Origin of the sequence: Escherichia sp. UTM R2, from assembly GCF_048593455.1 — a bacterium.
In the GTDB taxonomy this organism is placed as follows: Bacteria; Pseudomonadota; Gammaproteobacteria; order Enterobacterales; family Enterobacteriaceae; genus Escherichia; species Escherichia coli.
In genome coordinates this window covers 346,028-402,142 of the sequence record NZ_JBFWDY010000002.1, presented here as the reverse complement: position 1 = coordinate 402,142, position 56,115 = coordinate 346,028, and the positions used below count along the sequence as shown (strand labels likewise).

At 51.4% G+C, this 56,115-nt stretch carries 60 protein-coding genes (2 of these 60 only partly in view); 30 read left to right on the top strand and 30 right to left on the bottom strand.

Annotation, left to right across the window (positions count from 1 at the left end; genetic code table 11):
- Together gspB and gspA are read right to left on the bottom strand one after the other, a co-directional pair.
- On the bottom strand, positions 1–105 hold the 5' portion of the coding sequence (gene gspB / locus AB4H76_RS02660) for a putative general secretion pathway protein GspB (protein ID WP_000461450.1). 315 nt of this gene lie to the left of the window's left edge; only the first 105 of its 420 coding nucleotides appear in the window; the start codon lies at positions 103–105; the stop codon falls past the left edge of the window.
- 1 nt (position 106) lies between these two features.
- Positions 107–1,576: a type II secretion system protein GspA gene (gene gspA / locus AB4H76_RS02655; RefSeq protein ID WP_000107576.1), complete on the bottom strand. Its 1,470-nt coding sequence runs from the start codon at positions 1,574–1,576 to the stop codon at positions 107–109.
- A gap of 179 nt (positions 1,577–1,755) precedes the next feature.
- Between gspA and gspC the strand changes: the two genes are divergently transcribed.
- Genes gspC through gspO form a run of 12 tightly spaced genes read left to right on the top strand, consistent with a single transcriptional unit; the run spans position 1,756 to position 12,398 of the window.
- Positions 1,756–2,571, top strand: coding sequence for a type II secretion system protein GspC (gspC, locus tag AB4H76_RS02650; protein ID WP_077492150.1), 816 nt, complete (start codon positions 1,756–1,758; stop codon positions 2,569–2,571).
- A complete protein-coding gene (gene gspD, locus AB4H76_RS02645; RefSeq protein WP_085452725.1) occupies positions 2,555–4,507 on the top strand; it encodes a type II secretion system secretin GspD in 1,953 nt (650 codons plus the stop codon). The genes gspC and gspD overlap by 17 nt, the downstream gene beginning before the upstream one ends.
- Before the next feature lie 9 nt (positions 4,508–4,516).
- On the top strand, positions 4,517–5,998 hold the full coding sequence (gene gspE / locus AB4H76_RS02640; protein WP_001219894.1) for a type II secretion system ATPase GspE: 1,482 nt from the start codon (positions 4,517–4,519) through the stop codon (positions 5,996–5,998).
- Entirely contained in the window at positions 5,995–7,191 is a 1,197-nt protein-coding gene (gene gspF / locus AB4H76_RS02635) for a type II secretion system inner membrane protein GspF (protein ID WP_001109573.1), read from the top strand. The genes gspE and gspF overlap by 4 nt, the downstream gene beginning before the upstream one ends.
- A gap of 9 nt (positions 7,192–7,200) precedes the next feature.
- Complete coding sequence (gene gspG / locus AB4H76_RS02630) at positions 7,201–7,638, top strand: type II secretion system major pseudopilin GspG (protein ID WP_001202874.1); 438 nt, start codon at positions 7,201–7,203, stop codon at positions 7,636–7,638.
- A 7-nt stretch (positions 7,639–7,645) separates the two neighbouring features.
- Complete coding sequence (gspH, locus tag AB4H76_RS02625) at positions 7,646–8,155, top strand: type II secretion system minor pseudopilin GspH (RefSeq protein ID WP_001076044.1); 510 nt, start codon at positions 7,646–7,648, stop codon at positions 8,153–8,155.
- A complete protein-coding gene (gene gspI / locus AB4H76_RS02620) occupies positions 8,152–8,529 on the top strand; it encodes a type II secretion system minor pseudopilin GspI (protein WP_001041743.1) in 378 nt (125 codons plus the stop codon). The genes gspH and gspI overlap by 4 nt, the downstream gene beginning before the upstream one ends.
- Positions 8,522–9,109 (top strand): type II secretion system minor pseudopilin GspJ, encoded by a 588-nt coding sequence (gspJ, locus tag AB4H76_RS02615; protein ID WP_000610634.1) that lies wholly within the window; start codon positions 8,522–8,524, stop codon positions 9,107–9,109. Before gspI ends, gspJ begins: the two co-directional genes overlap by 8 nt.
- On the top strand, positions 9,102–10,085 hold the full coding sequence (gspK, locus tag AB4H76_RS02610; RefSeq protein WP_001058522.1) for a type II secretion system minor pseudopilin GspK: 984 nt from the start codon (positions 9,102–9,104) through the stop codon (positions 10,083–10,085). Before gspJ ends, gspK begins: the two co-directional genes overlap by 8 nt.
- 14 nt (positions 10,086–10,099) lie before the next feature.
- The gene (gspL, locus tag AB4H76_RS02605) at positions 10,100–11,263 is read left to right on the top strand and encodes a type II secretion system protein GspL (RefSeq protein ID WP_001115228.1); all 1,164 of its coding nucleotides are present in this window, start codon (positions 10,100–10,102) and stop codon (positions 11,261–11,263) included.
- Positions 11,260–11,721 carry a type II secretion system protein GspM gene (gene gspM / locus AB4H76_RS02600; protein WP_001295161.1) on the top strand — a complete coding sequence of 154 codons (462 nt, stop codon included), beginning with the start codon at positions 11,260–11,262 and terminating at the stop codon, positions 11,719–11,721. The genes gspL and gspM overlap by 4 nt, the downstream gene beginning before the upstream one ends.
- On the top strand, positions 11,721–12,398 hold the full coding sequence (gene gspO, locus AB4H76_RS02595) for a prepilin peptidase GspO (RefSeq protein WP_000178161.1): 678 nt from the start codon (positions 11,721–11,723) through the stop codon (positions 12,396–12,398). The genes gspM and gspO overlap by 1 nt, the downstream gene beginning before the upstream one ends.
- A 28-nt stretch (positions 12,399–12,426) precedes the next feature.
- Here the strand turns inward: gspO and bfr are convergent, their stop codons facing one another.
- From bfr to fkpA, 12 genes are all read right to left on the bottom strand, one after another.
- Positions 12,427–12,903, bottom strand: a complete 477-nt coding sequence (gene bfr / locus AB4H76_RS02590) for a bacterioferritin (RefSeq protein WP_000675504.1) — start codon at positions 12,901–12,903, stop codon at positions 12,427–12,429.
- A gap of 71 nt (positions 12,904–12,974) precedes the next feature.
- A complete protein-coding gene (bfd, locus tag AB4H76_RS02585) occupies positions 12,975–13,169 on the bottom strand; it encodes a bacterioferritin-associated ferredoxin (RefSeq protein ID WP_000289085.1) in 195 nt (64 codons plus the stop codon).
- Between the two features lie 168 nt (positions 13,170–13,337).
- Entirely contained in the window at positions 13,338–16,031 is a 2,694-nt protein-coding gene (chiA, locus tag AB4H76_RS02580; protein WP_001402584.1) for a bifunctional chitinase/lysozyme, read from the bottom strand.
- 291 nt (positions 16,032–16,322) lie between these two features.
- Positions 16,323–17,507: an elongation factor Tu gene (gene tuf / locus AB4H76_RS02575; RefSeq protein WP_000031783.1), complete on the bottom strand. Its 1,185-nt coding sequence runs from the start codon at positions 17,505–17,507 to the stop codon at positions 16,323–16,325.
- Positions 17,508–17,577: 70 nt separating this feature from the next.
- Entirely contained in the window at positions 17,578–19,692 is a 2,115-nt protein-coding gene (fusA, locus tag AB4H76_RS02570; RefSeq protein WP_000124700.1) for an elongation factor G, read from the bottom strand.
- Between the two features lie 96 nt (positions 19,693–19,788).
- Complete coding sequence (rpsG, locus tag AB4H76_RS02565; protein ID WP_001138043.1) at positions 19,789–20,259, bottom strand: 30S ribosomal protein S7; 471 nt, start codon at positions 20,257–20,259, stop codon at positions 19,789–19,791.
- A gap of 96 nt (positions 20,260–20,355) precedes the next feature.
- Positions 20,356–20,730: a 30S ribosomal protein S12 gene (rpsL, locus tag AB4H76_RS02560; RefSeq protein WP_000246815.1), complete on the bottom strand. Its 375-nt coding sequence runs from the start codon at positions 20,728–20,730 to the stop codon at positions 20,356–20,358.
- A 125-nt stretch (positions 20,731–20,855) separates the two neighbouring features.
- A complete protein-coding gene (gene tusB / locus AB4H76_RS02555; RefSeq protein WP_001753123.1) occupies positions 20,856–21,143 on the bottom strand; it encodes a sulfurtransferase complex subunit TusB in 288 nt (95 codons plus the stop codon).
- 7 nt (positions 21,144–21,150) lie between these two features.
- Positions 21,151–21,510, bottom strand: a complete 360-nt coding sequence (tusC, locus tag AB4H76_RS02550; protein ID WP_001753124.1) for a sulfurtransferase complex subunit TusC — start codon at positions 21,508–21,510, stop codon at positions 21,151–21,153.
- On the bottom strand, positions 21,510–21,896 hold the full coding sequence (gene tusD, locus AB4H76_RS02545) for a sulfurtransferase complex subunit TusD (RefSeq protein WP_001209689.1): 387 nt from the start codon (positions 21,894–21,896) through the stop codon (positions 21,510–21,512). Before tusD ends, tusC begins: the two co-directional genes overlap by 1 nt.
- A complete protein-coding gene (locus tag AB4H76_RS02540) occupies positions 21,896–22,618 on the bottom strand; it encodes a helix-turn-helix transcriptional regulator (RefSeq protein WP_000091466.1) in 723 nt (240 codons plus the stop codon). Before AB4H76_RS02540 ends, tusD begins: the two co-directional genes overlap by 1 nt.
- Positions 22,619–22,784: 166 nt before the next feature.
- The gene (gene fkpA / locus AB4H76_RS02535; RefSeq protein ID WP_000838261.1) at positions 22,785–23,597 is read right to left on the bottom strand and encodes an FKBP-type peptidyl-prolyl cis-trans isomerase; all 813 of its coding nucleotides are present in this window, start codon (positions 23,595–23,597) and stop codon (positions 22,785–22,787) included.
- A gap of 220 nt (positions 23,598–23,817) precedes the next feature.
- On the opposite strand from fkpA, the gene AB4H76_RS02530 reads away from it, so the two are divergent.
- The gene (locus tag AB4H76_RS02530) at positions 23,818–24,036 is read left to right on the top strand and encodes a protein SlyX (protein ID WP_001153615.1); all 219 of its coding nucleotides are present in this window, start codon (positions 23,818–23,820) and stop codon (positions 24,034–24,036) included.
- Between the two features lie 48 nt (positions 24,037–24,084).
- Here AB4H76_RS02530 and slyD read toward each other — a convergent pair whose 3' ends face one another.
- From slyD to kefG, 4 genes are all read right to left on the bottom strand, one after another.
- Entirely contained in the window at positions 24,085–24,675 is a 591-nt protein-coding gene (gene slyD, locus AB4H76_RS02525) for a peptidylprolyl isomerase (RefSeq protein ID WP_000861334.1), read from the bottom strand.
- A gap of 94 nt (positions 24,676–24,769) precedes the next feature.
- Positions 24,770–24,970 (bottom strand): YheV family putative zinc ribbon protein, encoded by a 201-nt coding sequence (locus tag AB4H76_RS02520; protein WP_001007730.1) that lies wholly within the window; start codon positions 24,968–24,970, stop codon positions 24,770–24,772.
- A gap of 9 nt (positions 24,971–24,979) precedes the next feature.
- Positions 24,980–26,785, bottom strand: coding sequence for a glutathione-regulated potassium-efflux system protein KefB (kefB, locus tag AB4H76_RS02515; protein ID WP_085452726.1), 1,806 nt, complete (start codon positions 26,783–26,785; stop codon positions 24,980–24,982).
- On the bottom strand, positions 26,785–27,336 hold the full coding sequence (kefG, locus tag AB4H76_RS02510; protein WP_001297514.1) for a glutathione-regulated potassium-efflux system ancillary protein KefG: 552 nt from the start codon (positions 27,334–27,336) through the stop codon (positions 26,785–26,787). Before kefG ends, kefB begins: the two co-directional genes overlap by 1 nt.
- A 140-nt stretch (positions 27,337–27,476) precedes the next feature.
- On the opposite strand from kefG, the gene AB4H76_RS02505 reads away from it, so the two are divergent.
- From AB4H76_RS02505 to AB4H76_RS02490, 4 genes are read left to right on the top strand one after another with little or no spacing between them, the layout of a single operon-like run.
- Positions 27,477–29,390: an ABC transporter ATP-binding protein gene (locus tag AB4H76_RS02505; protein ID WP_000634798.1), complete on the top strand. Its 1,914-nt coding sequence runs from the start codon at positions 27,477–27,479 to the stop codon at positions 29,388–29,390.
- Positions 29,390–30,412: a hydrolase gene (locus AB4H76_RS02500; protein WP_001753125.1), complete on the top strand. Its 1,023-nt coding sequence runs from the start codon at positions 29,390–29,392 to the stop codon at positions 30,410–30,412. Before AB4H76_RS02505 ends, AB4H76_RS02500 begins: the two co-directional genes overlap by 1 nt.
- Positions 30,406–30,624, top strand: coding sequence for a YheU family protein (locus AB4H76_RS02495; protein ID WP_000907085.1), 219 nt, complete (start codon positions 30,406–30,408; stop codon positions 30,622–30,624). The genes AB4H76_RS02500 and AB4H76_RS02495 overlap by 7 nt, the downstream gene beginning before the upstream one ends.
- A 53-nt stretch (positions 30,625–30,677) precedes the next feature.
- Entirely contained in the window at positions 30,678–31,547 is an 870-nt protein-coding gene (locus AB4H76_RS02490; RefSeq protein ID WP_001274680.1) for a phosphoribulokinase, read from the top strand.
- 54 nt (positions 31,548–31,601) lie between these two features.
- On the opposite strand, the gene AB4H76_RS02485 is transcribed toward AB4H76_RS02490, so the two are convergent.
- Entirely contained in the window at positions 31,602–32,006 is a 405-nt protein-coding gene (locus tag AB4H76_RS02485; protein ID WP_001148910.1) for an OsmC family protein, read from the bottom strand.
- 301 nt (positions 32,007–32,307) lie between these two features.
- Between AB4H76_RS02485 and crp the strand changes: the two genes are divergently transcribed.
- Together crp and AB4H76_RS02475 are read left to right on the top strand one after the other, a co-directional pair.
- Positions 32,308–32,940, top strand: a complete 633-nt coding sequence (gene crp / locus AB4H76_RS02480; protein ID WP_000242755.1) for a cAMP-activated global transcriptional regulator CRP — start codon at positions 32,308–32,310, stop codon at positions 32,938–32,940.
- 50 nt (positions 32,941–32,990) lie between these two features.
- Complete coding sequence (locus AB4H76_RS02475; protein WP_001295162.1) at positions 32,991–35,081, top strand: YccS/YhfK family putative transporter; 2,091 nt, start codon at positions 32,991–32,993, stop codon at positions 35,079–35,081.
- Between the two features lie 66 nt (positions 35,082–35,147).
- Here the strand turns inward: AB4H76_RS02475 and argD are convergent, their stop codons facing one another.
- The 5 genes from argD to ppiA all read right to left on the bottom strand — a co-directional run bounded on the left by argD (position 35,148) and on the right by ppiA (position 38,485).
- Positions 35,148–36,368, bottom strand: a complete 1,221-nt coding sequence (argD, locus tag AB4H76_RS02470; protein WP_077492861.1) for a bifunctional acetylornithine/succinyldiaminopimelate transaminase — start codon at positions 36,366–36,368, stop codon at positions 35,148–35,150.
- 85 nt (positions 36,369–36,453) lie between these two features.
- A complete protein-coding gene (pabA, locus tag AB4H76_RS02465) occupies positions 36,454–37,017 on the bottom strand; it encodes an aminodeoxychorismate synthase component 2 (protein WP_085452727.1) in 564 nt (187 codons plus the stop codon).
- 31 nt (positions 37,018–37,048) lie between these two features.
- Entirely contained in the window at positions 37,049–37,651 is a 603-nt protein-coding gene (locus AB4H76_RS02460; RefSeq protein WP_001280624.1) for a putative adenosine monophosphate-protein transferase Fic, read from the bottom strand.
- Entirely contained in the window at positions 37,641–37,808 is a 168-nt protein-coding gene (locus AB4H76_RS02455) for a YhfG family protein (protein ID WP_000736860.1), read from the bottom strand. Before AB4H76_RS02455 ends, AB4H76_RS02460 begins: the two co-directional genes overlap by 11 nt.
- Before the next feature lie 104 nt (positions 37,809–37,912).
- Positions 37,913–38,485: a peptidylprolyl isomerase A gene (ppiA, locus tag AB4H76_RS02450; RefSeq protein ID WP_000477225.1), complete on the bottom strand. Its 573-nt coding sequence runs from the start codon at positions 38,483–38,485 to the stop codon at positions 37,913–37,915.
- A 270-nt stretch (positions 38,486–38,755) separates the two neighbouring features.
- On the opposite strand from ppiA, the gene tsgA reads away from it, so the two are divergent.
- From tsgA to frlR, 11 genes are all read left to right on the top strand, one after another.
- The gene (gene tsgA, locus AB4H76_RS02445) at positions 38,756–39,937 is read left to right on the top strand and encodes an MFS transporter TsgA (protein ID WP_000185247.1); all 1,182 of its coding nucleotides are present in this window, start codon (positions 38,756–38,758) and stop codon (positions 39,935–39,937) included.
- Between the two features lie 261 nt (positions 39,938–40,198).
- A complete protein-coding gene (gene nirB / locus AB4H76_RS02440; protein ID WP_000049213.1) occupies positions 40,199–42,742 on the top strand; it encodes an NADPH-nitrite reductase large subunit in 2,544 nt (847 codons plus the stop codon).
- Positions 42,739–43,065: a nitrite reductase small subunit NirD gene (nirD, locus tag AB4H76_RS02435; protein ID WP_000084764.1), complete on the top strand. Its 327-nt coding sequence runs from the start codon at positions 42,739–42,741 to the stop codon at positions 43,063–43,065. Before nirB ends, nirD begins: the two co-directional genes overlap by 4 nt.
- Positions 43,066–43,191: 126 nt before the next feature.
- Positions 43,192–43,998, top strand: coding sequence for a nitrite transporter NirC (gene nirC / locus AB4H76_RS02430; RefSeq protein ID WP_000493556.1), 807 nt, complete (start codon positions 43,192–43,194; stop codon positions 43,996–43,998).
- A gap of 18 nt (positions 43,999–44,016) precedes the next feature.
- A complete protein-coding gene (gene cysG, locus AB4H76_RS02425) occupies positions 44,017–45,390 on the top strand; it encodes a siroheme synthase CysG (protein ID WP_000349855.1) in 1,374 nt (457 codons plus the stop codon).
- A 246-nt stretch (positions 45,391–45,636) separates the two neighbouring features.
- Entirely contained in the window at positions 45,637–45,804 is a 168-nt protein-coding gene (locus AB4H76_RS02420) for a YhfL family protein (RefSeq protein WP_001031834.1), read from the top strand.
- Positions 45,805–46,098: 294 nt separating this feature from the next.
- Positions 46,099–47,436: a fructoselysine/psicoselysine transporter gene (gene frlA, locus AB4H76_RS02415; RefSeq protein ID WP_000535505.1), complete on the top strand. Its 1,338-nt coding sequence runs from the start codon at positions 46,099–46,101 to the stop codon at positions 47,434–47,436.
- A 20-nt stretch (positions 47,437–47,456) separates the two neighbouring features.
- Positions 47,457–48,479 (top strand): fructoselysine 6-phosphate deglycase, encoded by a 1,023-nt coding sequence (frlB, locus tag AB4H76_RS02410; protein WP_001295163.1) that lies wholly within the window; start codon positions 47,457–47,459, stop codon positions 48,477–48,479.
- A gap of 49 nt (positions 48,480–48,528) precedes the next feature.
- Complete coding sequence (frlC, locus tag AB4H76_RS02405) at positions 48,529–49,359, top strand: fructoselysine 3-epimerase (RefSeq protein ID WP_000847837.1); 831 nt, start codon at positions 48,529–48,531, stop codon at positions 49,357–49,359.
- Positions 49,356–50,141, top strand: coding sequence for a fructoselysine 6-kinase (gene frlD / locus AB4H76_RS02400; protein ID WP_000853353.1), 786 nt, complete (start codon positions 49,356–49,358; stop codon positions 50,139–50,141). The genes frlC and frlD overlap by 4 nt, the downstream gene beginning before the upstream one ends.
- Before the next feature lie 99 nt (positions 50,142–50,240).
- The gene (gene frlR / locus AB4H76_RS02395; RefSeq protein WP_001276847.1) at positions 50,241–50,972 is read left to right on the top strand and encodes a DNA-binding transcriptional regulator FrlR; all 732 of its coding nucleotides are present in this window, start codon (positions 50,241–50,243) and stop codon (positions 50,970–50,972) included.
- 151 nt (positions 50,973–51,123) lie between these two features.
- Here the strand turns inward: frlR and AB4H76_RS02390 are convergent, their stop codons facing one another.
- The 6 genes in view from AB4H76_RS02390 to AB4H76_RS02365 are tightly spaced (at most 11 nt apart) and all read right to left on the bottom strand, a layout consistent with a single transcriptional unit that may run on beyond the window.
- Positions 51,124–52,209, bottom strand: coding sequence for an aminotransferase class I/II-fold pyridoxal phosphate-dependent enzyme (locus AB4H76_RS02390; RefSeq protein WP_000847144.1), 1,086 nt, complete (start codon positions 52,207–52,209; stop codon positions 51,124–51,126).
- Between the two features lie 11 nt (positions 52,210–52,220).
- A complete protein-coding gene (locus AB4H76_RS02385) occupies positions 52,221–53,525 on the bottom strand; it encodes a YhfT family protein (RefSeq protein WP_000366862.1) in 1,305 nt (434 codons plus the stop codon).
- 11 nt (positions 53,526–53,536) lie between these two features.
- On the bottom strand, positions 53,537–53,890 hold the full coding sequence (locus AB4H76_RS02380; RefSeq protein WP_000719728.1) for a DUF2620 domain-containing protein: 354 nt from the start codon (positions 53,888–53,890) through the stop codon (positions 53,537–53,539).
- Positions 53,891–53,900: 10 nt separating this feature from the next.
- A complete protein-coding gene (locus tag AB4H76_RS02375; RefSeq protein WP_000007010.1) occupies positions 53,901–54,779 on the bottom strand; it encodes a phosphotriesterase-related protein in 879 nt (292 codons plus the stop codon).
- The gene (locus AB4H76_RS02370; protein WP_000090611.1) at positions 54,776–56,002 is read right to left on the bottom strand and encodes a phosphopentomutase; all 1,227 of its coding nucleotides are present in this window, start codon (positions 56,000–56,002) and stop codon (positions 54,776–54,778) included. Before AB4H76_RS02370 ends, AB4H76_RS02375 begins: the two co-directional genes overlap by 4 nt.
- Positions 56,002–56,115, bottom strand: partial view of a YhfX family PLP-dependent enzyme gene (locus AB4H76_RS02365; RefSeq protein WP_000497334.1) — the final stretch only. It continues 1,050 nt past the right edge of the window; 114 of the gene's 1,164 nt are visible here — the last part of the coding sequence; its start codon lies beyond the right edge, outside the window — the gene reads right to left on this strand; it ends in the stop codon at positions 56,002–56,004. The genes AB4H76_RS02370 and AB4H76_RS02365 overlap by 1 nt, the downstream gene beginning before the upstream one ends.

Here is a 56,115-nt window from a genome sequence, read left to right as displayed (position 1 = left end):
TAATAAACAAATTACATATATTATGGTGCTGTGTTTTTGTCGGGAGAAGATACCAGGGTGACCTGTTTCTTTCTGCTCACGCGCGGCGATATAGAATTCAAACATGTCATTTCCCCTTCACTGTTGTTTCCGGGGAAATATTTGCTTCATCCCGATATAAGTAGGCACTCTCCCCTGCCACCTGCCAGAGATGTACTAACGTTGAAAAGCCAACAACACCGTCAGTTTTCAAGTGGTGGCTTTTTTGAAATTGCTTTATTTTTTCTACCAACAAGGGACGCCACTCCGCCGAAGGTTCTGTCGAAATATGCAATGCGCGGTTTAACATCGTTTCCAGCCAGAGAATCTCTTCCTCGCTGCTATCACGCGTAATGGTACTCTCCCCTTCCGGCGACATTTTCCACAACAGAAGATAATCACCCGTCCATACCGACTCAAACCATTTATGTGTCAGCGTCCACGTTTGCTGACCTACGAGGACATCAACGCTAGCCTCACCGACGCGAACGACCACAACAGGCAATTTTTTGTCCCCGACTTTAAGCGATGCGATCCAGGGCAAATTCTGATCTACCAATGTTTGTAAAGAAGCATTCCCACTTTTACATGCCAGCCCCGCTCTTACTGCCTGATCGCACCAGGCCGAATCAGCTGGGACCTCGTACCCCCATACGCCGTATAACACGCTTAGCGCCTCACTATCGCGCATCACCACATGAGCAATATCCTTAGTCATATCTTGTTTAACTACTGGCGTTACGGGTATCAGCCACGCAGGAACGGGTAACGTAGCTGTAAAAGAGGACAGCAGTAGCCAACCACAGGTAAGAGCGATAATGGTTCCACTCATCACCACGGCAAGCTGCATTTTCCGGGGGCGGTTATCACCCAATATGCGGTAAATCATTCGCCATTGTTTTGCTGTGAAAACGCTGGTCTGCTCGGCTTGCTGTAATAAGCGAATTGTTTCGCCGGCAAGCGCCAGCTTTCTGCGATCGCCCCGACATAATAAAGCTATCCGTTTCAGAACTCTGGCGGTTAAAAGGAGATCGGGTTGGTCAATATTCTGACCTTCAAGGATGCTTGCCTTAAGTTCGTGCTCCGTCAGACGTCCTATCGAGACAAGTTCAATGCCCTGTTTTTTAAAATCACGTTCGACTTTTCGATCGGGTCTGCCGATCAGCAAAAATTGACCATCAGGAATAAGAGATATTGCGCGTTGGAGATCATCAAGTATGCGGCGGTGATTCAGGTGAGCATTTTCAATAATAATAAGAGGGCAGCGACTATCAGTTCGATGAAGCGCATGCAGTAATTGCCCCGCCATCTCATCTCGCGTCCAGGCGCTGTCACGGCAGCCCTGTTCAGCCGCGTTATCGTCGGTAACGATCCATGCGGCCTTACCTTGCCAGGAAACAACGAGGCTTAAAGTAATCACACGGCGATGTTTATCTTTTTGCAGTTGCTGCGCCAGCCAGGTTTTTCCACTTCCAGCCTCACCCAACAAATAGCATAGACGCCAGGTTTGACGTTTCTCACACAACCAGGAAAGAATAACTTCTCTTCTCGTAGACATAGAACTTCCTGTTTTAATTATTGATTATCCTTAATCATAAAAATAATGTATGTATTTATTAATTAAATACATATTACTAATATAAATAAATTTTGCTTGATTCATGCAAGCGGCATTAATACTATTTATACTAACGTCAATATACAACCCACCCAATCTATTTTATTAGAACATACATCGTGCCCACACTACGTTTCCCCTTCTATCTGGCGAATCATAATAAAGATGCTGCCATCAATATATTGATTATATTTATAAGCATAGGGTCGATTATTTTTAATGTGAATTATTTCCATACAACTATAGTTAAAAATGGACAGATCATTAATCAACCAACAAACGCATTTCAGTCTGATTTCAGCCTTGCCGCTTTATGGCGTAACGAAAATCATGCTGGGGTAAAAGATGCAAATCCCGTGGCAGTTAATCAGGAAACACCTAAGCTCTCTATAGCGCTTAATGGCATTGTACTCACATCGAATGATGAGACTTCTTTTGTCTTAATTAATGAGGGGAGCGAACAAAAGCGATACTCCCTCAACGAAGCCCTTGAGTCAGCGCCGGGAACGTTTATTAGAAAAATAAATAAAACCAGCGTTGTGTTTGAAACTCACGGGCATTACGAAAAAGTAACTCTCCATCCAGGGCTACCTGACATCATCAAGCAGCCTGATTCAGAAAGTCAAAATGTACTCGCTGATTATATTATCGCCACGCCTATACGTGATGGAGAACAGATATACGGGCTTCGATTGAACCCTCGTAAGGGCCTCAATGCATTTACCACCAGCTTGCTACAACCAGGGGATATCGCCCTCAGGATCAATAATCTTTCGCTGACCCACCCTGATGAGGTTTCACAGGCATTAAGTTTACTGCTAACTCAACAAAGTGCTCAGTTTACAATTCGTCGCAACGGCGTACCCCGCTTGATAAATGTTTCCGTCGGGGAACTTACAGGAATGAATGGACTGCGTCATGAAAGGACTCAATAAAATCACCTGCTGCTTGCTGGCAGCACTACTCATGCCTTGTGCAGGACACGCTGAGAACGAACAATACGGCGCGAACTTCAATAACGCCGATATCCGCCAGTTCGTGGAAATAGTGGGTCAGCATCTTGGCAAAACGATCCTGATCGACCCTTCGGTACAGGGAACCATTTCCGTACGCAGTAATGATACGTTTAGCCAACAGGAGTACTACCAGTTCTTTTTAAGTATTCTTGATCTTTACGGTTATTCCGTGATCACGCTGGACAATGGTTTTCTGAGAGTGGTTCGCTCAGCTAATGTAAAAACATCGCCAGGGATGATTGCTGACAGTTCTCGTCCAGGCGTAGGTGATGAGTTGGTCACCCGAATCGTACCGCTTGAGAACGTTCCTGCTCGTGACCTGGCCCCCCTGCTCCGCCAGATGATGGATGCGGGTAGCGTCGGTAATGTTGTGCATTATGAACCCTCCAACGTTCTTATTCTGACCGGTCGTGCCTCCACCATTAATAAACTGATTGAAGTCATAAAGCGCGTTGATGTCATCGGCACAGAGAAGCAGCAAATTATTCATCTGGAATATGCGTCAGCGGAAGATCTCGCCGAGATTCTTAATCAATTAATCAGCGAAAGCCACGGTAAAAGCCAGATGCCAGCCCTCCTCTCCGCGAAGATTGTGGCGGATAAGCGAACCAACTCTCTTATCATCAGTGGACCGGAAAAAGCACGCCAGCGCATCACTTCATTACTGAAAAGCCTTGATGTCGAAGAGAGCGAGGAAGGAAATACCCGGGTTTATTACCTGAAATATGCTAAAGCCACGAATCTGGTGGAAGTGCTAACCGGTGTTTCCGAAAAGCTGAAAGATGAAAAAGGGAATGCGCGTAAGCCCTCCTCTTCTGGCGCGATGGATAACGTCGCCATTACCGCCGATGAACAGACTAACTCTCTGGTCATTACCGCTGACCAGTCCGTCCAGGAAAAACTCGCCACGGTAATTGCGCGTCTGGACATTCGCCGTGCACAGGTGCTGGTTGAGGCAATCATCGTTGAAGTTCAGGATGGAAATGGACTAAACCTCGGCGTGCAATGGGCGAATAAAAACGTTGGCGCACAGCAATTTACCAATACCGGATTACCGATTTTTAACGCTGCGCAAGGTGTGGCTGATTATAAAAAGAATGGTGGGATCACCAGCGCGAATCCTGCCTGGGATATGTTTAGCGCCTACAATGGCATGGCCGCAGGCTTCTTCAATGGCGACTGGGGAGTACTGCTTACCGTGCTGGCCAGTAACAATAAAAATGACATCCTCGCCACCCCAAGCATCGTAACGCTGGATAATAAACTCGCGTCCTTCAACGTGGGGCAGGATGTGCCGGTGCTATCCGGGTCACAGACCACTTCAGGGGATAACGTCTTTAATACCGTCGAACGCAAAACGGTGGGGACAAAACTCAAAGTTACTCCGCAGGTCAATGAAGGCGACGCGGTGTTGCTCGAAATAGAGCAGGAAGTCTCCAGCGTTGACTCTTCCTCTAACTCGACGCTCGGCCCGACGTTTAATACCCGTACTATTCAAAACGCCGTGCTGGTCAAAACCGGTGAAACGGTGGTCCTGGGCGGATTGCTGGATGATTTTTCTAAAGAGCAAGTGTCAAAGGTTCCTCTGCTTGGCGATATTCCTTTAGTGGGGCAACTCTTCCGCTATACCTCCACCGAGCGCGCTAAACGCAACCTGATGGTATTTATCCGTCCGACGATTATCCGTGACGATGATGTTTATCGCTCACTGTCAAAAGAGAAATACACCCGTTACCGTCAGGAGCAACAACAGCGGATCGACGGGAAATCAAAAGCGCTGGTTGGCTCGGAAGATTTGCCGGTGCTGGATGAAAACACGTTCAACAGTCACGCCCCTGCGCCATCGTCACGGTGAGGCATTCATATGAGAATTCACTCACCGTACCCCGCCAGTTGGGCGCTGGCACAACGAATTGGTTATCTCTATTCAGAGGGCGAGATTATTTATCTCGCCGATACGCCATTCGAGCGGTTACTCGATATTCAACGTCAGGTTGGTCAGTGCCAGACCATGACCAGTTTGTCACAGGCTGATTTCGAAGCCCGGCTGGAAGCGGTGTTCCATCAGAATACCGGTGAGTCGCAACAGATTGCGCAGGATATCGATCAATCCGTCGATCTTCTCTCGCTTTCGGAAGAGATGCCCGCAAATGAAGATCTCCTGAATGAAGATTCAGCGGCACCGGTTATCCGCTTGATCAATGCGATTTTGAGTGAGGCCATCAAAGAAACCGCCTCTGATATCCACATTGAAACCTATGAAAAAACAATGTCGATCCGTTTTCGCATCGACGGCGTTTTGCGGACAATTTTACAGCCAAACAAAAAACTGGCGGCACTGCTTATCTCCCGAATTAAGGTCATGGCTCGTCTTGATATCGCCGAAAAACGTATTCCACAGGATGGAAGAATTAGTTTGCGTATCGGGCGACGTAACATAGATGTCCGCGTATCCACACTGCCGTCCATCTATGGTGAACGCGCCGTACTCCGCCTGCTGGATAAAAACAGCCTCCAGCTTTCATTGAACAACCTGGGGATGACGGCAGCGGATAAGCAGGATTTAGAAAATCTCATTCAGCTTCCGCACGGTATTATCCTGGTGACAGGGCCGACAGGCTCCGGTAAAAGCACCACGCTCTACGCCATCCTTTCGGCGCTGAATACTCCCGGCCGCAATATTCTGACGGTAGAAGATCCCGTGGAATATGAGCTGGAAGGCATTGGGCAAACGCAGGTGAATACCCGTGTGGATATGTCTTTCGCTCGCGGCCTGCGCGCCATACTTCGCCAGGACCCGGATGTCGTCATGGTGGGGGAAATTCGTGATACAGAAACCGCGCAGATTGCGGTTCAGGCCTCGCTCACCGGCCATCTGGTACTCTCAACACTCCACACTAACAGTGCATCAGGCGCAGTGACCCGGCTCCGCGACATGGGCGTCGAATCATTCCTGCTTTCGTCTTCCCTGGCAGGGATTATCGCGCAACGTCTGGTTCGTCGCCTGTGTCCGCAATGCCGACAATTCACGCCCGTATCACCCCAACAAGCGCAGATGTTTAAATATCATCAGCTCGCGGTGACAACAATTGGCACTCCCGTAGGCTGCCCTCATTGCCATCAATCCGGCTATCAGGGGCGCATGGCGATCCACGAAATGATGGTGGTGACGCCGGAATTACGGGCCGCTATTCATGAAAATGTGGATGAACAAGCACTGGAGCGACTAGTCCGGCAACAACACAAGGCCTTAATCAAAAATGGCCTGCAAAAAGTGATAAGCGGTGACACCTCCTGGGATGAGGTTATGCGCGTCGCCAGTGCCACGCTGGAGAGCGAAGCATGAATTATCGCTATCGCGCCATGACCCAGGATGGTCAAAAATTGCAAGGGATCATTGATGCTAACGATGAACGTCAGGCACGACTGCGGCTGCGTGAAGAAGGGCTTTTCCTGCTGGATATTCGCCCCCAAAAAAGTTCGGGAGTAAAAACACGTCGCCCGAGGATCAGCCATAGTGAACTGACGCTTTTCACCCGGCAGTTGGCAACCTTAAGCGCAGCGGCATTACCCCTGGAAGAGAGCCTTGCCGTAATCGGTCAACAAAGCAGTAATAAACGACTGGGTGACGTGTTAAATCAGGTACGCAGCGCCATCCTTGAAGGGCATCCCCTTTCCGATGCATTACAGCATTTTCCCACGCTTTTCGATTCGCTCTATCGTACCCTGGTAAAAGCGGGCGAAAAGAGCGGGCTGCTGGCCCCGGTGTTGGAAAAGCTGGCTGATTACAATGAAAACCGGCAGAAAATCCGCAGCAAGCTCATTCAGTCACTGATCTACCCCTGTATGCTCACTACGGTGGCGATTGGGGTCGTGATTATTCTCCTCACTGCTGTCGTGCCCAAAATTACCGAACAGTTCGTGCATATGAAGCAGCAACTGCCGCTGAGTACACGCATTCTTTTAGGTCTGAGCGACACGTTGCAACGTACCGGCCCGACATTATTAGCGACAGTGTTTATTGTCGCTGTAGGTTTCTGGCTCTGGTTAAAACGCGGCAATAACCGCCACCGTTTTCATGCCATGTTGCTGCGCGTTGCGCTCATCGGCCCGCTGATTTGCGCCATTAACAGCGCACGCTATCTCCGCACTTTAAGTATTTTGCAATCCAGCGGCGTCCCTCTGCTGGATGGGATGAATTTGTCCACCGAAAGCCTCAACAACCTCGAAATTCGCCAGCGTCTGGCAAATGCGGCAGAGAACGTTCGCCAGGGTAACAGCATTCATCTTTCGCTGGAACAAACCGCAATTTTCCCGCCGATGATGCTCTACATGGTGGCCTCTGGCGAAAAAAGCGGGCAGCTCGGCACATTAATGGTCAGAGCCGCAGATAACCAGGAGACACTCCAACAAAATCGGATCGCCTTAACGCTCTCCATCTTCGAGCCAGCACTCATTATTACGATGGCACTGATCGTCCTGTTTATTGTCGTGTCGGTACTCCAACCTCTTCTTCAACTTAACTCAATGATTAATTAAGGAAAGCATATGCGCGCAACGGATAAGCAACGCGGTTTTACATTACTGGAAATTATGGTGGTGATCGTCATTATCGGCGTACTTGCCAGCCTGGTGGTTCCTAACCTAATGGGCAATAAAGAAAAGGCGGATAAGCAAAAAGCCGTCAGCGATATTGTGGCGCTGGAAAACGCCCTTGATATGTACAAACTCGACAATCATCACTATCCAACCACAAATCAGGGGCTTGAATCCTTAGTAGAAGCGCCGACACTGCCACCGCTGGCCGCAAACTATAACAAGGAAGGTTATATCAAGCGTCTGCCTGCCGATCCCTGGGGCAATGATTATGTCCTCGTTAATCCTGGTGAACATGGTGCATACGATCTGCTTTCAGCAGGGCCCGATGGTGAAATGGGAACCGAGGACGACATCACCAACTGGGGTTTGAGCAAGAAGAAAAAGTAAGTCAGCGATGAATCAGCAACGCGGGTTTACCCTGCTGGAGATGATGCTGGTGCTGGCGCTGGTCGCTATCACGGCAAGCGTGGTGCTCTTCACATATGGCCGGGAGGATGTCGCCAACACTCGTGCGCGCGAAACAGCGGCGCGGTTTACCGCTGCACTTGAATTAGCCATCGACCGCGCCACGCTCAGTGGTCAGCCTGTCGGTATCCATTTCTCTGATTCAGCATGGCGCATTATGGTACCGGGCAAAACACCATCAGCCTGGCGCTGGGTTCCATTACAAGAAGATGCCGCAGACGAGAGCCAAAATGACTGGGATGAAGAACTCTCAATTCATCTTCAGCCATTTAAACCTGATGACAGCAACCAGCCACAGGTTGTGATTCTGGCCGACGGACAAATCACGCCCTTCTCTTTGTTGATGGCTAACGCCGGGACCGGTGAGCCGCTCCTGACGTTAGTCTGTTCAGGCTCATGGCCCCTGGATCAAACGCTCGCCAGAGATACCCGCCCATGAACAAACAATCAGGGATGACACTGCTTGAAGTCTTACTGGCGATGAGTATTTTCACCGCTGTTGCTCTGACTTTAATGAGCAGTATGCAAGGGCAACGAAATGCCATCGAGCGAATGCGTAACGAGACGCTGGCATTGTGGATAGCGGATAACCAGCTTCAGTCACAAGATTCATTCGGCGAGGAAAACACGTCCAGTTCTGGCAAAGAGTTAATAAATGGCGAAGAGTGGAACTGGCGCAGCGATATCCACTCAAGCAAAGACGGCACGCTTCTGGAACGCACCATAACGGTGACATTACCCAGCGGTCAGACAACCTCGCTTACGCGTTATCAAAGCATCGATAATAAATCCGGGCAGGCACAAGATGATTAATCGCCAGCAGGGTTTCACATTGCTGGAGGTCATGGCGGCGCTGGCGATTTTCTCAATGCTTAGCGTGCTGGCGTTTATGATTTTTTCGCAAGCTTCCGAGTTGCATCAACGCTCACAGAAAGAAATCCAGCAGTTCAATCAGCTACAGCGCACCATCACCATTCTTGATAACGATCTCCTGCAGCTGGTCGCCCGGAGGAATCGGAGTACGGACAAAATCATGGTGTTGGGTGAAGAAGCTATTTTTACCACGCAAAGTCGCGATCCGCTGGCTCCTCTCAGTGAAGCACAAACCTTACTCACTGTTCACTGGTATCTGCGAAATCATACGCTCTACCGTGCTGTTCGTACTTCTGTGGATGGCAGGAAGGATCAACCCGCCCAGGCGATGCTGGAACATGTCGAGAGCTTTCTTCTGGAAAGTAACAGCGGGGAAAGCCAGGAACTTCCTCTCTCAGTCACGTTACATCTGCAGACTCAGCAATATGGGGGGTTACAGCGCCGTTTTGCATTACCTGAGCAGTTAGCGAGAGAAGAGTCGCCAGCTCAGACGCAGGCCGGGAATAATAACCATGAATAATGAACAACGCGGCGTCGCGCTGCTCATTGTACTCATGTTACTGGCGCTCATGGCTGCTCTGGCAGCAGACATGACGCTCAGTTTTCACAGCCAGCTTCAGCGAACCCGCCAGGTAAACCATCATCTGCAACGGCAATATGATATTGAACTGGCGGAGAAACTTGCGCTTGCCAGCCTCACCCAGGACGTTAAAGATAACGACAGACAGACCACGTTGCAGCAGTACTGGGCACAGCCACAACAGTTGCAGCTGGAAGATGGCAATACAGTGAAGTGGCAGTTACGCGATGCCCAGCACTGTTTTAATCTCAATGCGTTAGCAAAAATCTCTGACGACCCGCTGGCTTCCCCTGATTTCCCCGCCCAGGTATTCAGTGCGCTGCTGATTAACGCCGGTATCGATCGCGGAAACACCGATGAGATCGTGCAATCAATCGCTGACTATATTGATGTCGATGACTCACCACGCTTTCACGGCGCAGAAGATAGCTTTTACCAAAGCCAGACGCCGCCCCGGCATAGTGCCAATCAGATGCTTTTTCTGACTGGCGAATTACGTCAGATAAAAGGCATAACCGAAAACATCTATCAGCGGCTTATCCCGTATGTCTGCGTTCTCCCGACCACGGAACTTAGCATCAATCTTAATATGCTAACGGAGAACGATATTCCGCTCTTCAGAGCGTTATTCCTCAATAACATCACGGATGCTGACGCTCGGGTCTTATTGCAAAAAAGGCCGAGGGAAGGCTGGCTAACCACGGATGCATTTCTTTACTGGGCGCAGCAGGATTTCTCCGGTGTGAAGCCACTGGTTGCTCAGGTGAAAAGGCATCTCTTTCCCTATAGCCGCTATTTTACGCTGAGTACGGAAAGTATCAGCGACGAACAATCCCAGGGATGGCAAAGCCATATTTTCTTCAACCGTAAACAGCAGAGCGCCCAAATCTATCGGCGTACGCTGCAACTCTACTAATCATAAGGATCGTGATGCCTGAATCGTTGATGGTCATACGTTCTTCCTCGACGCTGCGTAAGCATTGGGAATGGATGACGTTCTCCGCAGATAGCGTATCTTCGGTACATACGCTCACGGACGATCTTCCGCTGGAGTCGCTGGCCGATCAGCCCGGTGCCGGAAATGTTCATCTTTTGATCCCACCAGAGGGCCTTTTATATCGTTCCCTCACGCTGCCCAACGCCAAATACAAACTCACCGCACAAACATTACAATGGCTGGCAGAGGAGACGTTACCCGACAACACCCAGGACTGGCACTGGACGGTTGTCGATAAACAAAACGAAAGTGTCGAGGTGATAGGCATTCAGTCGGAGAAACTCGGTCGCTATCTTGAGCGTTTACATACTGCCGGACTCAACGTGACGCGGGTTTTGCCAGATGGCTGCTATCTTCCCTGGGAAGTAGATAGCTGGACTCTGGTTAACCAGCAAACAAGCTGGCTCATTCGCAGTGCCGCACATGCCTTCAACGAACTGGATGAACACTGGTTACAGCATCTTGCTGCCCAGTTTCCGCCTGAGAATATGCTTTGTTATGGTGTAGTACCTCACGGCGTTGCAGCGGCCAATCCACTTATCCAGCATCCTGAAATACCATCACTGAGTTTGTATTCTGCCGATATTGCATTCCAGCGCTATGACATGCTGCATGGTATTTTTCGTAAACAGAAAACTGTAAGCAAATCGGGAAAATGGCTCGCCCGCCTGGCAGTAAGCTGTCTCGTTCTCGCCATTCTTTCTTTTGTTGGCAGCCGGAGCATCGCGCTCTGGCATACGCTTAAGATTGAAGATCAACTTCAGCAACAACAGCAAGAAACCTGGCAACGTTATTTCCCGCAGATCAAACGCACCCACAACTTTCATTTTTACTTTAAGCAGCAACTCGCTCAGCAATATCCTGAAGCTGTACCGTTGCTCTATCATTTACAAACACTTCTGCTGGAACACCCTGAACTGCAGTTAATGGAGGCGAACTATAGCCAGAAGCAAAAGTCGCTGACCTTAAAAATGAGTGCTAAGAGTGAAGCCAATATCGATCGTTTCTGTGAGTTAACACAGTCCTGGCTTCCGATGGAAAAAACAGAAAAAGATCCGGTCAGTGGTGTATGGACAGTAAGGAACTCAGGGAAATGATTAAATCATGGTGGGCAGAAAAATCCACATCGGAAAAACAGATCGTTGCGGCACTGGCGGTTCTCTCGCTCGGCGTTTTTTGTTGGCTTGGGGTGATAAAACCGATAGATACCTACATTGCAGAGCATCAGTCCCACGCGCAAAAAATTAAGAAGGACATCAAATGGATGCAGGATCAAGCGAGCACCCATGGTTTACTCGGTCATCCTGCGCTTACGCAGCCCATCAAAAATATCCTTCTCGAGGAAGCAAAACGTGAGAATTTGGCTATCACGCTGGAAAACGGCCCGGACAATACTCTGACAATTCATCCTGTCACAGCTCCCCTCGAAAACGTCTCCCGCTGGCTCACTACGGCACAGGTAACATACGGTATTGTTATTGAAGACCTTCAGTTTACTCTTGCCGGAAACGAAGAGATCACCCTCAGGCATTTGTCCTTCAGGGAGCAACAATAATGACAATGCTACTGCCGCTCTTCATTCTGGTTGGTTTTATTGCAGGTTATTTTGTTAATGCCATCGCCTATCACCTCTCGCCGTTGGAGGATAAAACGGCGTTAACGTTTCGCCAGGTATTGGTTCATTTCAGGCAAAAAAAATATGCCTGGCATGATACAGTGCCCCTGATACTTTGTGTTGCTGCTGCTATCGCCTGCGCCCTGGCACCTTTCACGCCCATCGTGACTGGCGCACTCTTTCTCTATTTCTGTTTCGTACTCACGCTCAGTGTTATTGATTTTCGCACTCAGCTCCTGCCCGACAAACTCACCTTACCGCTGCTCTGGCTTGGCTTGGTATTTAATGCGCAGTATGGATTAATTGATTTACATGATGCGGTTTACGGCGCGGTAGCGGGCTATGGGGTGCTGTGGTGTGTTTACTGGGGCGTCTGGTTAGTTTGTCACAAAGAGGGATTGGGCTACGGTGATTTCAAGCTACTGGCCGCTGCAGGCGCATGGTGTGGCTGGCAAACGTTGCCAATGATACTGCTGATTGCCTCGCTGGGTGGCATTGGTTACGCCATCGTTTCACAACTTCTGCAACGCCGGACTATAACCACTATCGCATTCGGCCCGTGGCTTGCGCTCGGCAGCATGATAAACCTGGGGTATCTGGCCTGGATCTCTTATTAACCGGGAGGGTTCTCCCTCCCGACACGGCTCAACCTTCTTCGCGGATCTGTGCTTGCAGATAATTTTGCAGGCCCATCTTCTGAATCAGATCAAGTTCCGTTTCCAGCCAGTCGATATGGCCTTCTTCATCACGCAAAATTTCTATCATCATATCGCGGCTGACGTAATCATGAACGCTATCGGCATAACCAATTGCCTCACGCAAATTCTTCGCGCCATCCAGCTCAAGTGCCAGATCAGAACGCAGCATTTCCTCAACATCTTCACCAATGTTCAGTTTGCCCAGGTCCTGTAAGTTTGGAAGACCTTCCAGAAAAAGAATGCGCTCAATATAACGATCGGCGTGTTTCATCTCATCAATGGATTCATGATACTCCACATCATTGAGACGTTTGAGACCCCAGTTTTTAAACATTCGGGCATGGAGAAAGTACTGATTGATTGCGACAAGCTCATTTCCCAACAGTTTGTTGAGATAATTTATAACTTTAGTATCACCTTTCATTTTTTGACTCCTTCGCTTCCACTCTTTGAAGAGTAGAACGGCTTACGAGTAAGTCAAAAAACACACTCCGTTTATGCGGACTCCTTAAACTCCGGCAGCTGCATTAATTCATCCTCCATCACTTCACGCGCGGCCCGGACACATTTACCGCACTGATTGCCGACCGGAATAAATTTTTTTAATTGCTGGAACGAGTGAGGGGAAAACTGGCGCACAGCCTGACGAATTTTTTTATCGCTGATACCATTACAAAGACAAACGTACATAGAGACTCCCGTATACTTTCTTCAAAAATAAATGAAAATAGTTCTTATTTCAATTACGGAAAGACTCTTTTTTAAGCAAAGAATAGAAATATGAATAAAAATAATGGGCTACCAAAAGTAGCCCATTGACAAAAAATGCGGCGATACTGGAAGGTATCGCCAACACATTTATTGCTTAGTAAACGGCGCGAAGATTTCGCTAAATGCGTACTTCGGTGCCTGTTCTTTAGTCAGGCCGTGGAATTCCGGAGACAGGTTAGTGCCGCCCGGCAGGTCGCGCGCGATTGACCAGATACCAACCATACCGAGATTACGCTTCTGCGCATCCTGCATGACCAGACGAGCATCAGAGAGATAGAACACCTCGCCCTGAACGTCGTTCACGCCAACCATCGGCGTGGTACCCATCATAGCGTCAATTTCTGCATCGCTCTTATTGGGATGGAGGCCTTTCAATTGTGAATGCAGGTTGGCAATCGCAGACGTTGCACACTTACCGTGAATGTTCTGGCCTTCGGTATTTGCAGACTGACAAATCGCGTTACCGTAGTCCATTGTCATCACGTTCACACCCGCCAGCTCAACACCTTTCGCTTTGGCATCGCTCAGGACATTCATCCCTTCCGGCGTCAGGCCAGTCGGCAGAATTGGCAAGGTGTACCAGATAGCAATATCTTTGCCTTCTGACTTCCATTTATCCTGCACTTTCTTCACAGCAAGGTTACGACGTTCAATAGATGCCTGATCCGCAACCCAGGTGCCTTCGATATCGAAGTCCAGGACTTTGAGGTTCAGGTTATCAACGATGTCATAATAATGCTGCATCAGATCGTCTACGTTCTTACAGGAAGCAGCCAGCGGAGCGTTGTTAGCACCACCGATAGACAGCATCACATCGCCGCCAGCCTCACGCAGAGCTTTGATTTTGCTGTACTGAGCGTAATTCTGCATACCATAAGCGGTACCCCATGTCGGCAGACAGGTGTTCGCATCTTTACTCACCACAAATGCCAGCGTGAAGTGGTTGACGTTATGATTCTTAGCCAGCGCAGCCAAATCCGGGATCGTATTCAGCGTAAAGTCAACATACGGTGCATAAACGTGTTTCGGCCATGCTTTCTTCGGCGTACCTACACGTTCTTTGGTTCCGGTCCAGTCAACAAAAACACGCCACGGGTTGCTGTCAGAAGGAGAAACTTTCTGCACTTTACTCTGAGAAATGTAGTTCACACCGTTAAAGCGAATCAGCGTATCGCTGGCATAAAGCGTTTCTGGATTAAACTGCGGCGCATTATTCAGCTCTTCGTTGCTATAGCTCTGAGCCTTACCTAACGGCTTCCACGGGCGGCTATTGCTACCGGTGGCGTTTTGGTTCGCCACCAGAGCAGGGTTGTCACTTTGCGTCCAGAACAGCGCTTCATAAGCCTGCCCATCAACAACAACGCGATCACCTTTCACGTACACAGTGGATGCGGACCATGCTTTCGCCGGTTCGTATTTCTTCCACGGGTTATCGCCGCCCGGGACAAAGCCCCATGCGTCTTGATCGACAGAAGTTTTATAATGTGCATCGTTATAATCTACGATGCTGTCCGCGCTGTACGCTTTGCTGGCCTGGAAACCATCCGCAACAATGACGCCGCCGTTATCAATTTCACAGGTAGTCGGGTTACCGTACTGACTCAATTCCGCAGCGGTAGCTGTACGCTCGAGACGCCATGGGTTATTGGAGTTTTCAGCGCTGGTACCCCGTGGGCAATCTTTAGACCCAACCCACCAGGCGTTCTTGTAAACATTACCATTGAAAATAACATGGTAAATTTCGCTACCTTCCTGGCCGCTCCACGCTTGCAATGAGTAATCGTTACCGCTATCCGCTGGTGTTGATGGCTCGCTGTTATCCGGAGTTGGGGTCACCGGTGTTTCCGGAGTTGGATCAACCGGAGTCACAGTACCGCCATTATTATCCGGCTTAACGGAACAGGAGCCAGGGTTACCATACTGGCTGATTTCTGTTGCCGTTGCCGCGCGAACATAACGCCATGGGTTACTGGCATCGTTTTCTTTCGCATCGCCTGGGCAATTTGCCGCGCCTACCCACCAGGCGTTCTTATAAATGCCGCCGTTATAGATAACGTACCATGTAGAAGAACCTTCCTGACCTTTCCAGGCTACTACAGCATAGTTGTCGTTTGACTTATCAGCTGGGGCTGGCTGAACATCAGGAGCCGGTTTAACGTCCGGTGCCGGTTTCACATCCGGTGCAGGCTGTGGTGCTGAAGTACAGGACTGTGGATTACTGGTTTCTGAGATTTCCGTTGCCGTAGCGGCACGAACATAACGCCATGGGTTGCTGGCATCATTGCCTTTCGCATCACCCGGACAGTTAGAAGAGGCTACCCACCAGGCATTTTTATATACCGCACCATTAAAGACGACATACCAGGTCTGACCGCCCTGCTGTTTATTCCAGGCAACTACAGAAGAATTAGACGGAACAGTGCCCTGTGCTGGTGTAGCCGAACCGCCATTAGCCGGCGTATTGGATGCAGGCGTATTTGAATTTGAAGAAGATGAGCTGCCGCTCTTTTCGCAGGAAAGTGTATTGCCAAACTGACTAATTTCAGCAGCTGTTGCGGTACGCTTTAAACGCCACGGGTTAGTTGCATCATTTGCTTTCGCTTTTCCCGGGCAATTTGTAGAAGAAACCCACCAGGCATTTTCATAAATTTTGCCATCGAAAATAACCTGATATTTATTACCACCTTGTTGGTTATTCCATGCTTCCATTGCCAATGCTGGCAGAGCGGAACACACCAGCCCCATACCAATCATAGATTTAGTAAATATATTTAATTTCATTATAATCCCTTGTGACGTAAAAACTGCAAAACAAAAGTCCTACGCAGGAATTATTTACGTTTTACGAGAACCCTTCAATATGAATTAAAGTGAGGCATTAAAAATAAGAAAAAAGCCTGACAAATGAAGAATTTTAAAAACAGAAACATTCATATTTAAAATATTAAATTGAATTGATATTTTAAATATGAATAATTTATTCGTTCTGACAGTACGAATTAGATATACAGCCAACAAATGCAAAAAGGGCGCCGAAGCGCCCTTTTTAATTCGAAACTAATTAACGTGTAATTAGCCCAGAACTTTAGCAACAACGCCCGCGCCAACGGTACGGCCGCCTTCACGGATTGCGAAACGCAGACCGTCGTCCATCGCGATCGGGTGGATCAGGGTAACAACCATTTTGATGTTGTCGCCCGGCATTACCATCTCTACGCCTTCCGGCAGTTCGATGGTACCAGTCACGTCAGTAGTACGGAAGTAGAACTGCGGACGGTAGCCTTTGAAGAACGGAGTATGACGGCCGCCTTCATCTTTGGACAGAATGTACACTTCAGATTCGAACTTGGTGTGCGGCTTGATGGTGCCCGGCTTAGCCAGTACCTGACCACGTTCGATTTCTTCACGTTTGATACCACGCAGCAGAACACCTACGTTCTCACCAGCACGGCCTTCGTCCAGCAGTTTGCGGAACATTTCAACGCCAGTACAGGTAGACTTCTGAGTCTCTTTGATACCAACGATTTCAACTTCTTCACCAACTTTGATGATACCGCGTTCTACACGACCGGTAACAACGGTACCACGACCGGAGATGGAGAATACGTCTTCGATCGGCAGCAGGAACGGCTTGTCAATCGCACGCTCTGGTTCCGGAATGTAAGAATCCAGGAAGCCAGCCAGTTCCAGGATTTTCGCTTCCCACTCTGCGTCGCCTTCCAGCGCTTTCAGAGCAGAACCACGAACGATCGGAGTGTCGTCGCCCGGGAAGTCGTACTGAGACAGAAGTTCACGAACTTCCATTTCAACCAGTTCCAGCAGCTCTTCGTCATCAACCATGTCGCATTTGTTCAGGAACACGATGATGTACGGAACGCCTACCTGACGACCCAGCAGGATGTGCTCACGAGTCTGCGGCATCGGGCCGTCAGTCGCAGCAACTACCAGGATCGCGCCGTCCATCTGAGCAGCACCAGTGATCATGTTTTTAACATAGTCGGCGTGCCCCGGGCAGTCTACGTGTGCGTAGTGACGGGTCGGGGTGTCATATTCAACGTGAGAAGTGTTGATGGTGATACCACGAGCTTTTTCTTCCGGCGCGTTATCGATCTGGTCGAATGCACGAGCAGCACCGCCGTAGGTTTTAGCCAGTACGGTGGTGATTGCAGCGGTCAGAGTAGTTTTACCGTGGTCAACGTGGCCGATAGTACCAACGTTAACGTGCGGTTTTGTACGTTCAAATTTTTCTTTAGACACGGCTATATTCCTTACTATAGTGCTCTCCCCTTCAGGAGAGAGCACGGGACTTTGGTATTAACCCTTAGGCTTATTTACCACGGGCTTCAATTACGGCCTGAGCAACGTTACTCGGCGCTTCATCATACTTCAGGAATTCCATAGTGTATGATGCACGACCTTTGGTCAGAGAACGCAGCTGAGTTGCGTATCCGAACATTTCAGACAGCGGTACTTCAGCGTGGATCTTAACGCCAGTAACTTCAGATTCCTGACCTTTGAGCATACCACGACGACGGCTCAAGTCACCGATAACGTCACCGGTGTTCTCTTCCGGAGTTTCTACTTCAACCTTCATGATCGGCTCAAGCAGAACTGGTTTCGCTTTCTTAAAGCCTTCTTTAAAGGCGATAGAAGCAGCCAGTTTAAACGCCAGTTCAGAGGAGTCAACGTCATGGTAAGAACCGAAGTGCAGACGAATACCCATGTCTACTACCGGGTAGCCTGCCAGCGGACCTGCTTTCAGCTGTTCCTGGATACCTTTATCAACGGCCGGGATGTATTCGCCAGGGATTACACCACCTTTAATGTCGTTGATGAACTCGTAGCCTTTCGGGTTTGAACCCGGCTCCAGCGGGTACATGTCGATAACAACATGACCATACTGACCACGACCACCAGACTGTTTCGCGTGTTTACCTTCAACATCGGTAACTTTCTGGCGGATAGTTTCACGGTAAGCAACCTGCGGTTTACCTACGTTCGCTTCAACGTTGAATTCACGCTTCATACGGTCAACGATGATGTCGAGGTGCAGTTCGCCCATACCCGCGATGATGGTCTGGTTAGATTCTTCGTCAGTCCATACACGGAAAGACGGGTCTTCTTTAGCCAGACGGCCCAGAGCCAGACCCATTTTTTCCTGGTCAGCTTTGGTTTTCGGTTCAACTGCGATGGAGATTACCGGCTCAGGGAATTCCATACGTTCCAGAATGATCGGCGCATCCGGGTCACACAGGGTGTCACCAGTGGTTACGTCTTTCAGACCGATAGCAGCAGCGATGTCGCCCGCGCGAACTTCTTTGATCTCTTCACGTTTGTTAGCGTGCATCTGAACGATACGACCGAAACGCTCACGTGCAGCTTTCACGGAGTTCAGTACGGTATCACCAGAGTTAACCACACCGGAGTAAACACGGAAGAAGGTCAGGTTACCAACAAACGGGTCGGTAGCGATTTTGAACGCCAGTGCAGAGAACGGCTCGTCATCACTTGCGTGACGTTCAGCCGGAGTGTCTTTACCGTCGTCCAGGATACCGTTGATCGCAGGTACGTCAACCGGGGATGGCAGGTAATCAATTACCGCATCCAGCATCGCCTGAACACCTTTGTTCTTGAACGCAGAACCACAGGTTACCAGGATGATTTCGTTGTTCAGAACGCGCTGACGCAGAGCACCTTTGATTTCTGCTTCAGTCAGTTCTTCACCACCCAGGTATTTTTCCATCAGCTCTTCAGAAGCTTCAGCTGCGGATTCGATCAGGTTCTGGTGCCATTCGTTAGCCAGTTCAACCATGTCTGCCGGGATATCTTCGTATTCGAAGGTTACGCCCTGGTCAGCGTCGTTCCAGTTGATAGCTTTCATTTTCACCAGGTCAACAACACCGGTGAAATGTTCTTCAGCACCAATCGCCAGCTGCAGCGGAACCGGGTTCGCGCCCAGACGGGTTTTGATCTGGTTAACAACTTTCAGGAAGTTCGCACCCATGCGGTCCATTTTGTTAACGAACGCAATGCGCGGAACTTTATATTTGTTTGCCTGACGCCATACGGTTTCAGACTGCGGCTGAACACCACCAACTGCGCAGTAAACCATTACCGCACCATCGAGAACACGCATGGAACGTTCTACTTCGATTGTGAAGTCAACGTGCCCCGGGGTGTCGATGATGTTGATGCGATGCGGCTCATACTGCTTAGCCATACCAGACCAGAATGCAGTAGTCGCAGCGGAAGTGATAGTAATACCACGTTCCTGCTCCTGCTCCATCCAGTCCATGGTTGCAGCGCCGTCATGAACTTCACCGATTTTATGGTTTACACCGGTGTAGAACAGAATACGTTCGGTAGTAGTGGTTTTACCGGCGTCGATGTGCGCACTGATACCGATGTTACGGTAGCGTGCGATGGGTGTTGTACGAGCCATTTGTTTCCTCGTTTATCTTTTAGGCGTTCAATTTAAGTAGCCCAAAGCGGGCTGCTTACTGGAAGCGCCCGCCTGGTGACTAAAACTCCGAAGGGATTACCAACGGTAGTGTGCGAACGCCTTGTTGGCTTCGGCCATACGGTGAACGTCTTCACGTTTCTTAACTGCAGTACCTTTGTTTTCTGCAGCATCAGAAAGTTCGTTCGCCAGGCGCAGAGCCATGGATTTATCACCGCGTTTACGAGCAGCTTCAACGATCCAACGCATTGCCAGAGCATTACGACGAACCGGACGGACTTCAACTGGTACCTGATAAGTAGAACCACCAACGCGGCGAGACTTAACTTCTACAGTCGGGCGCACGTTTTCGAGAGCTACTTCGAATGCTTCCAGTTCAGATTTACCAGAGCGCTGAGCCAGGGTCTCCAGCGCGCTGTATACGATAGATTCAGCAGTAGATTTTTTACCATCTACCATCAGGATATTTACAAATTTAGCCAGCAGTTCTGATCCGAACTTCGGATCCGGCAGAATTTTACGCTGACCAATGACGCGACGACGTGGCATGGAAATACTCCGTTGTTAATTCAGGATTGTCCAAAACTCTACGAGTTTAGTTTGACATTTAAGTTAAAACGTTTGGCCTTACTTAACGGAGAACCATTAAGCCTTAGGACGCTTCACGCCATACTTGGAACGAGCCTGCTTACGGTCTTTAACGCCGGAGCAGTCAAGCGCACCACGTACGGTGTGGTAACGAACACCCGGGAGGTCTTTAACACGACCGCCACGGATCAGGATCACGGAGTGCTCCTGCAGGTTGTGACCTTCACCACCGATGTAGGAAGTCACTTCGAAACCGTTAGTCAGACGAACACGGCATACTTTACGCAGCGCGGAGTTCGGTTTTTTAGGAGTGGTAGTATATACACGAGTACATACGCCACGTTTTTGCGGGCATGCTTCCAGCGCAGGCACGTTGCTTTTCGCAACTTTGCGAGCACGTGGTTTGCGTACCAGCTGGTTAACTGTTGCCATTAAATAGCTCCTGGTTTTAGCTTTTGCTTCGTAAACACGTAATAAAACGTCCTCACACAATATGAGGACGCCGAATTTTAGGGCGATGCCGAAAAGGTGTCAAGAAATATACAACGATCCCGCAATCACCAGGCCATCTGGCTGGAGTGCTTAACCGTAAGTCTGACGAAATCAGTATAGTCAATGAGAATGATGTCGTTCGAAATTTGACCAGTCAAACCGCGGCCAATAAGGTCTTCGTTCAGCGCATAGACCTTAATGGGGGCATTACGCAGACTTTCAAGGTAGCGGTTACCGTCAACTGCGGCAGTTACGCCATCTTGCAATAACAGCAGTTCGTCGCCTTCACTGAGCAGACGCAGCAGCGCAGCAAAATCCGTCAGCCAGGGTGAGCGATGTAATGTGTGCAGCATAAACGCCTCAAAACCTCAAAATTACATCGTAGTTGCCAAGTTCGCGGCGTAAGGCATCTGCTTCGAGCGGCGTGGCTTCGACAACAAAGGGTGTCTGCGGATCTAACCCGCGTTCGCGCAGTGAAGCCGCACAAACCCAGCACTGTTCAATGTCGTACAGACCCAACAATTTAAAAGTGGCAATGTAATCACGCGCCAGCACTGCATCGGGCTTTTGTCCTGGCAGCAGCTGAAAAACGCCATCAGCAATAAAGAAGACAGCCAGATCGTCAGTTAATGCGGAAGTTGCCAGTAAAGCATCTAAACCTTCCCGGCCTGCGGCTGTACCATGAGGCGCAGTAGAAAAAACAAACGCAATTCGTTTCATCAGAACTGTACCACCCTGTCACAGGTCAGCGAGGCTTCCGCCAGCGCGCCAAGTCCGCTTAAGGTAAATCCCGGCTGAAGGTTGGACGAAGCCAGCCCCAGTCTTCCGGCCTCCGTTTCATCGACGATACCGCGGCGTAACGCTGCCGCTACGCAGATATTCAGCGCCACACCATGTTGCGCATTCAACTGTTGCCAGCCGCGCACAAGGTCAAATTCGTCGCTTGCCGGTGAGGTCAATTGGTTAGCGTTATAGACCCCTTCCCGATAGAAAAAGACGCTGCTTAACTCATGGCCTTCTGCTATCAGCGCCTGCGCAAACTGAAAAGCACTACTCGCCTGTTGCGTACCGTATGCTGGTCCGGTCACCACGATGGCAAAACGCATTACTTATCTTGCCCCTGGAAATCACCGCTCTTGAACTGGCGGATGTAGAGATAGACAGTGTGTTTGGAGATGTTCAGGCGGTCAGCAACCTGGTTGATCGCATCTTTAATATCGAAGATCCCTTTCTCGTAGAGATTCAGCACGATCTGACGATTTTTGGCGTTATTAGAAACATTGCGATCGGCATTCACTTCTTCGATGGTGAACTCCAGCGTTTGGGTAACCAGATCTTCGACAGAAGAGGCAAAGTTGACGCTTGAACCGACATCCGGGGTTTCTGGCGGCACAAAAGTGCTCATAATCTGCGAGAAGGGAACATCAAGATTCATATTGATGCACAGCAGACCAATTACACGCTGTTCGCGGTTACGAATCGCGATAGTCAGGGACTTCATTAATACGCCGCTTTTGGCGCGAGTAAAGTAGCATTTAGAAACGCTGCTATCCGCTCCCGTCATATCGTGCAGCATACGTAGCGCCAGGTCAGTAATTGGCGAACCAATCTTCCGGCCTGTATGTTCACCGTTAGCAATGCGAATGGCTGAACATTTTAGATCCTGCAAAGAGTGCAAAACGATTTCACAGTGGGAGCCAATAAGCATCGCTAACCCGTCCACCACCGCTTCGTAGGATTTCAGAATATCAAAATCGGTCTGGTCGAAAGGACGTTGATCCAGTAAATCCAACTCACTGGTTTCGTTGGTTAAAAGCGACCTGGACATGAAAAAAAACACTCCTTTTCAGGAGCCTGTCGTTAACTTTTCAGGGCAGGCTCATTAATGATGCGGGTAACTAAATTAATACAGCGGAGGTTCCGCTTTCCAGCACTAATTATATCCGGCCTGTAATAAAAAAACCGCCGCCTGGTCAGGCGGCGGTTCTTAATGCTTATTTTTTAGCAGAATCTGCGGCTTTCGCATCAGCTTCCGGCTTTGCATCAGCCTTCGGCGCTGGTTTCACATCCAGCAGCTCTACGTCAAACACCAGGGTAGAATTCGGTGGGATCCCCGGAACACCCGCTTTGCCGTAAGCCAGTTCTGGTGGAATAACCAGTTTGATCTTACCGCCTTTCTTGATGTTCTTCAGACCTTCTGTCCAACCCGGGATAACACCGTCCAGACGGAAAGAGAGCGGTTCACCACGGGTGTAAGAGTTGTCGAACTCTTTACCGTCGATCAGCGTACCTTTGTAGTTCACTACAACAGTATCGCTGTCTTTCGGTGCTTCGCCTTTACCGGCTTCTACTACCTGATAAACCAGACCAGTTGAAGAGGTTTTCACACCTTTCTCTTTGGCAAATTTCTCGCGGTACTCTTTACCTTTTGCTTCGTTATCAGCCGCGTCTTTTTCCATCTTCGCCTGAGCAGAAGACTTCACGCGAGCTTCGAATGCTTGCAGAGTCTGTTCGATCTCTTGGTCGGAGAGTTTGCTCTTATCAGCAAATGCATCCTGAACACCAGCGATCAGCTGATCTTTATCCAGTTTGATGCCCAGTTTTTCTTGTTCTTTAAGAGAGTTTTCCATGTAACGACCCAGCGAAGCACCCAGTGCATAAGCTGATTTCTGATCGTCATTTTTGAACGCTGCTTTGCTGTCAGCAGTTGTAGCAGGTTTTGCAGCTTCAGCAGCAAAAGTGATTGGTGCATGCAGGGCAACGGCCATTGTGGTCGCCAGCAGCGTTACTTTAAACAGTGATTTCATCCATATCTCCAGGATCGGGGCATCTCACCCCAGGGTTAACTATTATCAGAAGGGTACTATAAAGCGTTGTCGAACAAATCTACATACAGACACGCCCTATTATCATCTATTTTCAGACTCTTTTTGTTTAAATTAGTTTCGATGACCGCGAAATGAGTGCTGTCTCGGGCAGCAAAGTTAAGTAGAATCCGCGGCGACCATTCGACAAAAGAGGTGAATCATGCAGGATTTATCATTGGAAGCACGCCTGGCAGAGCTGGAGAGCCGACTGGCTTTTCAGGAAATCACCATTGAAGAACTGAACGTCACGGTGACCGCTCATGAAATGGAGATGGCGAAACTGCGCGATCATCTGCGTCTGCTGACCGAGAAGTTAAAAGCCAGCCAGCCGTCGAACATCGCGTCGCAGGCTGAAGAAACGCCACCGCCACATTATTGAGGCGTAAAAAAAGCGGGGATTCCCCGCTTTTTTGTCACCTTTTCGGTATTAGTGGCAACCACAACCGCCGTTGCCTTTACCGCCACAGCAGCCTTCGCCACCGTGTTCATGACCGTGATCGTGGCCATGACCGCCGCAGCAACCGTCGTGGTCGTGATCGTGGTGATGATCGTGCGCGCCGTGAACGTGGCCATGAGCCAGTTCTTCTTCGGTCGCTTCGCGAATCGCCACAACTTCAACGTTGAATTTCAGGTTCTGACCGGCCAGCATGTGGTTACCATCAACCACTACGTGATCGTCTTCAACCGCAGTGATTTCAACCGGTACCGGACCCTGGTCAGTTTCAGCCAGGAAACGCATACCTACCTGCAGTTCATCAACGCCCATAAATACGTCTTTAGGAACACGTTGCACCAGGTTTTCGTCGTACTGACCGTAAGCGTCGTTCGCGCCAACAGCGACATCAAATTTGTCGCCCACTTCATGACCTTCCAGCGCCGTTTCCAGGCCAGAGATCAGGGAACCGTGACCATGCAGGTAGTCCAGCGGCGCACTCACCGGAGACTCATCAACCAACACACCGTCTTCTGTACGTACCTGATAGGCCAGGCTGACCACCAGGTCTTTTGCTACTTTCATGATATCTCCTGAGCATGGGAAGAATAGTGGCGCAGATTGTAGCGGAATTCTGCAGCCGTGTACTCACTAGCTTAAAAAAACTCGGCTCATATCGCTAGTCCGGATGAAAAATCCCGATCACTTGCTCATCTTTGCGAACGTGATCGCGGGCTTCTTTGTCTGCTTCTCGCATCTGATGTCCGCACTTAACACATTCAACAATATCAATATTATTTTCGCGCCACATCGCCATTGAATCCTGTGCCTGACAGGCTGGGCATTTTGCGCCCGCAATAAAACGTTTTCGGATTGCCATCTTTACCCTCTACTCAAATTCATCCCAGCCGTCCAGCTGGCGTCGTTCTTGTTGCATTTCACGCTGGAAAATCTCTTCCAGTTCGCGTCGGGCTTCCCTGGCGCGAGAAATTTGTACGGTATCGGCATGCATTGGGATGAGCTCTCGCAGCATCCGCATATCCAGGCGGCGAAAATGCAATTGCGCCCGCTGTGCCTGATGCGGATGCATGCCAAGCGTGACCAGCGTCTTGCGCCCCAGCTCTAACGCACTGGAGAATGTTTCACGGGAAAACTGCGTCACCCCTGCCTGTAATAACTCATGCGCTTCCACACGTCCGCGCGCTCGCGCAAGAATATGCAAATGCGGAAAGTGCTGCTGGCATATTTTCACCAGCTTCATGGTGTCTTCCGGCTCGTTACAGGTAATGACGATAGACTCAGCGGCCTCTGCACCCGCAGAACGTAAAAGATCGACCTGCGTGGCGTCGCCGTAATAAACTTTGTAGCCATATTTACGCATCAGGTTAACGGCACTGATATCCCGCTCCAGCACAGTAATGCGCATTTTATTTGCCATCAGCAAACGACCAATCACCTGACCAAAACGCCCGAAGCCCACGACAATGACCTGGGGTTTATCATCGTTGACCCACGGTTTTTCGTCTTCTTCTTCCGGTCCGTTAAACTGGCGGGATAGCCATTTATCCACCAGCTTCATCAGCAACGGCGTGGTCATCATGGAAAGCGTCACCGTCACCAGCAACAGCGCCATCTGGTCGCCCTGGAATAAGCGTTGCGAAGAAGCGGTAGAAAAGAGGACAAAGGCAAACTCGCCGCCCTGACTCAACACGCCAGCAAACTGCATCCGCTCTGAGCTACGCACGCCATACAATCGCGCCAGCAGATACAACACGAGAATTTTCACCGCCACCAGCACAACCACGCTTATCACTACCCACAACAGATGGGTATAAAGCACCCCGAGATTGAGCGACATGCCGACAGAGATAAAGAACAAACCGAGCAGCAAGCCTTTGAAGGGATCGATAGCCGTTTCCAGTTCATGGCGATATTCACTTTCCGCCAGCAGCACGCCCGCAATAAACGTACCGAGCGCCATCGACAGCCCCAGCGCATCCATAAACAATGCGGAACCCAATACCAGCAGCAGCGTCGCGGCGGTGAACACTTCCCGCACGCCAGAAGCTGCAATAAAACGAAATACCGGACGCAATAAATAGCGCCCGCCAATCAGCATGCCGACAAACGCCAGCACCTTCATGCCGATCTTCATCCAGTCGAAATTTTCGTCTGCCGAACCCGCCAACAACGGCACTAACGCCAGTGCCGGGATCACCGCCAGATCCTGAAACAGCAGAACCGAAAAACCTAGCTGCCCGGATTCGCTGCGATTCATCCCTTTCTCACGCATCAATTGCAACGCCATTGCAGTTGAAGACATCGCAAGGCCAATGCCACCGACCACCGCCGCCTGCCAGGCGAAATCCGTCAGCATCAATAATCCCGCCAGCAACGCCGCGCTTAACAGCACCTGTGCCGCGCCTACGCCAAAAATCGAACGCCGCAGTTGCCAAAGCTTGGAGGGATTCAACTCAAGGCCGATGATAAACATCAGGAACACCACGCCGAGTTCCGAAAAGTGGAGGATCTCATCGACGTCGCTAATAAACCCCAGCCCCCACGGGCCAATTGCAATCCCTGCCAGCAAATATCCCAACACAGCGCCAATACCCAGCCGCGATGCCAACGGCACCGCAGCCACCGCCGCGAAGAGAAACAGCACTCCTGCAAGTAAAAAATCGGAACCTTCCATCAGCGGCCTCCTGGAGACAGCGGATTTGCCAGCCAGTCACCGTAGGCTCTGGCGTGGCTCGCCAGCTCCTGTGCGCTTTGCCGTCTCGCCCAGTAAATAATGATGGGACTTAACCAATGCATCCGGCACATGCCCGCCGCCAGTTCAAAGGGGCGCAGAACATCGCTCATCGGGTAGCGATTCAATGCGTCATAACGGTAAGCACTTTCCGGCTCGCCGGTGGTAATCACGCTACGCCAGTACTTTCCCGCCAGTTGGTTTCCTCCTGGCCCGCTGGCAAAACCACGGCTTAATACCCGGTCCAGCCACTCTTTCAGTAGCGCCGGGCAGCTATAGGTATAAAGAGGATGCTGAAAGACAATCACCTCGTGCTCGCGCAGTAATGCCTGCTCACGGGGGATATCAATAAAAAAATCGGGATAGTGCGCGTAAAGGTCGTGCACGGTAACATTGCTGAGCTGCGTAGCCGGTTTAAGCAGCACCCGGTTTGCCACCGAGTCCTGAGATTCCGGATGGGCATACAGCAGCAAAACTTTCGCTGGCTGAGACATCATCCCCCTCCCGGTATGGTTTTTGTGTATAGTCGCTGTTTTGGGCTACCATTGCGCCCGGTGCGGCAGCTCGCCCATACATTACATTACATTACATTATCATAATGATAAGTTAACATAGTCTGAACATACGGCGCCTTATGATTGTTTTCTCCTCGTTACAAATTCGTCGCGGCGTGCGCGTCCTGCTGGATAATGCCACCGCCACCATCAACCCCGGGCAGAAAGTCGGCCTGGTGGGTAAAAACGGCTGTGGTAAATCTACCCTGCTGGCATTGCTGAAAAATGAAATCAGCGCCGACGGCGGCAGCTACACCTTTCCGGGAAGCTGGCAACTGGCGTGGGTGAATCAGGAAACGCCGGCGTTACCGCAAGCGGCGCTGGAATATGTCATTGACGGAGACCGTGAATATCGTCAACTGGAAGCGCAGCTACACGACGCCAACGAACGTAACGACGGGCACGCCATTGCGACCATTCATGGCAAGCTGGATGCTATTGACGCATGGAGTATTCGCTCCCGTGCCGCCAGCCTGCTGCACGGCCTCGGTTTCAGCAATGAACAACTGGAGCGCCCGGTAAGTGATTTCTCCGGTGGCTGGCGTATGCGTCTTAACCTTGCCCAGGCGCTGATTTGCCGTTCAGACTTGCTGCTGCTCGACGAACCGACTAACCACCTCGATCTCGATGCCGTTATCTGGCTGGAAAAATGGCTGAAGAGCTATCAGGGCACGCTGATCCTGATCTCTCACGACCGCGACTTCCTCGATCCGATCGTCGATAAAATTATTCATATCGAACAACAAAGCATGTTCGAGTACACCGGCAACTACAGTTCGTTTGAAGTACAGCGCGCCACCCGTCTGGCGCAGCAACAAGCGATGTACGAAAGCCAGCAGGAACGCGTAGCGCATCTGCAAAGTTATATCGACCGTTTCCGTGCCAAAGCCACCAAAGCGAAGCAGGCCCAGAGCCGCATTAAGATGCTCGAGCGTATGGAGCTGATTGCCCCCGCGCACGTCGACAACCCGTTCCGCTTTAGCTTCCGCGCGCCGGAAAGCCTGCCAAATCCGTTACTGAAGATGGAAAAAGTCAGCGCGGGCTATGGCGATCGCATTATTCTCGACTCGATTAAACTGAACCTGGTCCCCGGCTCGCGCATTGGTCTGCTAGGCCGCAACGGCGCAGGTAAATCGACATTAATCAAACTGTTAGCCGGTGAACTTGCGCCAGTCAGCGGTGAAATTGGTCTGGCGAAAGGGATCAAGCTCGGCTACTTCGCCCAGCATCAACTTGAATACTTGCGCGCCGACGAATCGCCTATTCAACATCTGGCACGTTTAGCGCCGCAGGAGCTGGAGCAAAAACTGCGTGACTACCTCGGCGGCTTTGGTTTCCAGGGCGATAAAGTAACCGAAGAAACGCGCCGCTTCTCCGGTGGGGAAAAAGCCCGCCTGGTGCTGGCATTAATCGTCTGGCAGCGTCCGAATCTGCTGCTGCTCGACGAACCGACTAACCACCTTGACCTCGACATGCGTCAGGCACTCACCGAAGCATTAATCGAGTTCGAAGGCGCGCTGGTTGTCGTTTCGCACGACCGTCATTTGCTGCGTTCCACCACTGACGATCTCTACCTGGTTCACGATCGTAAAGTCGAACCGTTCGACGGCGATCTGGAAGATTATCAACAGTGGTTGAGCGACGTACAAAAGCAGGAAAACCAGACCGACGAAGCACCAAAAGAGAATGCGAACAGCGCCCAGGCACGTAAAGATCAGAAGCGCCGGGAAGCGGAGCTGCGTGCGCAAACCCAGCCACTGCGTAAAGAGATTGCCCGTCTGGAAAAAGAGATGGAGAAGCTGAACGCGCAACTGGCGCAGGCGGAAGAGAAACTCGGCGACAGCGAACTGTATGACCAGAGCCGTAAAGCGGAGTTGACCGCCTGCCTGCAACAGCAAGCCAGCGCCAAATCCGGCCTGGAAGAGTGCGAAATGGCATGGCTGGAAGCCCAGGAGCAGCTTGAGCAGATGCTGCTGGAAGGCCAAAGCAACTGATGGCGCAGATAACGACGACCGATGCCAATGAATTCAGCAGCAGTGCTGAATTCACCCCTATGCGCGGCTTTAGCAATTGTCATCTACAAACTATGCTGCCGCGTTTGTTTCGTCGTCAGGTGAAATTCACCCCGTACTGGCAGCGGCTGGAGTTGCCCGACGGCGATTTTGTCGATCTCGCGTGGAGTGAAGCCCCTGCACAGGCGCGGCATAAACCGCGTTTAGTGGTATTTCACGGGCTGGAAGGCAGTCTCAATAGCCCTTACGCCCACGGTCTGGTTGAGGCGGCGCAAAAGCGCGGCTGGCTGGGCGTGGTGATGCATTTTCGCGGATGCAGCGGTGAACCAAACCGTATGCACCGCATTTACCATTCGGGCGAAACCGAAGACGCCAGTTGGTTTTTACGCTGGCTGCAACGCGAATTTGGTCATGCGCCAACGGCTGCCGTCGGCTATTCGCTCGGCGGTAATATGCTGGCCTGTTTGCTGGCAAAAGCAGGCAATGATCTCCCGGTTGATGCGGCGGTGATTGTCTCTGCGCCGTTTATGCTGGAAGCCTGTAGTTACCATATGGAAAAGGGCTTTTCCCGCGTTTATCAGCGTTACTTGCTGAACCTGTTAAAAGCCAATGCCGCACGCAAGCTGGCTGCCTACCCCGGAACGCTGCCGATTAATCTCGCCCAGTTAAAATCGGTACGTCGCATCCGTGAATTTGACGATCTCATCACCGCCAGAATTCACGGCTACGCCGACGCTATCGACTATTATCGTCAGTGTAGCGCCATGCCGATGCTGAACCGGATCGCCAAACCGACGCTGATTATTCACGCCAAAGACGATCCGTTTATGGATCATCAGGTGATCCCGAAACCGGAAAGTCTCCCCCCGCAGGTGGAGTATCAACTGACTGAACATGGCGGTCATGTTGGCTTTATTGGCGGTACATTACTTCATCCGCAAATGTGGCTGGAGTCACGCATTCCTGACTGGTTAACAACGTATCTGGAGGCGAAATCATGTTGATTCCGTGGCAAGACCTCTCCCCCGAAACGCTGGAAAATTTAATTGAAAGCTTTGTGTTACGTGAAGGCACCGATTATGGTGAACATGAGCGTACACTTGAACAGAAAGTCGCCGACGTCAAACGCCAGCTACAGTGCGGAGAAGCGGTGCTGGTATGGTCGGAGCTGCACGAAACGGTCAATATTATGCCGCGCAGTCAGTTTCGCGAATAACCTGCAACCGTCGGCGGACGAGATAATAATGATAGCTAAGTCATGGAGTTACTATGTCTGCCAAACATCCGGTCATTGCGGTAACAGGATCCAGCGGCGCGGGGACCACCACCACCAGCCTCGCGTTTCGTAAAATATTCGCGCAGTTAAATCTGCATGCAGCTGAGGTGGAAGGCGACAGTTTTCACCGTTACACCCGCCCGGAAATGGACATGGCGATCCGCAAAGCGCGCGACGCCGGGCGGCATATCAGCTACTTCGGCCCCGAAGCGAACGACTTCGGCCTGCTGGAACAAACCTTCATTGAATACGGTCAGAGCGGCAAAGGGAAATCTCGCAAATATCTGCATACCTACGATGAAGCCGTACCGTGGAATCAGGTACCGGGGACATTCACCCCCTGGCAACCTTTACCGGAACCCACTGATGTACTGTTTTATGAAGGTTTACACGGCGGCGTAGTCACGCCACAGCATAACGTTGCGCAGCATGTGGACTTACTGGTCGGCGTGGTGCCTATCGTTAACCTTGAGTGGATTCAAAAACTGATCCGCGACACCAGCGAGCGCGGGCACTCACGAGAAGCAGTGATGGACTCAGTAGTGCGTTCAATGGAAGACTATATCAACTACATCACACCGCAGTTTTCCCGCACCCATCTTAACTTCCAGCGCGTTCCCACCGTCGACACTTCAAACCCGTTCGCGGCAAAAGGTATCCCGTCGCTCGATGAAAGCTTTGTGGTGATCCATTTTCGTAATCTGGAAGGGATCGATTTCCCCTGGCTGCTGGCGATGTTGCAAGGCTCATTCATTTCCCACATCAATACGTTAGTGGTACCGGGCGGCAAAATGGGTCTGGCAATGGAATTAATTATGCTGCCGCTGGTGCAACGATTGATGGAAGGAAAGAAAATCGAGTAACTCTGCTATTACGCCGGATAAAATACTATCCGGCTTCACAACGGGATAGTTAAATCACGCGCCAACCACTTCATACGAGTGAGTAATATTCACCGCTTTTTCCAGCATCAACGCCACTGAACAATATTTCTCGGCAGAGAGATCAACCGCACGCGCAACCGCTGCGTCTTTCAGGTCGCGACCGGTGACGATAAAATGCAGATTAATGTGCGTAAACAGGCGTGGTGCCTCTTCGCGGCGTTCAGAGGTCAATTTTACTTCACAATCGACCACATCCTGACGCCCTTTTTGCAGGATCGAAACCACATCGATGGCACTGCAACCACCCGCCGCCATCAACACCATTTCCATCGGACTTGGTGCTTTATCGCCTGAGTTGCCGTCCATTAAAATCTGGTGACCAGAGGCAGATTCGCCCAGAAAAGTTAACCCTTCGACCCACTTCACTCGCGCTTGCATTTTTGCTACTCCACTGCGTCAATTTTCCTGACAGAGTACGCGTACTAACCAAATCGCGCAACGGAAGGCGACCTGGGTCATGCTGAAGCGAGACACCAGGAGACACAAAGCGAAAGCTATGCTAAAACAGTCAGGATGCTACAGTAATACATTGATGTACTGCATGTATGCAAAGGACGTCACATTACCGTGCAGTACAGTTGATAGCCCCTTCCCAGGTAGCGGGAAGCATATTTCGGCAATCCAGAGACAGCGGCGTTATCTGGCTCTGGAGAAAGCTTATAACAGAGGATAACCGCGCATGGTGCTTGGCAAACCGCAAACAGACCCGACTCTCGAATGGTTCTTGTCTCATTGCCACATTCATAAGTACCCATCCAAGAGCACGCTTATTCACCAGGGTGAAAAAGCGGAAACGCTGTACTACATCGTTAAAGGCTCTGTGGCAGTGCTGATCAAAGACGAAGAGGGTAAAGAAATGATCCTCTCCTATCTGAATCAGGGTGATTTTATTGGCGAACTGGGCCTGTTTGAAGAGGGCCAGGAACGTAGCGCATGGGTACGTGCGAAAACCGCCTGTGAAGTGGCTGAAATTTCGTACAAAAAATTTCGCCAATTGATTCAGGTAAACCCGGACATTCTGATGCGTCTGTCTGCACAGATGGCGCGTCGTCTGCAAGTCACTTCAGAGAAAGTGGGCAACCTGGCGTTCCTCGACGTGACGGGCCGCATTGCACAGACTCTGCTGAATCTGGCAAAACAACCAGACGCTATGACTCACCCGGACGGTATGCAAATCAAAATTACCCGTCAGGAAATCGGTCAGATTGTCGGCTGTTCTCGTGAAACCGTGGGACGCATTCTGAAGATGCTTGAAGATCAGAACCTGATCTCCGCACACGGTAAAACCATCGTCGTTTACGGCACTCGTTAATCCCGTCGGAGAGGCGCGTTACCTGGTAGCGCGCCATTTTGTTTCCCCCGATGTGGCGCAGACTGATTTATCACCCCGATATCAACTATGCACTGCGACAAACGCTGGTGCTATGTTTGCCCGTGGCCGTTGGGTTAATGCTTGGCGAATTACGATTCGGTCTGCTCTTCTCCCTCGTTCCTGCCTGTTGCAATATTGCGGGCCTTGATACGCCTCATAAACGTTTTTTCAAACGCTTAATCATTGGTGCGTCGCTGTTTGCCACCTGTAGCTTACTGACACAGCTGCTACTGGCAAAAGATGTTCCCCTGCCCTTTTTGCTGACCGGATTAACGCTGGTACTTGGCGTCACTGCTGAGCTGGGGCCATTGCACGCAAAATTGCTTCCTGCATCGCTGCTCGCCGCCATTTTTACCCTCAGTCTGGCGGGATACATGCCGGTCTGGGAACCGTTGCTCATCTATGCGTTGGGCACTCTCTGGTACGGATTGTTTAACTGGTTTTGGTTCTGGATCTGGCGCGAACAACCGCTGCGCGAGTCACTAAGTCTGCTGTACCGTGAACTGGCAGATTATTGCGAAGCCAAATACAGCCTGCTTACCCAGCACACCGACCCTGAAAAAGCGCTGCCGCCGCTGCTGGTGCGCCAGCAAAAAGCGGTCGATCTAATTACCCAGTGCTATCAGCAAATGCATATGCTTTCCGCGCAAAATAATACTGACTACAAGCGGATGCTGCGTATTTTCCAGGAGGCGCTGGATTTACAGGAACATATTTCGGTCAGTTTGCATCAGCCGGAAGAGGTGCAAAAGCTGGTCGAGCGTAGCCATGCGGAAGAAGTTATCCGCTGGAATGCGCAAACCGTCGCCGCTCGCCTGCGCGTGCTGGCTGATGACATTCTTTACCATCGCCTGCCAACGCGTTTTACGATGGAAAAGCAAATTGGCGCACTGGAAAAAATCGCCCGCCAGCATCCGGATAATCCGGTTGGGCAATTCTGCTACTGGCATTTCAGCCGCATCGCCCGCGTGCTGCGCACCCAAAAACCGCTCTATGCCCGTGACTTACTGGCCGATAAACAGCGGCGAATGCCGTTACTTCCGGCGCTGAAAAGTTATCTGTCACTAAAGTCTCCGGCGCTACGCAATGCCGGACGACTCAGTGTGATGCTAAGCGTTGCCAGCCTGATGGGCACCGCGCTGCATCTGCCGAAGTCGTACTGGATCCTGATGACGGTATTGCTGGTGACACAAAATGGCTATGGCGCAACCCGTCTGAGGATTGTGAATCGCTCCGTGGGAACCGTGGTCGGGTTAATCATTGCGGGCGTGGCGCTGCACTTTAAAATTCCCGAAGGTTACACCCTGACCTTGATGCTGATTACCACCCTCGCCAGCTACCTTATATTGCGCAAAAACTACGGCTGGGCGACGGTCGGTTTTACTATTACCGCAGTGTATACCCTGCAACTATTGTGGTTGAACGGCGAGCAATACATCCTTCCGCGTCTTATCGATACCATTATTGGTTGTTTAATTGCTTTCGGCGGTACTGTCTGGCTGTGGCCGCAGTGGCAGAGCGGGTTATTGCGTAAAAACGCCCATGATGCTTTAGAAGCCTATCAGGAAGCGATTCGCTTGATTCTGAGCGAGGACCCGCAACCAACGCCACTGGCCTGGCAGAGAATGCGGGTAAATCAGGCGCATAACACTCTGTATAACTCATTGAATCAGGCGATGCAGGAACCGGCATTCAACAGCCATTATCTGGCAGATATGAAACTGTGGGTAACGCACAGTCAGTTTATTGTTGAGCATATTAATGCCATGACCACGCTGGCGCGGGAACACCGGGCATTACCACCTGAACTGGCACAAGAGTATTTACAGTCTTGTGAAATCGCCATTCAGCGTTGTCAGCAGCGACTGGAGTATGACGAACCGGGGAGTTCTGGCGATGCCAATATCATGGATGCGCCGGAGATGCAGCCGCACGAAGGCGCGGCAGGTACGCTGGAGCAGCATTTACAGCGGGTTATTGGTCATCTGAACACCATGCACACCATTTCGTCGATGGCATGGCGTCAGCGACCGCATCACGGGATTTGGCTGAGTCGCAAGTTGCGGGATTCGAAGGCGTAATGCAGGCTAAACCATCGGATAAGGCATTCACGCCGCATCCGACATCTTTTGCCTGATGCGTCTTATTTACGCCCCAACCACCTTCGCCACCGCGTGGGCGAAACGTTGCATCCCTTCATCGATATCCGCATCTTCCACCACCAGCGACGGCGCAAAACGCATCACATCCGGTCCGGCATTCAGCACCATTACGCCAGCCTCTGCGCCCGCATACAGGAAATCACGCGCCCGACCTTTGTACTGTGGTTTCAGCTCCGCGCCAATTAACAGCCCCATACCGCGAATATCGCTAAACACATCGTACTGCTGATCGATCTTCTGCAAATGGTCAACAAAACGCTGGCGTTTCGCCTGAATGCCTTCCAGCACTTCAGGGGTATTGATGATATCAAACGCCGCGCCCGCTACTGCACAGGCCAGAGGATTACCGCCGTAGGTGGAACCGTGAGAACCAGGATGAAACGCAGAAGCAATTTCCGCCGTGGTCAGCATGGCGCTAATCGGGAAGCCGCCGCCTAACGCTTTCGCAGAGGTCAGAATATCCGGCGTCACACCGTAGTGCATGTAAGCAAACAAATCGCCGGTCCGCCCCATCCCGCACTGCACTTCATCAAACACCAATAATGCCTGATGTTGATCGCACAGCTCGCGCAAGCCCTGCAAAAACTCTGGCGTCGCTGCCGTCACACCGCCCTCGCCCTGGATCGGCTCAACCACCACCGCACAGGTGTGATCATCCATCACCGCTTTCACTGCATGGAGATCGTTAAAGGGAACGTGGATGATGTCTGCCGGTTTCGGCCCAAAGCCGTCGGAATATGTTGGCTGCCCACCCACCGAAACGGTAAACAGCGAGCGACCATGAAAAGCGTTATGGAAGGCAATAATTTTGGTTTTGAACGGGCTATGACGCACACAGGCGTAATGGCGTGCCAGTTTAAAGGCGGTTTCGTTAGCTTCCGTGCCGGAGTTCATAAACACCACGCGTTCGGCAAACGTTGCCTCAATCAGTTTACGCCCAAGACGCAGCGCCGGTTCATTGGTGAAAACGTTACTGATATGCCACAGAGTTTCGCCCTGGGTTTTTAACGCGTTCACCAGCGCAGGATGGCAATGGCCCAACGCCGTAACTGCAATGCCACCCGCGAAATCGACATACTCCTTGCCTTGCTGATCCCAGATTCGGCTGCCCTGACCTTTTACCGGAATAAACTCTGCCGGAGCATAAATCGGCAGGATCACTTCATCGAAAGTCGCGCGTGTAATTGCTGTTTGTTCAATTGCCATCTCATGATCACCCTGTTACGCATAAACAAATGTGAAATTATAACCACAAAATATGCATAAAAAATCACTAAATGGCAATCAGAAATCAGCGATGCAGGAAATTAGCCAGCAGTTGATGTCCTTGTTCGCTAAGAATACTTTCTGGATGGAACTGCACACCTTCCAGATCCCACTGGCGATGGCGAATCCCCATAATCTCGCGGGTTTCGCTCCAGGCCATCACGTCAAAGCACGCTGGTAATGAGTCAGGTTCCACCACCAGCGAATGGTAGCGTGTCACGGTAAGTGGATTTGCCAGCCCCCGAAATACGCCCTCACCGTTATGTGTAATCGGCGAGGTTTTGCCGTGCATGACCTTTGCGGCGCGCACAACTTTACCGCCAAATGCCTGCGCCATTGCCTGATGACCGAGGCAGACGCCAAGAATCGGCAAGCGCCCGGCATAGTGGCGAATAACGTCAAGGGAGATCCCGGCTTCATCTGGCGTACAGGGGCCAGGTGAGATGACAATTTTTTGTGGTTTAAGGGCGTCGATATCCGCCAGCGTCAACGCATCGTTGCGCTTAACCAGCACATCCGCCCCCAGTTCACAAAAGTACTGGTAGAGGTTCCAGGTAAAAGAATCGTAGTTATCTATAAGCAGGATCATGGCGGCTCCGGTACAAAAGAACCGCGCTATTTTACTCAGATTCCCCGGCTTCGCTTACCACTTTGCTAAATATCATCTGCAGTGCGGTGAGATCCCCCATTGCCCCACTCTGATTTGCCTGATTCCAGGCCTCTTTTTCGATACCCTGCCAGCTCAGTTGATATCCGGCATGAATCGCCAGTTGCTCGAAGAAGATCCGCTGTGCCAGACCACTTCCCACCCGGAAGGGATGCAGCACGTTGATTTCACAATAGTAATGCGCCAGCCGCTCGACGAACTTCGCTTTCTCCAGGCCAACCAGATAACCTTCTTCCTCCAGATCCTGCATCAGGGCATTGCCCTCTTTTTCGATATAAGCAAAGTGGCAGAACGGCGTATCACCCTGATAAATATCAACTTCACGCAGTTGCCCCGCCCAGTCGAAAATATCCTGATACAGCTGGCGATGGATAGTGCGCAAATGCGGTAAACCGCGCACCAGCGGACCAAGCTCAATGGTCGCAGCACGCAGCGCCGTCATTTCGTAAGCGGCCTGTTCCAGCCGCTGCTGCTGGTGGATGTTCAGCCGGTTACGCATGATATCAAGGCCAGGATAAAGATACGGATCGCGCCCTTCGCCGAATTTATCGCTCATAGTGCCTCCTCAGCTCTTCAAGGCGCGCTAAAGCCTCTGCGGCAGTAAGAGTGACTAAAGGCATCTCGACGCCTTCAAGACGGCGACTGGCCTGGAAATTACGATTACGCTGAAGCTCCCAGAGACGGGACTTTTGCTTATCGGTGAGTTTCTTCACTTGATGCCTCCCTGAACGTGTCCATTTGCCACAAGTATAAGCGGCAAATCCGGGTTACGCCGGGAGAGCAGAAGCGCGGGCAAGATTGCCCGCGCGAAAAATCATTACGGCAGGACTTTAGCGGAAAGGATAACTACCGGTTTTGACGGCACATTCTGGTACGGACCAACGTCATGAGTCGGCACCTGGGAAATCTTATCGGCAACGTCCATGCCTTTCACCACTTTACCAAATACCGCGTAACCGAAATCACGCTGACCATGGTCAAGGAAGGCGTTATCGGCAACGTTGATAAAGAACTGGCTGGTGGCGCTGTCTTTGTCAGCGGTACGTGCCATCGCGATGGTGCCACGCGTGTTGCGCAGGCCGTTATCGGCTTCATTTTTGATTGGCGGGTTTGGTTTTTTCTGCTGCATCTGCTCGGTGAAACCGCCGCCCTGAATCATAAAGCCAGGAATGACGCGGTGAAAGGTAGTGTTGTTATAAAAACCGCTGTTCACATAATCGACAAAGTTTTGCACAGACACTGGCGCTTTTTGTTTATCCAGCTCCAGTTCGATGTTACCAGCTGAGGTTGTCAACAATACGTGCGGGTCCCCTTTCGCTGCCATTGCTGCGGGAGAAAGAGCAGAAAGAGCGAAAACAGCAGCCATCGCCGCCAGGGTCGATTTGAACATGAGATTTCCTTAACAAACAGAGCAGAAAAAAAGCAAGTGAAGAGATTCTAAATAGCCTTCAAGAACAAGGCCATCCCTTTACCTAATTTTACGTATCTGAAATATATGTAACCTGACGATCACTTTTTATTCCGTGATCAAAATCACCTCTTAAAATGCAATTTAGCAACCGATTGCAATAAAACATTTAAACAGATCACAAAATCACCTAAAATCGCCCGCTCGCGGCATATCCCGCTATGCCATTTTATTTTTGAACGCAGGCCAATCATGACTAACAGCAATCGCATCAAGCTCACATGGATTAGCTTTCTCTCCTACGCACTGACTGGTGCGTTGGTTATTGTCACCGGGATGGTGATGGGAAATATCGCCGATTATTTCAATCTGCCTGTTTCCAGTATGAGTAATACCTTCACCTTCCTCAACGCCGGCATTTTAATCTCTATCTTCCTCAACGCCTGGCTGATGGAAATCGTCCCGTTGAAAACGCAGTTACGTTTTGGCTTTCTCCTGATGGTGCTGGCGGTTGCCGGTTTGATGTTCAGCCACAGCCTGGCGCTGTTCTCGGCGGCGATGTTCATTCTCGGGGTGGTCAGCGGCATCACCATGTCGATTGGTACATTCCTGGTAACACAAATGTATGAAGGGCGTCAGCGCGGTTCCCGCCTGTTATTTACCGACTCCTTCTTCAGTATGGCTGGGATGATTTTCCCAATGATCGCCGCGTTTCTACTGGCGCGCAGCATTGAGTGGTACTGGGTTTATGCCTGCATCGGGCTGGTGTATGTCGCTATTTTTATTCTGACCTTCGGCTGTGAGTTCCCGGCGCTGGGCAAACATGCGCCAAAAACGGATGCTCCGGTAGAGAAAGAAAAGTGGGGGATCGGCGTACTGTTTCTCTCTGTTGCGGCGTTGTGCTACATCCTCGGTCAGTTAGGTTTTATCTCCTGGGTGCCTGAGTATGCCAAAGGCCTGGGCATGAGCCTGAACGACGCGGGCACGCTGGTGAGTAACTTCTGGATGTCATACATGGTCGGCATGTGGGCGTTCAGCTTTATTCTTCGCTTCTTTGATTTGCAACGCATTCTGACCGTACTGGCTGGTCTGGCTGCGATTCTGATGTACGTCTTTAACACCGGAACACCAGCACATATGGCGTGGTCAATTCTCGCTCTGGGCTTCTTCTCCAGCGCGATCTATACCACCATCATCACCCTGGGTTCACAGCAGACCAAAGTACCGTCGCCAAAACTGGTTAACTTTGTCCTGACCTGCGGAACCATCGGTACTATGTTGACCTTTGTGGTTACCGGCCCGATCGTTGAACATAGCGGTCCGCAGGCGGCACTGCTTACAGCAAACGGTCTGTACGCTGTCGTCTTTGTGATGTGCTTCCTGTTAGGTTTCGTCAGCCGTCACCGTCAGCATAACACCCTGACCTCTCATTAATTGCTCATGCCGGACGGCACTATCGTCGTCCGGCCTTTTCCTCTCTTCCCCCGCTACGTGCATCTATTTCTATAAACCCGCTCATTTTGTCTATTTTTTGCACAAACATGAAATATCAGACAATTCCGTGACTTAAGAAAATTTATACAAATCAGCAATATACCCCTTAAGGAGTATATAAAGGTGAATTTGATTTACATCAATAAGCGGGGTTGCTGAATCGTTAAGGTAGGCGGTAATAGAAAAGAAATCGAGGCAAAAATGAGCAAAGTCAGACTCGCAATTATCGGTAACGGTATGGTCGGCCATCGCTTTATCGAAGATCTTCTTGATAAATCTGATGCGGCCAACTTTGATATTACCGTTTTCTGTGAAGAACCGCGCATCGCTTATGACCGCGTACACCTCTCGTCTTACTTCTCTCACCACACCGCCGAAGAGCTGTCGCTGGTGCGCGAAGGCTTCTACGAGAAACACGGCATCAAAGTTCTGGTCGGCGAACGCGCTATCACCATCAACCGTCAGGAGAAGGTGATTCACTCCAGCGCCGGACGTACCGTTTTTTATGACAAGCTGATCATGGCAACCGGTTCCTACCCGTGGATCCCGCCAATCAAAGGTTCTGATACTCAGGACTGCTTTGTCTATCGCACTATTGAAGACCTCAACGCCATTGAATCCTGCGCCCGTCGCAGCAAACGCGGTGCCGTTGTTGGTGGCGGCCTGTTAGGTCTGGAAGCCGCAGGCGCGCTGAAAAACTTAGGTATTGAAACCCACGTTATCGAATTTGCCCCTATGCTGATGGCAGAACAGCTTGATCAGATGGGCGGCGAGCAGCTGCGTCGCAAAATCGAAAGTATGGGCGTGCGCGTTCACACCAGCAAAAACACCCTTGAGATTGTGCAGGAAGGTGTTGAAGCGCGTAAAACCATGCGTTTTGCCGACGGCAGCGAACTGGAAGTCGACTTTATCGTCTTCTCTACCGGTATCCGTCCGCGCGATAAGCTGGCAACCCAGTGTGGTCTGGACGTTGCTCCGCGTGGGGGTATTGTCATTAATGATTCCTGCCAGACTTCCGATCCGGATATCTACGCCATCGGTGAATGCGCAAGCTGGAACAACCGTGTATTTGGTCTGGTAGCACCTGGCTACAAAATGGCGCAGGTCGCCGTTGACCATATTCTCGGTAGCGAAAACGCCTTTGAAGGTGCTGACCTTAGCGCCAAGCTGAAACTGCTGGGCGTAGACGTAGGCGGTATTGGTGATGCGCACGGTCGCACGCCTGGCGCACGTAGCTACGTTTACCTCGACGAAAGTAAAGAGATCTACAAACGCCTGATTGTCAGCGAAGACAACAAAACCCTGCTCGGTGCGGTACTGGTGGGCGATACCAGCGACTACGGTAACCTGCTGCAACTGGTGCTGAACGCTATCGAACTGCCGGAAAACCCGGATTCCCTGATCCTGCCAGCACACTCAGGTAGCGGCAAGCCGTCTATCGGTGTTGATAAACTGCCGGACAGCGCGCAAATCTGCTCCTGCTTCGACGTCACCAAAGGTGATCTGATTGCTGCCATCAACAAAGGCTGCCACACAGTTGCGGCGCTGAAAGCTGAAACCAAAGCGGGTACTGGCTGCGGTGGCTGTATCCCGCTGGTCACTCAGGTACTGAACGCGGAACTGGCGAAACAGGGCATCGAAGTTAACAACAACCTGTGCGAACACTTTGCTTATTCGCGTCAGGAACTGTTCCATTTGATCCGCGTTGAAGGCATTAAAACCTTCGAAGAACTGCTGGCGAAACACGGCAAAGGCTACGGTTGTGAAGTTTGTAAACCAACCGTCGGTTCGCTGCTGGCCTCCTGCTGGAACGAATACATTCTGAAGCCGGAACATACTCCGCTGCAGGATTCTAACGACAACTTCCTCGCTAACATCCAGAAAGACGGGACCTACTCGGTGATCCCGCGTTCTCCGGGCGGTGAAATCACCCCGGAAGGGCTGATGGCAGTGGGTCGTATCGCGCGTGAATTTAATCTCTACACCAAAATCACCGGTTCCCAGCGCCTGGCGATGTTTGGCGCACAGAAAGACGATCTGCCGGAGATCTGGCGTCAGCTGATTGAAGCCGGCTTCGAAACCGGTCATGCCTATGCGAAAGCACTGCGTATGGCGAAAACCTGCGTGGGTAGCACCTGGTGCCGCTACGGCGTTGGCGACAGCGTCGGCCTCGGCGTGGAACTGGAAAACCGCTACAAAGGCATCCGTACGCCGCACAAAATGAAGTTCGGTGTCTCCGGCTGTACCCGTGAATGTTCAGAAGCTCAGGGTAAAGACGTGGGTATTATCGCCACTGAAAAAGGCTGGAACTTGTATGTTTGCGGTAACGGCGGCATGAAACCGCGTCATGCGGATCTGCTGGCAGCGGATATCGATCGCGAAACGCTGATCAAATATCTCGACCGCTTCATGATGTTCTACATCCGTACCGCCGACAAACTGACGCGTACCGCGCCGTGGTTAGAAAACCTCGAAGGCGGCATCGATTATCTGAAAGCGGTGATCATTGACGACAAACTGGGGCTGAACGCTCATCTGGAAGAAGAGATGGCGCGCCTGCGTGAAGCGGTAGTGTGTGAGTGGACTGAAACGGTCAATACACCGTCCGCGCAGACTCGCTTCAAACACTTCATCAACAGCGACAAGCGTGACCCGAACGTGCAGATGGTGCCAGAGCGCGAACAGCACCGTCCGGCAACGCCGTATGAACGTATCCCGGTAACTCTGGTGGAGGACAACGCATGAGCCAGTGGAAAGACATCTGCAAAATCGATGACATCCTGCCTGAAACCGGCGTCTGCGCGCTGTTAGGCGACGAGCAGGTCGCGATTTTCCGCCCGTATCACAGCGACCAGGTGTTTGCGATCAGCAACATCGATCCGTTCTTCGAGTCCAGCGTGCTGTCACGCGGGCTGATTGCGGAACACCAGGGCGAGCTGTGGGTCGCCAGCCCGCTGAAAAAACAGCGTTTTCGCTTAAGTGATGGCTTGTGCATGGAAGACGAACAGTTTTCCGTCAAACATTACGAAGCACGAGTGAAAGACGGCGTGGTGCAGCTGCGCGGTTAATGTTTTAACGGGAGGCGCAATGCCTCCCCTTTTTGCATGGTCCTGTAATGACCTTCGGTATATTGCAGGACATTTTTTAAACTTTTTGTTTTATTTTTTTATTTTTATTTTTTAAAGGATAATCAAATGTTTACAGACACTATTAATAAGTGTGCGGCTAACGCTGCGCGCATTGCACGCCTGTCGGCAAATAACCCGCTCGGCTTTTGGGTCAGCTCCGCCATGGCGGGCGCGTATGTGGGTCTTGGGATCATCTTGATTTTCACGCTCGGTAATTTGCTCGACCCGTCCGTACGTCCGCTGGTGATGGGCGCGACCTTTGGTATCGCCTTAACGCTGGTGATTATCGCCGGTTCTGAACTGTTCACCGGACACACCATGTTCCTCACCTTTGGGGTAAAAGCGGGCAGCATCAGCCACGGGCAAATGTGGGCAATCCTGCCGCAAACCTGGCTGGGTAACCTGGTCGGTTCCGTCTTCGTTGCCATGCTCTATAGCTGGGGCGGCGGTAGCCTGCTGCCGGTAGATACCAGCATCGTTCACTCCGTCGCGCTGGCTAAAACCACTGCACCGGCAATGGTACTCTTCTTCAAAGGTGCATTGTGTAACTGGCTGGTTTGCCTGGCAATCTGGATGGCGCTGCGCACTGAAGGGGCGGCGAAATTTATCGCTATCTGGTGGTGTCTGCTGGCATTTATCGCGTCCGGCTACGAGCACTCTATCGCTAACATGACGCTGTTCGCGCTCTCCTGGTTCGGCAACCACAGCGAAGCCTACACGCTGGCGGGTATTGGTCATAACCTGCTGTGGGTGACGCTGGGTAATACTTTATCAGGTGCCGTATTCATGGGATTGGGTTATTGGTATGCTACGCCGAAAGCGAATCGTCCGGTTGCGGACAAATTTAATCAAACTGAAACGGCTGCCGGTTAATTACTAAGGGGTTTTTACGTGGATCATTTGCCTATATTTTGCCAATTACGCGATCGCGACTGTCTGATTGTCGGCGGTGGTGATGTCGCGGAACGCAAAGCAAGGTTGCTGTTAGACGCAGGCGCTCGCTTAACGGTGAATGCATTAGCGTTTATTCCACAGTTCACCGCATGGGCAGATGCAGGCATGTTAACCCTCGTCGAAGGGCCATTTGATGAAAGCCTTCTCGACACCTGCTGGCTGGCGATTGCAGCGACGGATGATGACGCGCTTAACCAGCGCGTCAGCGAAGCCGCTGAAGCTCGTCGCATCTTCTGTAACGTAGTCGATGCGCCGAAAGCCGCCAGCTTTATTATGCCGTCGATTATTGACCGCTCACCGCTCATGGTCGCGGTCTCCTCTGGCGGCACCTCTCCGGTTCTGGCACGCCTGTTGCGCGAAAAACTCGAATCACTGCTGCCGTTGCATCTGGGCCAGGTAGCGAAATACGCCGGGCAATTACGCGGGCGAGTGAAACAACAGTTCGCCACGATGGGTGAGCGTCGCCGTTTCTGGGAGAAATTGTTCGTTAACGATCGCCTGGCGCAGTCGCTGGCAAACAACGATCAGAAAGCCATTACTGAAACCACCGAACAGTTAATCAACGAACCGCTTGACCATCGCGGTGAAGTGGTGCTGGTTGGTGCAGGTCCGGGCGATGCCGGGCTGCTGACGCTGAAAGGACTGCAACAAATTCAGCAGGCAGATGTGGTGGTCTACGACCGTCTGGTTTCTGACGATATTATGAATCTGGTACGCCGCGATGCGGACCGTGTTTTCGTCGGCAAACGCGCGGGATACCACTGCGTACCCCAGGAAGAGATTAACCAGATCCTGCTGCGGGAAGCGCAAAAAGGCAAACGCGTGGTGCGGCTGAAAGGTGGCGATCCGTTTATTTTTGGCCGTGGTGGCGAAGAGCTGGAAACACTGTGCAACGCGGGTATTCCGTTCTCGGTGGTTCCGGGTATTACCGCAGCTTCTGGTTGCTCTGCCTATTCGGGTATTCCACTCACGCATCGCGATTATGCCCAGAGCGTACGCTTAATTACCGGACACTTAAAAACCGGTGGCGAGCTGGACTGGGAAAACCTGGCGGCAGAAAAACAGACGCTGGTGTTCTATATGGGGTTGAATCAGGCCGCGACTATTCAGCAAAAGCTGATTGAACACGGAATGCCAGGCGAAATGCCGGTGGCAATTGTCGAAAACGGTACGGCAGTCACGCAGCGCGTGATTGACGGTACGCTCACACAGCTGGGAGAACTGGCGCAGCAAATGAACAGTCCATCGCTAATTATTATTGGTCGGGTTGTTGGCCTGCGCGATAAACTGAACTGGTTCTCCAACCATTAATTTAACCCGGGCCAGAGAATTCTGGCCTTCTTAATGACTCTTTTTATATATTCAGCAAATAAAACATAGCCCCTTAATAAATATTATCTGCTAATGGGTTATATTCACCGTTACAGCGACTTACAAAATTAAGTCATTCGCTCACTGACGCCAATTAAATATTCCTGTATCGTTCTTAACGAGCAGTCTGCTTATATTCATATAATCAATGAATATTAATTAATATATAATACATAGGGAATGTAAATGAACAAATTTATTAAAGTTGCACTGGTAGGTGCAGTACTGGCTACGTTAACTGCATGTACTGGTCATATTGAAAACCGTGATAAGAACTGCTCTTACGACTACCTGCTGCACCCGGCAATTTCTATTTCTAAAATCATTGGCGGTTGCGGTCCTACTGCACAGTAAGTCTCTGACAGAAATCGGCTAACACCGGTTTAATTGCCCGACGCCCTCTGGATTTTCCGAGGGCGTATTTGTTTCTATGTCCTTCTTGCCCCCGCCCGTAAAAATATTTTCACTTTAAATTCAATTTGATAACTACATCCATTAGCCACAGCGCGATCCTGTGCGAAATTTTGTGATCTTCCTCCACATTACATAACATCATATGTTGTTATATTCATCATGCATTATCATGTTACCTTTTAAATGACTGCAAACTCTCCCCTACAACGTATTGGACAAGAAAAAGGTATCGCTATGGGAAGCCAGGAACTCCAACGCAAGCTCGGATTTTGGGCCGTTCTTGCAATCGCCGTCGGGACAACCGTCGGCTCCGGTATTTTTGTATCTGTGGGTGAAGTGGCAAAAGCAGCGGGCACGCCGTGGCTTACGGTGCTCGCGTTTGTCATTGGCGGGTTAATTGTGATCCCGCAAATGTGCGTCTATGCGGAACTATCCACCGCTTATCCGGAAAATGGCGCAGATTATGTTTATCTGAAAAATGCCGGAAGCCGACCGCTGGCTTTCCTCTCCGGCTGGGCCAGCTTCTGGGCCAACGATGCGCCGTCATTGTCGATTATGGCGCTGGCGATTGTCAGCAATCTTGGCTTTTTAACGCCTATCGATCCGTTGCTCGGTAAATTTATCGCCGCCGGATTAATTATCGCCTTTATGTTGCTACACCTGCGCTCCGTTGAAGGCGGCGCAGCGTTTCAGACGCTAATTACCATCGCCAAAATTATCCCGTTCACTATCGTCATTGGCCTTGGGATCTTCTGGTTTAAAGCGGAGAATTTTGCCGCCCCTACCACCACTGCGATTGGCGCAACGGGCAGCTTTATGGCGCTGCTGGCGGGGATCTCTGCCACCAGTTGGTCGTATACCGGCATGGCCTCTATCTGTTATATGACCGGCGAAATTAAAAACCCCGGAAAAACCATGCCACGAGCGCTGATTGGTTCCTGTCTGCTGGTTCTGGTGCTCTACACCCTGCTGGCGCTGGTGATTTCCGGCCTGATGCCCTTCGACAAACTCGCCAATTCTGAAACGCCGATTTCCGACGCCCTGACCTGGATCCCCGCACTCGGCAGCACCGCTGGGATCTTTGTTGCCATCACGGCGATGATCGTCATTCTTGGTTCGCTTTCCAGCTGCGTGATGTACCAGCCGCGGCTGGAATACGCGATGGCGAAAGACAACCTGTTCTTTAAATGCTTCGGCCATGTGCATCCGAAATACAACACGCCGGATGTCTCCATCATCCTGCAAGGGGCGCTGGGGATCTTCTTCATCTTCGTTTCCGATCTCACCAGCCTGCTGGGTTATTTCACCCTGGTGATGTGTTTCAAAAATACCCTCACCTTCGGCTCCATCATCTGGTGTCGTAAACGCGACGATTACAAACCGCTGTGGCGTACTCCGGCTTTCGGGCTGATGACCACCCTCGCCATTGCGTCAAGCCTCATTCTGGTCGCCTCAACCTTTGTCTGGGCACCGATTCCCGGCCTTATCTGCGCCGTCATCGTTATTGCTACTGGTCTGCCTGCTTACGCCTTCTGGGCGAAGCGTAGCCGCCAGCTCAACGCTTTGTCGTAATGTTATCTGGAGAAAATAAAATGTTGGATATTGATAAAAGCACCGTGGACTTTCTGGTCACCGAAAATATGGTTCAGGAAGTGGAAAAAGTTCTCAGCCATGACGTTCCGCTGGTGCACGCCATCGTGGAAGAGATGGTGAAGCGCGACATTGATCGTATTTATTTCGTTGCCTGCGGATCGCCACTCAACGCGGCGCAAACGGCGAAACATCTGGCGGATCGCTTTTCCGATCTTCAGGTCTACGCCATTTCCGGCTGGGAGTTCTGCGATAACACCCCGTATCGCCTCGACGATCGTTGCGCAGTAATTGGCGTTTCTGACTACGGTAAAACCGAAGAGGTAATCAAAGCGCTGGAGCTGGGCCGGGCCTGCGGCGCACTCACTGCGGCGTTCACCAAACGCGCGGATAGCCCGATTACCTCGGCGGCGGAATTTAGCATTGATTATCAGGCCGACTGTATCTGGGAAATTCACCTGCTGCTCTGCTACAGCGTGGTGCTGGAGATGATCACCCGCCTCGCGCCGAACGCGGAAATCGGCAAGATCAAAAACGATCTCAAGCAGTTGCCGAATGCGCTCGGTCATCTGGTACGCACCTGGGAAGAAAAAGGCCGCCAGCTTGGTGAACTGGCCAGCCAGTGGCCGATGATTTATACCGTTGCTGCGGGTCCGCTGCGTCCGCTGGGTTACAAAGAAGGCATTGTAACGCTGATGGAATTTACCTGGACGCACGGCTGCGTGATTGAGAGCGGAGAGTTCCGCCATGGCCCGCTGGAGATTGTCGAACCGGGCGTTCCGTTCCTGTTCCTGCTCGGCAATGATGAAAGTCGCCACACCACCGAACGCGCCATTAACTTTGTTAAACAGCGTACTGACAACGTGATCGTCATCGATTACGCCGAAATTTCGCAAGGGCTGCACCCGTGGCTGGCACCGTTCCTGATGTTCGTGCCAATGGAGTGGCTCTGCTACTACCTGTCTATTTACAAAGATCACAACCCGGATGAACGCCGCTATTACGGTGGTCTGGTGGAATATTAATCCCTCTCCCGGCCCGGCAACGGGCCGGATTTACGCAAGGAGTTACCCGATGAAAACAGGTATGTTTACCTGCGGCCACCAGCGGCTGCCTATTGAACACGCATTTCGTGATGCAAGCGAGCTGGGTTACGACGGCATCGAAATTTGGGGCGGTCGCCCGCACGCGTTCGCGCCGGACTTAAAAGCGGGCGGCATCAAACAAATCAAGGCGCTGGCGCAGACGTATCAGATGCCGATTATCGGCTATACGCCAGAAACCAACGGCTATCCGTATAACATGATGCTGGGCGATGAACATATGCGTCGCGAAAGCCTCGACATGATCAAGCTGGCGATGGATATGGCAAAAGAGATGAACGCGGGTTATACGCTGATTTCCGCGGCCCACGCGGGCTATCTCACGCCACCTAATGTTATCTGGGGACGGCTGGCAGAGAACCTAAGCGAACTGTGTGAGTACGCGGAAAACATCGGCATGGATCTAATCCTCGAACCGTTAACGCCGTATGAATCGAACGTCGTGTGTAATGCTAATGATGTGCTTCATGCGCTGGCGCTGGTGCCTTCGCCGCGCCTGTTCAGCATGGTCGACATTTGCGCGCCGTATGTCCAGGCGGAACCGGTGATGAGTTATTTCGACAAACTGGGCGATAAATTACGTCATCTGCATATTGTCGACAGCGACGGGGCCAGCGACACGCATTACATTCCTGGAGAAGGCAAAATGCCGCTGCGGGAACTGATGCGCGATATTATTGAGCGGGGCTATGAGGGTTACTGTACGGTGGAGCTGGTGACGATGTATATGAACGAGCCCAGACTCTATGCCCGCCAGGCGCTGGAACGCTTTCGCGCGCTGCTGCCGGAGGATGAGAGATGAAAACCCTGGCGACAATCGGCGATAACTGCGTCGATATCTACCCGCAACTGAATAAAGCGTTTTCTGGCGGTAATGCGGTCAATGTGGCGGTGTACTGCACTCGCTACGGCATACAGCCGGGATGCATTACCTGGGTGGGTGACGATGACTACGGCACAAAGCTGAAGCAGGATCTCGCCCGCATGGGCGTCGATATCAGCCATGTCCATACGAAACACGGCGTTACCGCACAAACTCAGGTGGAACTGCACGACAATGATCGCGTTTTTGGCGACTACACCGAAGGCGTGATGGCCGACTTTGCCCTGAGTGAAGAGGATTACGCCTGGCTGGCGCAGTATGACATTGTGCACGCGGCAATCTGGGGACATGCGGAAGACGCATTCCCACAGCTGCACGCTGCGGGCAAACTTACCGCTTTCGACTTCTCCGACAAGTGGGACAGCCCGCTCTGGCAGACACTGGTGCCGCATCTCGATTTTGCCTTTGCCTCCGCACCGCAAGAAGACGAAACGCTGCGTCTGAAGATGAAAGCGATTGTTGCCCGTGGCGCAGGAACAGTGATTGTCACGCTGGGTGAAAACGGCAGCATTGCCTGGGATGGCGCGCAGTTCTGGCGTCAGGCTCCTGAACCGGTGACGGTTATCGACACCATGGGTGCCGGAGATTCGTTCATTGCCGGATTCCTTTGCGGCTGGTCTGCGGGGATGACATTACCGCAGGCGATAGCGCAGGGAACGGCGTGCGCGGCGAAAACCATTCAGTACCACGGTGCCTGGTAGGTATAACGTTGGCGTGAGCATCTTCACGCCAACGTGCTGTTACTTGCCGGAAAACGACCCTATAATCCGAGTAATTCATTCTTTATTTCAGGGTCGATTATGTCAGCTACGGACCGCTACTCTCATCAACTCCTCTACGCTACCGTCCGCCAGCGACTGCTGGATGATATCGCGCAGGGGGTTTACCAGGCCGGGCAACAGATCCCTACCGAAAACGAGCTTTGTACACAATATAACGTCAGCCGCATTACCATTCGCAAAGCCATCAGCGACTTAGTGGCAGACGGCGTACTGATCCGCTGGCAGGGAAAAGGCACCTTTGTACAAAGCCAGAAAGTTGAAAACGCCCTGCTTACTGTCAGTGGTTTTACCGATTTTGGCGTCTCACAAGGCAAGGCGACGAAAGAGAAAGTGATCGAACAGGAACGGGTCAGCGCCGCGCCGTTTTGCGAAAAGCTGAACATCCCCGGAAACAGCGAAGTGTTCCATCTCTGCCGGGTGATGTATCTCGATAAAGAGCCGCTGTTTATTGATAGTTCATGGATCCCGCTGTCGCGTTATCCTGACTTTGATGAGATTTACGTCGAAGGAAGCTCCACCTATCAGTTATTTCAGGAGCGTTTTGACACGCGAGTGGTCAGCGACAAAAAGACCATCGATATCTTTGCCGCCACCCGCCCGCAGGCAAAATGGCTGAAATGCGAACTGGGCGAACCGTTGTTTCGCATCAGCAAAATCGCCTTTGATCAGAATGACAAACCGGTGCACGTCTCCGAACTCTTCTGCCGCGCCAATCGCATCACCTTAACTATTGATAATAAAAGACATTAACCGTAGGCCGGATAAGATGCGCCAGCATCGCATCCGGCGATGCTGGCGCGTTGAATTTTACATCCCGTACGTTCCCCTCACCCTAACCCTCTCCCCAAAGGGGCGAGGGGACCGTTCAGTACGGAATTTAGCTTGACGGTGCTATCCAGCATTAAATACTGGCAATACTCTCACGCAAAATCCGCAGCACCGTCTCTTCACCGCTGCGATTCGGGTTAATGCGAATCGCACAATGTTCTGATTGTGGATTCGCCTGGCGAAACGTTCCGGAAAGGCGATAAAAGAGCGGCGGGATTTCATATTTCGACTCTGCACCCACCGGGTAAGGCAAGGCACCGCGCTTTTGCGCCTCTTCCAGCACTCTGGCGGCAATCGGCTGATGAAACTCGACAATCAACACCTTCGACTGCGCATTAGCAATCACCGCGCTTTTCACTTCCGGCACCGCACCACCGTTAAGCAAAGCCAGCAACCGTTCAGATACCCCTGCCTGCACCGCGTGCATCACTGGCGCAAACACCAGACCACGCAATACTTCCAGCGCCTGTGCGCCCTGGATCTGGCTACCGCCGGAGTAAAGCGTGGCGCGAATACGGTTGATAACATCAGCATCGCCGACCACTGCACCAACACCCTCTGGCCCAAATAGCTTGAAGCAGGAAAATGTCGAGACATTCGCGCCGCATTCACAGCCGATTCGAGCCACCTTCATCACCGCATAGTTGTCATCGGTTAACGCTGGAACACCTGCCGCGCGCAACGTTGCCAGCACATCTGCCAGCACGTAGCTGTCCTGCGGCTGCTGGCGCGTATGCTGCACCAGCGCCGCATCCGGTTGTTGCTCGTCGACGACCTGCTTCAGTGCCGACAGGTCATTGAAATCAACAGTAATAAGCGTCAGCCCCATCTGCTCAATAATAACCCGTGTCGTCGGGTAAACAGGCGCGTCATGCACCAGAAGACGCTGCCCCGGTTTGAGCAAAGCCGCCAGCCCGGCGCGAATCGCGCCAGTCCCCGCGCCCTGCACCAGCGCCGCAGCCTGTGCGTGAAATGCATCAGCCAGCACCTGTTCCACACGCTGGGTAACGCGCGGTTGATTCAGTCCTGGCGTTAAGCCTAAATCACCGCCAGTAAGAAACTCGCTGCCGGGGAAATGGCGACAAATGCTATCCACCAGCGCAAACTGCTTTTGCTGCGCCTCAATAATCGTCAGGCTTTGCAGAGGAAACGTCTTCATAGGTGCCTTCCTTAAGCCGGAACGAACAGGCCAAGCCAGTAAAGAACATTCAGCAGAATACCGGTGATCATTACTGCCACGACCGGTGCCGCCATTTTCTGTACCGGACGGCCCAGGGATTCGTTGAGGAAGTAAATGGCAACCGCGATAGAGAATCCGGTATAACCCGCCATCTTAATTGCTGCGAAAATCGAACCGACCAGCAGCGCCACTTCCATCAGCATATTCATGGCGTTACGGATGTTATCCGACGCATTACGCACCGACGGGTAGCGTCCCAGCCATTTGCCGATCGAACGAAGCAGCAAGACTTCCGCCGAAATAACCACTGCGCCTAATACCGCTGCAACCATCGGATTCGGCGAGAGATAGCCCACCGCATAAACAAAGGTAAAGCCCGCAACTGCATACACACCCGTTGCTAACGCGGTGGTGGCAATCAACGGCACAAACCCCAGTCCGCGCATAAATTCTGCCAGAGCCGCCTGATTAATCAGCGTTTGCGATTGTTCCGGCGTTACGCCTGCGGAATATGCTTTCTCCAGTGTGAAGATCGACACTTCACTGCCAGCAAAAATCTTCATGCTGGCAACGGCGGCAATCAATGCTCCCACGATGGCGATATAGGGTAAGTTTTTGATAATCCGTGACGTGCGTTCTTCAAACACCGAAAGCCCGCTGGCATCAATGTCATTTTCATCACGATGACGCAGGTCGTGAGTTATCGCGATCCCCAGCAGCATCACCATGCCAATAAAGATTTCGATGGATTCAGGGTTAAGATGTGGGAAATAGCGCACGACTACCACACGGGTCATCAGTACCACCACGGCGGCGATCAGACTTTGCTTCCAGCCAAACTGGTAGAAAATCGCCACCAGCGGGAACAGTGCAAAAGCTGAAACCACCGGCGAGCTTAATTCCCCCAGGCTACCTAATACATCCACCGGCAGCGCGGTCAGCAGCTGGTTTACTGGCAACAGGCAAGTAAGGATCAACACGCCCCAGATAGCGCCAAGACCAAACGCCATCAGGCTGTTTATCGCCAGGACGCCGAGGATATCGGTAGGAAGAAAGAGTAACCATGCGTTGAGCAGCCCGGTTTTCAGGGTAAAAGAGATCCCCACCGAGGCCACAAAACCAATGCTCAGACCAAAAGCGATACTCCCCGCCTCGCGACGGTTCATATAGCCTTCAATCAGTTGCGGCAGGATCGGGCGGATGCCGTCATGAAAAACAGCCGCCGAGCGATGCGCCAGAAGCGATGTCATACCCGTCAGGCACGCCACCACGATAATCTGAATATACAGATCCATAGTCGTGCCTTTTATTTCAGATGGTTAATCAGCATCGGAATCGCGTGTTCGACGTGCTCAACGGAAAGGCCAAACGCCACTTTTCCTTCAGCGATCATTTTGGCGATATGCTCGTCTTTCGCTTTAATGCCTGGTTTGGCAATGGTGCAACTTTTGTTATAGCCTATCACCGCGATGGCAATCGACAATGCCGCGCCCGCACCGGTATTACACGCGCCGATGTAATAATCCAGTTGCCCGGATTTCACCTTCATTGCCGCTTCCATGTCGTTGTGAATGAAAACTTCAAAACAGCCAGGAGCCGTCGCTTCAATAGTTTTTTTAATCTGCTCACGCTGTAAGCCTGCAACGCCAATCTTTTTCATGAGTCTGTCCTTATTGGAAAAATTGAGAGGGATTTTCACGTAACATCACATCCACATCGGCCTGACTGAATCCTGACTGGCGCAATTGCGGAATAAAGGTGGTTAGTAAATAGTCATAGCCATAACCACCGTTGGCTTTTAAATGGGAGCGGCGCGTAATATCCATCGACAGCATGACGCGGTTCAGCAACCCACGGTCGCGTAGCGCATGAAGCATCGCAATACGCTTTTCGTCCGGGTAGTAACTGTTCTTGCCGATGGTGTCGAACTGCACGTACGCGCCGAGATCGATCATCTTCAAAATGTTGTCGAGGTTGTCTTTCAGATCGCAGTGACCAACGGTGACGCGCGAAAGATCAACCCCGTGGGCTTGTAGCAACGCCAGTTGCTCCAGCCCCATCGTGCTGAACGACGTATGCGTGGAGATCGGGCGTCCGGTCTGGTTATGCGCCAGCGCAGCGGCAATAAATACCTTCTCTTCCAGCGGCGTAATCTTTCCTTCGCTGGTGCCGATCTCCGCGATGATCCCGGCTTTCAGCTCCGTGCCATCGATACCCTGTTCAATTTCATCGACCATCTCCTGCGCCAGTTCCTGCACGCTGCGGGTCGCCACATGTTCCGGGAAAAACGCGTCCTGGTAATAACCGGTACAGGCCACCACGTTGATCCCCGTCTCGCGCATTACATCAAGCATAAATTGCGCATTGCGCCCCATGTAACGGTTGGTCATCTCAATCACATTACGCACGCCCCGGGTCATCAGGTCGTTCATCTCCTGGCAAATGAACGCATACTGATCAAGGCGGCAGTCCACGTTGTTTTTAAAGCCGGAGAGATCAATATGCAGATGCTCATGGGCGAGGGTGTAACCCGTCGGATCAAAACTCATAGGGTGTCTCCTGCAAACCGGAGGGAGGAAAGAAAAGAGCGACCATTTTGTGGCGGTGGCGCGCGGAAAAATTCACACACGGTAGCCCCCACATCAGAAAGCGTGGTGCGCACACCGAGCTGCGTAGCGATCATCCCTTGCTGATAAACCAGCACTGGCACCACTTCGCGGGTATGGTGGCTGTGACCAATGGTCGGATCGTTGCCGTGATCCGCCATCACGACCAGGCAATCATCTGGCTGCATCGCCTCAACAAGCCGGGCAAGGTTACGGTCAACGACCTGCAAACGTTCGGCATAACGTGCGACGTCTTCTGCATGACCAGCGAGGTCGGTTTCCTGAATGTTGGTGCAAATAAACGCCGTCGGATGGGTGTTAAATTCGTTGAGGGTGATATCCATAATCCGCTGGCTATCCACCAGATTTTGCCAGCTCACGCCATAAGGATTGTTGACGATATCTGCCACCTTACCCACCAGCACGGTTGGCACGCCTGCTTCATACAGTTTTTGTGGCACCTGCACTTTTTCATCGACGCCATAGCCCATATGCACGACCTGGAAACCGTTGTCATAAGCGCCAGAACGCGGCGCATTGATACCAATAAAGCGCCCTTCTTTGCTTTCTGCGGCATCGAGAATGCGTTGACTGTCGGTTAACAGGCCACCAAATGTAATGACCCGACCGACCTGTACCTGCTCACGCACGATACGACCAATTTTGATTGCGTCGTCAAAAGAGATCACAGAGAGATTGGCGGTAATGTTATAGACCTGGCCTAAATCCGCCTCGAGATTATCGCCAATCGCAACCGCCTGATTGACCCACAGAAATTGCAGATCATCGCCACGGCGCTCCACCTGCCAGCCAGCGGAAACTAATGCCTGCTCAACACGGTCAATCACATCGCGAAAAGGCATCCGCAGCGGCGGTAACGGGCGCGTGCCTAAAATTTCCTGATGCCCCATAAAGGTATCGCCACCTTCATGTTGCAGCTCTGCCACGCCCCAGGTTGCGGAATCTGACGGCTGCATATCGCCTGGCGCATAACCCAATGCGTTGATTAGCCCCAGCTTCTCCAGCGTTGGTAGCTGCAAATGCGGCAACTGGCTCAGGATGTGACCACATGTATTCGCTCCCGCATCTTGCGGACGCACCAGCGTGACATCTTTCATTGCCCCTACGCCAAAGCTATCAATCACTAACACCACAAATCGCGCCATTACGCCCCCAGAGAGTTTCCAAGACTGTCATAACGACCGACGATTTCCGGTTCGCCACGATGAATACCGGACACCAGCACCACATCGCTACGGGTGACAAAAATCTGCGTGCG

Bases quoted from the DNA above. Each gene is read 5' to 3' on its own strand.
- gspA (WP_000107576.1), bottom strand. From the start codon at position 1,576: ATGTCTACGAGAAGAGAAGTTATTCTTTCCTGGTTGTGTGAGAAACGT.
- gspD (WP_085452725.1), top strand. From the start codon at position 2,555: ATGAAAGGACTCAATAAAATCACCTGCTGCTTGCTGGCAGCACTACTC.
- gspE (WP_001219894.1), top strand. From the start codon at position 4,517: ATGAGAATTCACTCACCGTACCCCGCCAGTTGGGCGCTGGCACAACGA.
- gspF (WP_001109573.1), top strand. From the start codon at position 5,995: ATGAATTATCGCTATCGCGCCATGACCCAGGATGGTCAAAAATTGCAA.
- gspG (WP_001202874.1), top strand. From the start codon at position 7,201: ATGCGCGCAACGGATAAGCAACGCGGTTTTACATTACTGGAAATTATG.
- gspH (WP_001076044.1), top strand. From the start codon at position 7,646: ATGAATCAGCAACGCGGGTTTACCCTGCTGGAGATGATGCTGGTGCTG.
- gspI (WP_001041743.1), top strand. From the start codon at position 8,152: ATGAACAAACAATCAGGGATGACACTGCTTGAAGTCTTACTGGCGATG.
- gspJ (WP_000610634.1), top strand. From the start codon at position 8,522: ATGATTAATCGCCAGCAGGGTTTCACATTGCTGGAGGTCATGGCGGCG.
- gspK (WP_001058522.1), top strand. From the start codon at position 9,102: ATGAATAATGAACAACGCGGCGTCGCGCTGCTCATTGTACTCATGTTA.
- gspL (WP_001115228.1), top strand. From the start codon at position 10,100: ATGCCTGAATCGTTGATGGTCATACGTTCTTCCTCGACGCTGCGTAAG.
- gspM (WP_001295161.1), top strand. From the start codon at position 11,260: ATGATTAAATCATGGTGGGCAGAAAAATCCACATCGGAAAAACAGATC.
- gspO (WP_000178161.1), top strand. From the start codon at position 11,721: ATGACAATGCTACTGCCGCTCTTCATTCTGGTTGGTTTTATTGCAGGT.
- bfr (WP_000675504.1), bottom strand. From the start codon at position 12,903: ATGAAAGGTGATACTAAAGTTATAAATTATCTCAACAAACTGTTGGGA.
- bfd (WP_000289085.1), bottom strand. From the start codon at position 13,169: ATGTACGTTTGTCTTTGTAATGGTATCAGCGATAAAAAAATTCGTCAG.
- chiA (WP_001402584.1), bottom strand. From the start codon at position 16,031: ATGAAATTAAATATATTTACTAAATCTATGATTGGTATGGGGCTGGTG.
- fusA (WP_000124700.1), bottom strand. From the start codon at position 19,692: ATGGCTCGTACAACACCCATCGCACGCTACCGTAACATCGGTATCAGT.
- rpsG (WP_001138043.1), bottom strand. From the start codon at position 20,259: ATGCCACGTCGTCGCGTCATTGGTCAGCGTAAAATTCTGCCGGATCCG.
- rpsL (WP_000246815.1), bottom strand. From the start codon at position 20,730: ATGGCAACAGTTAACCAGCTGGTACGCAAACCACGTGCTCGCAAAGTT.
- tusB (WP_001753123.1), bottom strand. From the start codon at position 21,143: ATGCTGCACACATTACATCGCTCACCCTGGCTGACGGATTTTGCTGCG.
- tusC (WP_001753124.1), bottom strand. From the start codon at position 21,510: ATGAAACGAATTGCGTTTGTTTTTTCTACTGCGCCTCATGGTACAGCC.
- tusD (WP_001209689.1), bottom strand. From the start codon at position 21,896: ATGCGTTTTGCCATCGTGGTGACCGGACCAGCATACGGTACGCAACAG.
- AB4H76_RS02540 (WP_000091466.1), bottom strand. From the start codon at position 22,618: ATGTCCAGGTCGCTTTTAACCAACGAAACCAGTGAGTTGGATTTACTG.
- fkpA (WP_000838261.1), bottom strand. From the start codon at position 23,597: ATGAAATCACTGTTTAAAGTAACGCTGCTGGCGACCACAATGGCCGTT.
- AB4H76_RS02530 (WP_001153615.1), top strand. From the start codon at position 23,818: ATGCAGGATTTATCATTGGAAGCACGCCTGGCAGAGCTGGAGAGCCGA.
- slyD (WP_000861334.1), bottom strand. From the start codon at position 24,675: ATGAAAGTAGCAAAAGACCTGGTGGTCAGCCTGGCCTATCAGGTACGT.
- AB4H76_RS02520 (WP_001007730.1), bottom strand. From the start codon at position 24,970: ATGGCAATCCGAAAACGTTTTATTGCGGGCGCAAAATGCCCAGCCTGT.
- kefB (WP_085452726.1), bottom strand. From the start codon at position 26,785: ATGGAAGGTTCCGATTTTTTACTTGCAGGAGTGCTGTTTCTCTTCGCG.
- kefG (WP_001297514.1), bottom strand. From the start codon at position 27,336: ATGTCTCAGCCAGCGAAAGTTTTGCTGCTGTATGCCCATCCGGAATCT.
- AB4H76_RS02505 (WP_000634798.1), top strand. From the start codon at position 27,477: ATGATTGTTTTCTCCTCGTTACAAATTCGTCGCGGCGTGCGCGTCCTG.
- AB4H76_RS02500 (WP_001753125.1), top strand. From the start codon at position 29,390: ATGGCGCAGATAACGACGACCGATGCCAATGAATTCAGCAGCAGTGCT.
- AB4H76_RS02495 (WP_000907085.1), top strand. From the start codon at position 30,406: ATGTTGATTCCGTGGCAAGACCTCTCCCCCGAAACGCTGGAAAATTTA.
- AB4H76_RS02490 (WP_001274680.1), top strand. From the start codon at position 30,678: ATGTCTGCCAAACATCCGGTCATTGCGGTAACAGGATCCAGCGGCGCG.
- AB4H76_RS02485 (WP_001148910.1), bottom strand. From the start codon at position 32,006: ATGCAAGCGCGAGTGAAGTGGGTCGAAGGGTTAACTTTTCTGGGCGAA.
- crp (WP_000242755.1), top strand. From the start codon at position 32,308: ATGGTGCTTGGCAAACCGCAAACAGACCCGACTCTCGAATGGTTCTTG.
- AB4H76_RS02475 (WP_001295162.1), top strand. From the start codon at position 32,991: ATGTGGCGCAGACTGATTTATCACCCCGATATCAACTATGCACTGCGA.
- argD (WP_077492861.1), bottom strand. From the start codon at position 36,368: ATGGCAATTGAACAAACAGCAATTACACGCGCGACTTTCGATGAAGTG.
- pabA (WP_085452727.1), bottom strand. From the start codon at position 37,017: ATGATCCTGCTTATAGATAACTACGATTCTTTTACCTGGAACCTCTAC.
- AB4H76_RS02460 (WP_001280624.1), bottom strand. From the start codon at position 37,651: ATGAGCGATAAATTCGGCGAAGGGCGCGATCCGTATCTTTATCCTGGC.
- ppiA (WP_000477225.1), bottom strand. From the start codon at position 38,485: ATGTTCAAATCGACCCTGGCGGCGATGGCTGCTGTTTTCGCTCTTTCT.
- tsgA (WP_000185247.1), top strand. From the start codon at position 38,756: ATGACTAACAGCAATCGCATCAAGCTCACATGGATTAGCTTTCTCTCC.
- nirB (WP_000049213.1), top strand. From the start codon at position 40,199: ATGAGCAAAGTCAGACTCGCAATTATCGGTAACGGTATGGTCGGCCAT.
- nirD (WP_000084764.1), top strand. From the start codon at position 42,739: ATGAGCCAGTGGAAAGACATCTGCAAAATCGATGACATCCTGCCTGAA.
- nirC (WP_000493556.1), top strand. From the start codon at position 43,192: ATGTTTACAGACACTATTAATAAGTGTGCGGCTAACGCTGCGCGCATT.
- AB4H76_RS02420 (WP_001031834.1), top strand. From the start codon at position 45,637: ATGAACAAATTTATTAAAGTTGCACTGGTAGGTGCAGTACTGGCTACG.
- frlA (WP_000535505.1), top strand. From the start codon at position 46,099: ATGGGAAGCCAGGAACTCCAACGCAAGCTCGGATTTTGGGCCGTTCTT.
- frlB (WP_001295163.1), top strand. From the start codon at position 47,457: ATGTTGGATATTGATAAAAGCACCGTGGACTTTCTGGTCACCGAAAAT.
- frlC (WP_000847837.1), top strand. From the start codon at position 48,529: ATGAAAACAGGTATGTTTACCTGCGGCCACCAGCGGCTGCCTATTGAA.
- frlD (WP_000853353.1), top strand. From the start codon at position 49,356: ATGAAAACCCTGGCGACAATCGGCGATAACTGCGTCGATATCTACCCG.
- frlR (WP_001276847.1), top strand. From the start codon at position 50,241: ATGTCAGCTACGGACCGCTACTCTCATCAACTCCTCTACGCTACCGTC.
- AB4H76_RS02390 (WP_000847144.1), bottom strand. From the start codon at position 52,209: ATGAAGACGTTTCCTCTGCAAAGCCTGACGATTATTGAGGCGCAGCAA.
- AB4H76_RS02385 (WP_000366862.1), bottom strand. From the start codon at position 53,525: ATGGATCTGTATATTCAGATTATCGTGGTGGCGTGCCTGACGGGTATG.
- AB4H76_RS02380 (WP_000719728.1), bottom strand. From the start codon at position 53,890: ATGAAAAAGATTGGCGTTGCAGGCTTACAGCGTGAGCAGATTAAAAAA.
- AB4H76_RS02375 (WP_000007010.1), bottom strand. From the start codon at position 54,779: ATGAGTTTTGATCCGACGGGTTACACCCTCGCCCATGAGCATCTGCAT.
- AB4H76_RS02370 (WP_000090611.1), bottom strand. From the start codon at position 56,002: ATGGCGCGATTTGTGGTGTTAGTGATTGATAGCTTTGGCGTAGGGGCA.